This window comes from Enterobacter sp. RHBSTW-00175 (genome assembly GCF_013927005.1).
Lineage (GTDB): Bacteria > Pseudomonadota > Gammaproteobacteria > Enterobacterales > Enterobacteriaceae > Enterobacter.
On sequence record NZ_CP055930.1, the window covers coordinates 1,441,239 to 1,498,909 of the forward strand.

The following is a 57,671-nucleotide window of genomic DNA, read 5'->3' on the forward strand; positions in this document are numbered from 1 at the left end:
ATGCCGCGTGGCCGGCGATATGCCGCGCAATGCGATGGACAAAGGTGTTTATCGCCAGCTGTGCCCGCTGATGCCCGTTATGCCAGGCCTTTTCCAGGGTGCGCAAATCGGACGACAACCCGGAGATCCCCAGCAGGCCGGATTCCTTATTCACAACGCGCTCCAGATCCTCAAAAGATTGCCCCGTTTGCTGGCCAATCCACGCCATCGCGCCAAAATCGACATCCCCGCAGCGCGTGCCCATCACCAGTCCTTCCAGCGGCGTCATTCCCATGGAGGTATCCACGCTTTCGCCGTTACGCACCGCGCAGATAGAGGCGCCGTTACCGAGATGAGCGATGACCAGACCGCTGTCATCTCCTGATAACGCCAGCAACTGATGCGCCTGCCCAGAAACATAGCGGTGAGAAGTGCCATGGAAACCGTAGCGACGCACGCCCAGCTCTTCAAAATAGTGATAAGGCAGTCCGTACAGATACGCTTGCGGTGGCAGGGTCTGGTGGAAGCTGGTATCAAACACCGCCACCTGCTGCACGCCGGGGAATAACTGCTGTGCGGCTTCCACACCGCTTAAGTTGGCGTAGTTATGCAGGGGCGCTAGCGCGGAAACCTGGCGAATCTGTTCAATAACCTGTTCGGTGATAAGGGTCGACTCGCTGAAGAGTTCACCACCGTGAGCAATGCGGTGGCCAATTAAGGCCACACTGCTCATCAGGTTGCGTTTTTCCAGCTCCAGGGCGATGGCAGCCAGCGCCCCTTCGTAGTCATGGTGAGCCAGTCTGGCTGGCTCACCCCCATTCACGGAAATAAAGGCTTTTTCAGTATTGATACCGTCTGCAATGCCCGTCACCAGGGCATCGCAGCTGCTGGCGTCCAGTACCGAAAACTTAACAGAGGACGATCCGCAGTTAATAACCAGTACTACCGGAAATTCAATCATGGTGTGACTCCGCTCATCCTGAGCTTTGATTTAGAACAGTTTGTATACGATATTCAAAATGGTCAGCAGGCCGACAACGGTGACAAAAATGTTCTCCGTTCTGCCTTTGTATTTCGCCAGCGCTGGGGTCTTGCGGATGGCATACATTGGCAGCAGACACAGCAGAGAGGCGATGATTGGCGCGCCCATAGCTTCGATAAGGTCGAGAATGTTCGGGTTGGCGTAGGCCACAATCCAGGTAGAGCCCATGATGAAGACCATGCTGATGGTGTTCAGTTTGCCCACCGAAACTTTCTTCTTATCGCCCTTGTAACCAAACTTCAGGACAAGGCCGTTCATCCCTTCCAGCGTGCCGAGGTAGTGGCCGAAGAAAGATTTGAAGATAGCGACCAGCGCAATGATCGACGCACCGTATTCCAGAACCGTCGCAAACGTAGATTTAGTTCCTGACATCGACGCAAAGTGGTTCGCCAGGTATGAGAGCACCGGGATGTTCTGCGCTTTGGCTTCCGCCATGTTCTCCGGAGAGAGCGTAAACAGGCAGCTAAAGGCGAAGAACATCACTACGGCGACCATCAACAGGCTGGCGCGACCGATGATTTTGGAACATTTTTGCTCGGTGAACTCTTTGCCGAACTCCGGTTCGTACTCTTCACGTTTCGACACCACGAATGAAGAGACGATAGGTGAGAAGTTAAAGGAGAAGACCATGATGGAAATCCCCAGCCAGACGGTAACCAGAATGCCGTCATGCCCGGTAAAGGCAATGTCACTCAGGTTGACCTGGTCGATAACTGCGGAGTTCCAGTATGGGATCAGCGACAGGGAAATCAGCACCAGGCTTGCGATAAACGGGAACACCAGGAAGCTCATGACCTTCACCATCAGGTCTTTACCAAACCAGATAACAAAGGCCATTAGCAGCAACAGGAACAGTGCCACGAAGCCGCGGTTCAGCGCAGGCAGCTGGAGCTGGTTTTCCCAGAAGGTCATGAATGTGTTGGTAATGGTGACGCCGTAAATCCACAGCAGCGGGCAAATGGCAAAGAAGTAGAGGAAGGTGATCACCACCCCGCCGGTTTTACCAAAATGCTCTTCCACTGTCTCGGTGATGTTGCCGGAAACATTGCTACCGGACAGGCACAAACGCGCCAGCGCGCGGTGGCAATAAAACGCAATCGGGAAGGCGAGTACCAGCATCAGCAGGATGGGAATCAAACCGCCAAAGCCTGCACGAATGGGGAAGAACAGCACGCCTGCGCCAATGGCGGTACCAAACAGGCCGAGCGTCCAGGTGGTATCAGACTTACGCCAGGTGGACGTTTTTGTCTGGCCAACGATAATGCTTTCAGTGTTGCTCATAGGTCATCCTTTTATGCGTCAACAAAGCCGGTAATTTGGGAAACGCGGGACAGGTCGATATTGCCGCCAGAAATAATGCACACAGTTTTACGGCCCTGAATATAATGATCAAGCTTGCCGCTTAATAATGCCGCACACGCCAGTGCGCCAGCACCTTCAGTGACCACTTTATTTCGCTGAATGAGGGCAATCATACTGTTGCGAATATCGTCTTCACTGACCAGTACAATGTCGTCAACTAATTCACGAACAATTTCGAAGGTTAAATTCCCCGGACGAGAAACATCGCAACCATCGGCTAATGTACCGGTGGTACGGTGATTCATTATTTCTCCGGCATAATAGGATGCTGCCATACCGTGAACATTTTCAGACTGTACGCCAATAATATTAATGGTTGGGTTAATGGATTTAATGGCTGTTGCAATCCCGGCAATTAAACCACCGCCACCAATGGGCACAATCACGTTATCGACATCGTATAAATCTTCGAGGATTTCCAGACCAATGGTGCCCTGTCCGGCAATGACTTTAGGGTCGTCATAAGGCGGGATAAAAATACGCCCTTCCATCTCAACAATTTCACTCACTTTGGCAATGGTGTCGTTGAAGTTCTCACCGTGCAGCACCACTTCTGCCGAGTAGTCACGTGTTGCTGCGACTTTGGATTTCGGCGCACCCATCGGCATCACCACTTTGCCGTCGATACCGAGCATCGCGCAGGAAAGAGAGACGCCCTGCGCGTGGTTGCCCGCTGAACATGCCACCACACCTTTACGTTTTTCGGCATCGGTCAACGAACTTAATTTATTAAATGCACCGCGAATTTTAAAGGAACCGGTACGCTGCATATTTTCAAACTTCAGGAATATCTCACCTTTACAACGTTCGCTGAGATAGTTTGAGCGCGGCATTCCGGTTTTATATATTTTTCCTGCCAGTCGTTTTCTGGCGTCCTGAATATCTTCAATTGTCACCGGGAGATCGTAGGTAATGTGCATAATATCCTCGTTATAATAATTCATTTTCTTCAGGCAAGATCAGGGTGTCAGAGTTTTAACAAGTTAAACTCTGGGTGTTTTTAAAAAGGGTTAAACGTATTTTTGTTAACGTTAGTAATGAATCATCGTCGTCGTTCACTGTTCAGTGAAGAATATTGTTTTGCCAGTTCGACTAATACTGACGCCGATTTTTTAATACTGTAATTTTTAGACCACACAGCGGCATAACGCGCTACGGGTAATTCATCTTCAACCGGCAGTATAATAAACTGGTCTGAGCCAAAAGGCGCAATCATGTCGCGCGGGATCACCGTCAGGTAATCGGCATTCAGTACCAGGTTGTAGATGGTGACGACGGAATCGGTCTGGACGATGTTTTCAATGCTGATGTGGTTGTCTTGCAGGGTGGTCAGGAGTTCTTTGTAGTAGCCCATATCGGTTTGCGGCATCACCCACTGTTCATCCGTGAGCGATGCCAGTGTAGTCGATCCGGTGCATGTTCGGGATTTGCTGGCCACCAGCACAAATTCGGATTCAAACAACGGCTCAACATGCAGATCCTGAAGCAACATTTCGTCGCTCAGGGTGCCAATCGCAAAGTCGAGTCGCCCGTCGCGAATGGCTGGCAGGAAAGAGGAGAGCTGCGCTTCATACATAGAGACTCGCGCTTTTGGGAACACTTCCTTGAATTTTTTGATCATTTCCGACAGGAAGGTGAAACCAATCAGCGACGGATAGCCAAAGGAAACATCCATAACGGTGCTGAAACTGAGGCTGTTAATTTCACTCACCATGTTTTTCATTTCGCGGGTGATCGACTCAGAGTAGGACAGCAGCACCTGGCCTGCGGCAGTCAGTTTTACGCCGGTGTTTTTGCGAACCATCACTTCAACACCGAAGTAGGACTCGATATCGTTGATAATTTTGCTGACAGCGGGTTGCGTCAGGCCCAGTTGTCTTGCAGCAGAACCTATGGAGCCACTTTTAATGACTTCCTGAAATACCACGAGGTGCTGTGTTTTCGGTAGAATAATAGTGTTCATAATATTCTGCGCTTATTTCCCTATGACGGGGAAGGATTCTACTCAATATCGTTGAGAGGGGTATGTGCTGTTACTCACAATTTGCCTTTCCACACCATTACCGCAGGCTGTAAAAACTCATCAAAACCATTGCATATCAATGAGATAAGAAATATAAAACATACCATTCCGCTGATATTGATCAACAAAAAAGGCAGTAATAACTTTATTTTATGCCGATAACCGAGGTGGCTTTTGTCTATTTTTAAATATCAATAAAGACTATATTTCAGGCAATTAAAGGCGAATAAATAACCATTATTCATTTAAAACATTTTTGTGGCTTATCAAATATATCAATAATTATTTCTCCGACCTGCCGGAAAGAGTGGAACGCATCACACATTCACAGGATAAATGTATTTAGATTCAATATATGCATATCAAATAAGAAATGAATTGGCACCATCAAGACAACAACTATAACAATTAATCAACACTGGAAAATAACCATTTTCCAGTGTGAAATTTTGCTATCGACGTCATCTACGGATGAGGAATGTAAGCATTGATCAGATAAACAGTGAAATGTGCTTAGCGTCGCAAATTTGAGAATTGATGTCGTTTGAGGGCATTGCCGGATAGCGCTGCGCTTACCCGTCTAAAACCAACCAAAAGCAAAAACCCCGCCGAAGCGGGTTCGTTCAACCATACGTCAGGCATCTGCGGCGCTGGTTTTGTCTTGTGTCACGGATTGAATCTCTGTTTTTGTTGCCGAGTAAAGCCACCGAGTGAGGCACCTTTCACACCCAGCCATGCTTAATAGCCAGCATTAACAATCCGCCAATGATAAAGAAGATAAGGCTCACGACGGCCAGATATATCTCGACGTAGAAAGGACCAATCAGCCGTCGGGGAAGTCCTCGGATGAAGTCCTTATCATCATTTTTGGTCATGTTGGAACTTTTATTCCAGAGTAGAGGCTTAAAAATAAATTGCATTTTTACGCTGTAAGCGAAGTCAACATAAAGCGTGTTAACATCATCAAAAATCTGAACCATTGGAGGTAAATCACCAAATTTCTCTTTGTAGAGTTTGCAGATCTCTTTGTATCTTTTTTTGTTGAGGGCACCAGTAATTAGGCTCGCAGCAGCGAAGACAAAACCTAAACTGCCGACAATGAGAAATATTGCATTAATAGTGTGAATCATCGCTGGTCGCCTCATATAATTTTACCCCCAGGAAACTACCCAAAGAACTTAGCGCGCTATCACTGCCATACGAAATACCACCCGCGACACCAATAGTGCAGAGCAAAGCGCCTGCGCCACCCGCTTCAAAAGTAGCAGCCCCCAGAACAACGGCGCATACGGTATCTACAGTACTGCCAGCCAATAATTTTGTAGCCAATTTCCCGCCGACGAGACTCCCGGAAAACTCCCCAATGGAAGTAAACGACGTTTTTGCACAATCCCTGCCCACGGTGCAGGCTTCGGTGATTTTTGCTGCAGCATCAAAGGCAGACAGACCAATGCCAATCTTCCCGGCGGTTTCCATCCACTTGACGTACTTCGCCAGCTTCTCAATATGGGTGGCGTAACCCTCTATATCGCTTACGCCTGTTTCGTTCCAGCGTTGAGTGATTGAACGGCTGGAGAGGCCAAGGGCACTTTTCAGATCGGCGTACTCGTTGAACATGAATCGATGCTTCATAAACATCTTCAGAACGCTATCAAGCTGACCAAACAGCCGACGTCGTTCAACGAAAAATTGTTCACCGATCAGTGCTCCGCTTGTTATATATTGATTTTTATAGGTTTTATCAATCTCGGTAAGTATCCTCTCTACCTCCTCAAAATAGCCTCTTGCGGCTTCAGTGGCTTGTCCTGAATATCCGGCAGCATCACTGACTTTGCTGGCGGCAGCTGCAAAGAGTTCAATTGTGTCTTTATGTCTGAATAAGAAGTCCGCTTGCTGCTCCGAGAGAGGTGCCAGTGCTTCATCAATGCGTGATTTTGCTGCATGCATGTGAGAAATCTGTTCGCTGTCCTGTTTATCAGGATCAACTACCAGCAGAATTGAACCCGCTTTGTGCTCTTTTCCGGCACCATTCAGGGAACGATACAATTCGCGCGTACCCTCAGGCTGATGACCTGAGAAAAGCAGGCTTTCGAAAGAGCTTGTTGTTGAATACCGGGGAATGATGCAAAAACCCGCGTCTACACCAGCGCGGGGGGCTGTAGGGTAATTAGCGCGTGGATCGGGCGTTGGATGAATATCTTTATCACCCTCTGGAAACGGATGCCCCCTTTTAGCAGCCTGCGCATATTGCTCGGGCTGCTCAGCAGATGTCTCAGAATTCAGCGACGTTGCCTGATTGCCAGAATCATGAGGTGAAGGCTGAAAAGGCGTGTTCCCGATAATGACATCTCCGCTACCGGATATAATGACTCCACCACAGTTAATACCATGAGAAACTGTGGCGGCGGGTCTGCCGTTAATAAAAACAGTGGCCGATCCTTCAGAGACAATTCGGGAATGCGTTCCGCAATCCTTCCCGCAGGTACAGCCATGCGCTTCTACCGCATCTCCCAGCCGTGCTGCGGCTAAACCATTGATGAAAACATCAGGGCTACCTTCGATAACAGGGCTGTCGGGAAAACAGCCGTGACCTTTAGCCAGATCTCCCTTCCTTGCGCCTCCTGGCATGAAACCTCCTGCGATGATGTCTGTTTTATCAGCCGGCTCTCTTTATCCTTCATACGAGCGACGGCGCTGCGTCAATGCCTAATCACACATAAAACACATGGTTAAGAACGTGGTAACATGCTATATGCAATAATCACCAGCGCAACTAATTTGTTATTTAAGTGATACTGTTTTCTAAGCGAAATGAGAAGGGAAGTGTTGCGGGGACAGTTTGCCAGGTACTCAATCAGAACTGAATCTTGAGGCGTCTCAACCAAAAGCAAAAACCCCGCCGAAGCGGGGTTTTTTAAGAAGGTGAAGCTGACCGATAAGCCGGGTTCTGTCGTTGGACAGTCATTCATCTAGGCCAGCAATCGCTCACTGGCTCAAGCAGCCTACCCGGGTTCAGTACGGGCCGTACCTTGTGAACCCCTATTTGGCCTTGCTCCGGGTGGAGTTTACCGTGCCACGGACTGTTACCAGCCGCGCGGTGCGCTCTTACCGCACCCTTTCACCCTTACCTGATCCCACTTGCGTGGGCCATCGGCGGTTTGCTCTCTGTTGCACTGGTCGTGGGTTTCCCCCCCAGGCGTTACCTGGCACCCTGCCCTATGGAGCCCGGACTTTCCTCCCCTCCGCCCGTCTCCCCCCGAAGGAGGACGACGACGAAGCGGCGACTGTCTGGTCAGCTTCGGCGCGCAGTATAGAGGGTTTGCGCGCCGCTGTCACCCTTGCGTGCGCATCCCCATCTGCAAAGTCGCCGCGATATTGCGTGAGGCGCGGTAAATGTTGTCGAATGCTCCCCGGAAAGCCTCTTCCAGCGAACCAATGCTGGTCAGTACACTGAACACCGCATCGATACCATACAGGTGTACGACGCCCACGTCTTTGGTCAGGCTACCGGCGATACCAATCACCGGCTTGTGGTATTTTTTGGCGACATTCGCCACGCCGACGGGCACTTTGCCATGAATACTCTGGCTGTCGAGCCGCCCCTCTCCCGTCACAACCCAGGTGCAGTCGTGAATATGTTCTTCCAGGTTAAGCGCCTGAGTGACTATCTCAATACCGCTGCGCAGCTCTGCGCCAAGGAATGCCATCAGCGCCGCCCCCATCCCACCAGCAGCACCCGCGCCCGGAACATGCTTCACGTCGATTCGCAGGGACGTTCTAATCACGTCCGCATAGTGGCTAAGATTGGCATCCAGCTCCAGGATCATCCCCTCATCCGCCCCTTTCTGCGGGCCAAAGATACGGGATGCCCCTTTTTCCCCCACCAGCGGGTTCGTCACATCACACGCCACGCGAAGGGTGCAGCTCTTCAGACGCGGATCAAGGCCTGACAAATCAATACTGTTGAGCGCCATCAGGCTACCGCCACCGTAACCAATCTCTTTGCCGTTGGCATCGCAGAGTTTTGCGCCCAGCGCCTGCACCATGCCAGCCCCACCGTCGTTCGTTGAGCTACCGCCAATACCGATAATGATATTGCGTGCGCCTTTATCCAGCGCACTGAGGATAAGCTCTCCGGTACCGCGTGAGGTGGTGACAAGTGGGTTACGCAGCGCAGGAGGCACAAGTGCCAGGCCGCTTGCCGCCGCCATCTCGATAAATGCAGTCTTACCATCGCCGGACATGCCCCAGCAGGCATTCACCTTTTCGCCCAGGGGCCCGGTCACAACGGCATGATGCTCCGCGCCCTGGGTTGCGGCAATCATCGCTTCGACCGTGCCTTCCCCACCATCGGCAACAGGAACAGAAACATAAAGTGCATCGGGGAAGATCTCCCGAAATCCTTTTTCTATCGCCTGAGCTACCTCGGTGGCAGAAAGGCTTTCTTTATAAGAGTCTGGAGCGATTACGATTTTCATAGTTGTAGCCTGTTACTGCACTCGGCAAAAATATCGGGCGCGTTCCCGCGCCCGTTTTTATTAGCGAGAAACTTCTACCTTCGCCAGTTTTTCGTAGTAACACGCAATCGCACTGTGATCTGCAGTGCCCAGACCATCGGCACGCAGCGCCTGCATCATCTCCATTACCGCCGCGGTCAGTGGCAACTGTGCGCCCACGCCGTGAGAGGTATCCAGCGCATTCGCCAGGTCTTTAATGTGCAGGTCGATACGGAAGCCTGGCTTGAAGTTACGATCCATCACCATTGGCGCTTTCGCATCCAGAACGGTGCTGCCTGCCAGACCGCCACGGATAGCCTGATACACCAGATCCGGGTTCACGCCCGCTTTGGTCGCCAGTGTCAGCGCTTCGGACATGGCGGCAATGTTCAGCGCCACAATCACCTGGTTTGCCAGCTTGGTTACGTTACCTGCGCCGATTTCACCGGTGTGTACAACAGATCCCGCCATCGCTTTCAGCAGGTCGTAGTATTTGTCGAAAATCGCTTTATCACCGCCCACCATCACCGACAGCGTGCCGTCGATCGCTTTGGGTTCACCACCGCTTACCGGGGCATCCAGCATATCCACGCCTTTCACTTTCAGCGCTTCACTGATTTCACGGCTCGCCAGCGGGGCGATAGAACTCATATCAATCACTACCAGGCCCGGTTTGGCGCCTTCGATAATGCCGTTCTCACCCAGAGCAACCTCTTTCACATGCGGTGAGTTTGGCAGCATGGTGATGATCACATCGCACTGCTCGGCAATGGCTTTGGCGGTAGTTGCTGTTTCTGCCCCTGCGGCAATCACTTCAGCAACCGCTTCTGGATTACGGTCAGAAACCACCAGTGAGTAACCTGCTTTAATGAGGTTTTTACTCATTGGTTTACCCATGATACCCAGGCCAATAAAACCAACTTTCAGTGTCATAATTGCGTCTCTCTCTTTCTCTCAGGGGTGGTTATTTCTTAAAGGAATCAGCCAGTTTTTGCGTGGCAGAGCGGAATACGCCCAGATCACTGCCGACGGCAACAAACGTCGCACCCCATTCCAGGTAACGACGGGCATCGGCTTCAACCGGGGCCAGAATGCCGCACGGTTTGCCGTGCGCTTTGGCACGGGCAAAAATATGCTGGATGGCGCGTTGTACTTCCGGGTGAGACGCATTACCAAGGTGTCCAAAGGCGGCAGCCAGATCGCTTGGGCCAACGAAAATACCGTCAACGCCCTCGGTCGCCGCGATGGCATCGACGTTATCGACACCCTGCTGGCTCTCAATCTGCACCAGGATAGTGATGTTCTTGTTGGACTGCGCAAAGTAGTCCGGCACGGTGCCAAACATGTTGGCGCGGTGAGAAACAGACACGCCGCGAATGCCTTCTGGCGGGTAGCGTGTTGATGCCACGGCCTGCACCGCTTCCTCGACATTTTCCACAAACGGGATCAGGAAGTTGTAGAAACCGATATCCAGCAGGCGCTTGATGATCACCGGTTCGTTAGTCGGGACGCGAACGACTGGCGCGCTGTTGCTGCCTTTCAGCGCCATCAGCTGTGGGATAAAGGTGCTGATATCGTTCGGCGCATGTTCGCCGTCCAGTACCAGCCAGTCGAATCCCGCCAGGCCGAGCACTTCTGTGCTGATTGGGCTTGCCAGAGCTGACCAGCAGCCAATCTGGATCTGGTGTGCCGCGAGGGCCGCTTTAAACTTATTCGGGAAGATTTCGTTACTCATCGCTTATACCTTTGCTTATTTCTGCAATTCCATACGTTTGATGTCGCCGACTACGAACAGGTAGCAGACCATCGCCATCAACGCTGAACAGCCAACGAATACCAGTGGAGTCACAATGGACGCCACGTTACCAAAGACGTTAAACACACCACCGCACAGGCCCACTATCTCTTTTGGTGCCGTGTCGGAAATCACCGGCCAGCCCAGCCAAACGCGGAGAAGATATAGCCCATCGATACGGCACTCAGTTGCAGCTCCTTCGCCACTTCAGTACCAGCAATTGACAGCGTCGCACGGTCAGCGTAGTTAATCGCCGTAACGATAAATATAATCAGTAGAATTAAATATCGGGTAGGCACACCCTTTTTAGCTTCTACAGCAGTATCCAGTATCATGTTTATTTCCTCTGGCACATCGATAAATTTATATTTATAATTTTCAGAAATAATATTTCCTGATTATTTATCGATAGCAGGCAATATCAGGTAATTAACCAGATGCAATGGAATCGTGATTAAGTATAATCATCACCCGGCTGCCGCACATTGTTTTAATGCTCAATTATTACTCCAAATCTCAATATTATATTGAGCATATGCACAAAGCACTGGGCGCTGATGCACAGAATCACGTATTACTGACCAGGACGCGCGATCTCTGGCTTTGTTGAGTGACCTGGATCACATTCCTATCCTTTAAGTCCTGACATTCTTTATTTAAGAAAGCAGCGTCTTTATTTGCTAATAAGAAAATAAACACCCAATCAGCTGCATTTATTATCAGACACTTTGCTGGAGAATACTGAACAATGGCCGACATTGAAATCCGACAAGCGTCGCCGACGGCGTTCTATATAAAAGTACACGACACAGATAATGTGGCGATTATTGTCAACGACAATGGTTTAAAAGCCGGAACCCGATTCCCGGACGGGCTGGAACTGATTGAGCATATTCCACAAGGACATAAAGTTGCCCTGGTGGATATCCCTGCTCATGGCGAAATCGTTCGTTATGGCGAGGTCATCGGCTACGCGGTTCGTGCCATCCCGCAAGGAAGCTGGATTGAAGAGTCCCTGGTTGAGCTGCCAAAAGCACCGCCGCTGAATACGCTTCCACTGGCGACCCGCGTTCCTGAACCGTTGCCGCCGCTGAAAGGCTATACCTTCGAAGGTTATCGCAATGCAGACGGCAGCGTGGGTACCAAAAACCTGCTCGGCATTACCACCAGCGTACACTGCGTGGCGGGCGTGGTGGACTACGTGGTAAAAATCATCGAACGCGACCTGCTGCCGAAATACCCGAACGTAGACGGCGTGGTAGGCCTGAACCACCTTTACGGCTGCGGTGTGGCCATCAACGCGCCGGCGGCCGTTGTGCCTATTCGTACTATTCACAACATCGCCCTGAACCCGAACTTTGGCGGCGAAGTGATGGTGATTGGTCTGGGCTGTGAGAAGCTGCAACCAGAGCGCCTGCTGCAAGGCACCGAAGATGTAAAAGCCATTCCGGTGGACGATGCCAGTATTGTCCGTTTGCAGGATGAGCACCATGTCGGTTTTAAATCGATGGTCGACGATATTCTTCAGGTTGCAGAACGCCATCTGGATAAACTGAACAAGCGCCAGCGTGAAACCTGCCCGGCCTCTGAGCTGGTGGTCGGCACACAGTGCGGCGGCAGCGATGCGTTTTCCGGCGTAACGGCGAACCCGGCAGTCGGCTATGCCTCTGACCTGTTTGTACGCTGCGGCGCAACGGTGATGTTCTCTGAAGTCACCGAAGTGCGTGACGCCATCCACCTGTTGACGCCACGCGCCATCAATGAAGAGGTGGGTAAACGCCTGCTGGAAGAGATGGCCTGGTACGATAATTATCTCGATATAGGCCAAACCGACCGCAGCGCCAACCCGTCTCCGGGTAACAAAAAAGGCGGCCTGGCGAACGTGGTGGAAAAAGCCCTGGGGTCGATTGCCAAATCCGGCCAGAGCGCCATTGTGGAAGTGCTCTCTCCCGGCCAGCGCCCAACCAAACGCGGCCTGATCTACGCCGCAACGCCAGCCAGTGATTTTGTCTGCGGCACGCAACAGGTGGCGTCCGGCATTACAGTACAGGTCTTTACCACCGGGCGCGGCACGCCGTACGGCCTGATGGCGGTGCCTGTCATTAAAATGGCAACTCGTACCGAGCTTGCCAACCGCTGGTATGACTTAATGGACATTAACGCCGGGACCATTGCCACCGGGGAAGAGAGCATTGAAGAGGTGGGCTGGAAACTGTTCCACTTTATTCTGGATGTGGCAAGCGGTCGCAAGAAAACCTTCTCTGATCAATGGGGATTACATAACCAGCTGGCGGTGTTTAACCCGGCTCCTGTGACCTGATTTTGCAGTAAACCTCGATTAGCATGGCTCCGGCCATGCTTTTTTTTTGCTTTCGTTTCTTTCGCATACTTACTTTCACTTTCGCTTCCTTCATTTTTAAGATGTGAATCACAAAAAAACATTCCGAAACCCTATATCTTCTTTCGTATAAACAAAACGAAAGGTTTCGGAGGAAAGATGTACGTTATCTCAACGAAAGCGATGCTGCAAAAGGCACAGCGAGAAGGTTACGCCGTTCCGGCATTCAACATTCACAATCTCGAAACGTTGCAAGTGGTGGTCGAAACCTCCTCTGAAATGCGCTCCCCTCTGATCGTTGCGGGAACGCCCGGCACGTTCAGCTACGCCGGAATCGGCAATGTGGTGGCGATCGCAAGCGATCTGGCCAAAACCTACAACCAGCCGCTGGCCATTCACCTGGATCACCACGAAGTCTTCGACGACATAGCACAGAAAGTCCAGGCCGGGGTTCGCTCAGCTATGATCGATGGCTCCCACCTTCCGTTTGCCGACAACATCGCGCTGGTCAAAAAAGTGACTGACTACTGCCATCGTTACGACGTGAGTGTAGAAGCGGAACTCGGACGATTAGGCGGCCAGGAAGATGACCTGGTTGTCGACAGTAAAGATGCGCTCTACACCCATCCACAACAGGCACACGAATTTGTGGCGCTGACGGGCATTGATTCTCTGGCGGTCGCGATAGGCACCGCACACGGCCTGTATACCGCCACGCCGAAACTCGACTTCGAACGACTGGCCGAAATCCGCAGCAATGTGGATATCCCCCTGGTATTACACGGCGCATCCGGGCTTTCGACCGCGGATATCCGCCACGCCATTGCGCTGGGGATTTGCAAGGTTAACGTTGCCACCGAACTCAAAATCGCCTTCTCAGACGCCCTGAAGGACTACTTCTCTGCCCACCCGGATGCCAGTGACCCACGTCATTACATGGTGCCGGCGAAAGCCGCGATGAAAGAGGTGGTTCGTAAAGTCATTACCGATTGCGGTTGTGAAGGGAAGCTCAGATCCCTGCGCAACACCAAAGCATTCAGCCATTAACCGGAGGAAAACGTGAAAGATATTATTGCCCGCCATAAGGCGGGAGAGCAGCTCGGGATTTGTTCAGTCTGTTCAGCGCACCCGTTGGTCATCGAAGCCGCCCTGCGTTTTGACCTGAACACCACCAACAAAGTGTTGATTGAGGCGACCTCAAACCAGGTCAACCAGTTTGGCGGCTACACCGGGATGCAGCCAGCCGATTTTCGCGATTTCGTCCTGAATATCGCTAAAGAAGTAGGGTTCCCGCAGGAGCGCCTGATCCTCGGCGGCGATCATCTGGGGCCAAACTGCTGGCAGAACGAACCGGCCGATGCTGCCATGGAAAAATCCATCGAGCTTATCAAGGCTTACGTGCGTGCGGGCTTTAGCAAGATCCACCTTGACGCTTCGATGTCCTGCGCGGACGATCCGGTCCCGCTCGCACCTAAAGTCGTGGCGCAACGTGCCGCACGCCTTTGCCAGGCGGCAGAAGAGGTGGCCAGCGATGAACAAAAAGCCGCACTGACCTACGTCATTGGTACTGAGGTGCCGGTGCCAGGTGGCGAAGCCAGCAGCATTGATAGCGTGCATGTCACTCGCGTTGAAGATGCCGCACAAACGCTGGAAACGCACCGTGTGGCATTTGGTGCTCTGGGGCTGGACGAGGCCATGAAGCGCGTTATCGCTATCGTCGTCCAGCCGGGCGTGGAGTTCGATCACACCCAAATTATTCACTATCAACCGCAGGCCGCAAAGGCGCTGTCCGGTTGGATCTGCCAGACACCAATGGTCTACGAAGCACACTCCACCGATTACCAGACCCGCCAGGCCTATCGCGCGCTGGTGAACGATCACTTTGCCATTCTGAAAGTGGGCCCGGCGCTGACCTTTGCGCTGCGTGAAGCCATCTTTGCCCTTGCGCAGATGGAAAATGAGCTGGTCGCGCCGGAACAACGTAGCCACGTGCTCGACGTTATCGACGAAGTGATGCTGAACGAACCGGACTACTGGAAAAAGTACTATCGCCCTACCTGGAGTCAGGCCATGGTCGATATTCATTTCAGCTTATCTGACCGTATTCGTTATTACTGGCCGCATCCGCGAATTTGCCAGAGCGTCGAAAAACTGCTCGCCAATCTGGACGCGATTTCACTGCCGCTGGGTCTTATTAGCCAGTTTATGCCGGTTCAGTTCGAACGTTTATCCATGAATGAGATCGCTGCAACACCGCAAAATCTCATCATCGACAAAATACAAGATGTATTACGCGCCTACCGTTTTGGCTGCACCCCTGAAAAAGCCTGATGCCCGGAGTTTGTATGAGTCACGTTTTTGTCCGTACCGGAATTGAGTTCGAAACCTGCCAGCAGGCGCTGGCACACATTGGCGAAGAGATGCTGGCGAAAGGTGTCGTACATGCCTCTTATCCCGCAGCACTCCTGGAAAGAGAGCTGAATTATCCCACTGGCATTGCTCTTGAGCGCCATGCGGTCGCGATTCCGCACTGCGAAGCAGTACATGCCAAAAGCCCTGCTATATACCTGATTCGCCCGGACAAACCGGTGAATTTTCAACAGGCTGATGATGATGGAGAGGTCGCGGTTTCGCTCATTATCGCGTTGATTGTTGAAAACCCGTCGGCGCAAATGAAGTTGCTGCGCCGTCTTTTTAGTGAGCTGCAAAACCCGCAAACGCTGGACATGCTGCTGGCCACGCCAGCAGAACAACTGGCCGCCTGTTTCCGGGAAACGATCCTTGAGCCTTCCTCCTGTGCTCAGGCTTCATAACATACTGATAATAAAAAGGAGTACCCTATGAAACGCAAAATTATCGTTGCCTGTGGCGGTGCAGTCGCCACCTCAACCATGGCAGCAGAAGAGATCAAAGAGCTGTGTGAAGCCCACCACATTGAGCTGGATCTGGTGCAGTGCCGCGTAACCGAAATTGAAACCTATATGGACGGCGCAGACCTGATTTGTACCACGGCTAAAGTCGACAGATCCTTTGGCAACATCCCGGTAGTACACGGGATGCCGTTTGTTTCAGGTGTCGGCATCGAAGCGTTGCAGCAAAAAATCCTGACCATCCTCGAGGGGTAAAACCATGTTTACCGAAATCATGCGGTACATCCTCGATCTGGGGCCGACCGTAATGTTGCCAATCGTCATTATCATCTTCTCGAAATTACTGGGGATGAAACTGGGCGATTGCTTCAAATCAGGCTTGCATATCGGTATTGGCTTCGTGGGGATTGGGCTGGTTATCGGCCTGATGCTGGACTCCATCGGCCCAGCAGCGAAGGCAATGGCGGAGCATTTCCAGATTAATCTTCATGTTGTGGACGTGGGCTGGCCAGGCTCCTCCCCAATGACCTGGGCATCGCAAATTGCACTGGTTGCTATTCCTGTGGCGATTGGTGTGAACGTGGTCATGCTTGTTACACGAATGACGCGCGTGGTGAACGTGGATATCTGGAACATCTGGCATATGACCTTCACCGGCGCAATGCTTCATCTGGCTACCGGTTCGTACTGGCTGGGTATTCTGGGTGTAGTGGCGCACGCAGCGTTTGTTTACAAATTGGGTGACTGGTTTGCCAAAGATACGCGGGACTTCTTCGGGCTTGAGGGGATTGCCATTCCCCACGGTTCATCGGCCTACCTTGGCCCTATCGCCGTGCTTGTGGATACGCTTATTGAGAAGATCCCGGGGCTTAATCGCATTCATTTCAGCGCTGATGATGTTCAAAAACGCTTCGGCCCGTTTGGAGAGCCGGTCACCGTCGGCTTCGTCATGGGGCTGGTTATCGGGATGCTGGCAGGGTACGACGCCAAAAACATCTTACAGCTTGCGGTTAAAACCGCAGCCGTCATGCTGCTGATGCCGCGCGTTATCAAACCTATCATGGACGGCCTGACGCCGATTGCAAAACATGCCCGCAAGCGCTTGCAGGCTAAGTTTGGCGGCCAGGAGTTCTTAATCGGCCTTGATCCTGCGCTGTTGTTGGGCCATACGTCAGTGGTGTCTGCGAGCCTGATTTTTATCCCGCTCACCATTCTGATTGCAGTGCTTGTTCCGGGTAACCAGGTTCTGCCGTTTGGCGATCTTGCCACCATTGGTTTCTTCGTGGCGATGGCCGTGGCCGTGCATCAGGGCAACCTGTTCCGCACGCTTATCTCCGGCGTGATTATCATGGGTATTACGCTGTGGATCGCCACACAAACTATCGGCCTGCATACGCAGCTTGCCCAGAACGCCGGGGCACTGAAAGCCGGTGGGCTGGTGGCCTCGATGGACCAGGGCGGTTCCCCGATTACCTGGCTGTTGATTCAGCTCTTTACCTGGCAAAACGTGGTGGGCTTTATCGTGATTGGCGCGATTTACTTCACCGGCGTTCTGCTCACCTGGCGTCGTGCCCGCGCGTTTATGGCTGTGGAAAAGAAGGCCAGTAACCCGCAAAACCAGACGGCATCTTGATATCCGGGGAGCGATGCTCCCCCTTTTTTTCTGGAGTGAATCATGAAATCAGTGGTAATTCATGCTGAGGGCAGCGTGCGCGTTGAAGAACGCCCTGTCCCACAAATTAAGGCGGTGGATGATGTGCTGGTGCGCGTAGTCTGCTCGGGGTTATGCGGCTCAGACATCCCGCGTATTTTCGCCAAAGGGGCACACTTTTACCCCATCACCCTGGGCCATGAATTTAGCGGCTATGTTGAAGCCTGTGGTTCGGCTGTGACCGATCTCACGGCTGGTGATGCAGTTGCCTGCGTCCCGCTGCTGCCCTGTTTTTCCTGCCCGGAATGTGAGAAAGGCTACTACTCGTTATGTAAGCAGTACCAGTTTGTCGGTTCACGCAGCGAAGGGGGTAACGCAGAATACATCGTCGTTAACCGCGCTAATCTGTTCCGTTTACCCGCGGAGATGAGCATCGAAGACGGCGCGTTTATAGAACCCATTACCGTAGGGCTTCATGCGTTTCACCTTGCTTCAGGATGCGAAGGTAAAAACGTCATTGTGGTTGGCGCTGGCACTATCGGCCTGCTGGCGATGCAGTGCGCGCTGGCCCTGGGTGCCAAAAGCGTGACCGCCATTGATATCAACGACGATAAGCTCGCGCTGGCGAAAACGCTTGGAGCAACCTGCGTATTCAACAGTAAAGTCATGAGTGCTGAAGCGATCTCGGCCCAGCTGAACGATAACCGCTTTGAGCAACTGGTGCTGGAAACGGCCGGTGCGCCGCAGACCGTTTCTCTGGCTATTGATATCGCGGGGCCACGCGCAAAAGTGGCGCTGGTGGGAACGCTGCACCATGACCTGAATTTATCGGCTGCCACATTTGGCAAAATTCTGCGAAAAGAGCTGACCATTTTCGGTAGCTGGATGAACTATTCCGCCCCCTGGCCGGGCGAAGAGTGGGAAACGGCCGCGCGCCTGCTCACAGAGAAAAAACTGAAGCTGGAACCGCTCATTGCGCACGTTGGCAATAGCGAAAGCTTTGCCCAGGCCGTGCAGGCACTGAACGGCTCGCCCATGCAGGGCAAGATAATGCTACGCCTCGCTTGAGCCTTCGAGCCAGCAACCTGAGCTGGCTCACATTTACTTTCGAATATTATCGTACACCTTTCGCATACCTTCGATTAGAATAGGGATAGTTAATTGTCAGGCAAATCAATATGAACTCATTTGAACGAAGGAACAAAATAGTTGACCTCGTCAACGCTCAGGGCAGCGTCATGGTGCTGGATCTTTCGAGTCTGTTTGGGATTTCGGAAGTGACGATTCGTACCGACCTGCGCCTGCTGGAAGAAAAGGGGCTGGTCACACGTTTTCACGGTGGCGCAGCAAGGCCCGGTAGCAATCTGGCCGAAAGCGAAAACCAGGAAGTCATCCTGGAAGATCGTTATCAGCTGGCAAGCGACCCGAAAAAACGTATTGCACTGGCCGCCGCAGCCATGATTGAAGAAGGGATGACGGTTATCCTGGACAGCGGCAGTACAACGATGCTGATTGCCGAAGCGCTGACCAAAAAAGCCAACATCACGGTTATCACAAACAGCCTTCCCGCCGCGTTTGCCCTTTCTGAAAACAAAGACATTACGCTGGTGGTTTGCGGCGGTACGGTACGCCATAAGACCCACTCAATGCACGGCACCATTGCCGAGCGCTCACTTGCGGGTATCAGCGCAGATTTGATGTTCGTGGGTGCTGACGGAATAGACGCCACAAACGGCATTACCACCTTCAATGAAGGCTATGCGATCAGCAGCGTGATGGCCGCCGCCGCCCATAAGGTGATTGCGGTACTGGATGCCAGCAAGTTCAACCGCCGCGGATTCAATCAGGTACTGCCGATGGCGAAGATTGATTGCGTGATTACGGATGAAGGGATTGTCGAGAAAGACAGCAAAGCGTTAAAACAGACATCAGTTGAACTGATTGTTGTTTAAGTGTTTAGAAGTCTGACCTTCCAGGCCGGGTAAGGCGCAGCCGCCCCCCGGCAAATACATGGGCAAGAGGCTTACTCTCCCTGCTGCTCCAGCGCATACTTATACAACGCATTTTTCTTCACGCCGTGAATTTCCGCCGCCAGGGCAGCCGCTTTCTTGAGTGGCAGCTCGCTTTGCAGCAGCGTCAGGGTGCGGATGGCATCAGCAGGCAGTGCGTCTTCTTCTGCTTTGTGGCCTTCAACAATCAGTACCATCTCGCCTTTACGACGGTTTTCGTCTTCTTTTACCCACGCCAGCAGCTCGCCAACAGGGGCACCGTGGATGGTTTCCCAGGTTTTCGTCAGCTCACGCGCCAGCACCACGTAGCGGGCTTCACCCCAGACGGTGACCATATCGTCCAGGCTTTCCAGTAAACGGTGGGTAGATTCATAGAAAATCAGCGTGCGCGGTTCGGTTTCCAGATCTTTTAGCACGTCGCGGCGGCCTTTTGATTTCGCCGGCAGGAAGCCTTCATAGCAAAAACGATCGGACGGCAAACCCGCCGCACTCAATGCGGCAATCGCGGCGCACGGTCCCGGCAATGGTACAACGCGAATACCCGCTTCACGACAGGTACGCACCAGATGGTAGCCAGGATCGTTAATCAGCGGTGTTCCGGCATCGGACACCAGGGCGATGTTCTGCCCCTCTTTCAGTTTCGCCACCAGCGTGTCAGCTTTTTGTTGCTCATTGTGATCGTGAAGGGCAAACATTCGGGCGTTAATGGCGAAGTGTTGCAGCAGTAAACCGGTATGGCGGGTATCTTCAGCAGCAATTAAATCAACGGCTTGTAATACAGTGAGGGCACGTTGGGTAATATCAGACAAATTCCCGATAGGAGTAGGTACAATATAAAGCTGGCCTTGAGAATTATCTGCCGTTTCGTGTTGTTTCATTGTTTAGTCCGTATTGCCGATTTAATATTGAGCATTGCGTAAAAAAAATCACTGGATACAGTATGGTACCGTTAACGTTTCTTCGAACAAAAGCCGCGCGCAGCGTGCCTCTGCTGCTGGCAGCCCTGATCTTTGCAGGCTGTGGCACCCAGGCACCCGATCAAAGCGCTGCCCATATGCAGGGATCCGCGCAGGCTGATTCTGGCTTTTATCTGCAACAAATGTCGCAGAGCTCAAATGATACCAAGACCAACTGGCAATTACTCGCCATTCGTGCACTGCTGAAAGAAGGTAAAACCCAGCAGGCCGCCGATCTGTTCAACCAGCTGCCGCAAGATCTTAACGACACGCAGCGTCGTGAGCAGGTATTGCTTTCAGCAGAGCTGAAAGTGGCACAGAAAGATTATGCGGCCGCCAAAAAGATCCTCGGCGACATCGACGTCAGCGCGCTGGATAAAAACCAGCAGGCTCGTTTCTGGCAAGCAGGTATCACCGCAGAACAGGGCCGTGCTTCCCTGCCGCTGCTCCGCGCACTGATTGCCCAGGAGCCACTGCTTAGCGCTGCCGACAAACAAAAAAATATCGATGCCACCTGGCAGGCGCTCTCCTCAATGACGCAGGAACAAGCGCAGCAGTTGGTGATCAACGCCGACGAAAACGTATTGCAGGGCTGGCTGGATCTGCAACAGATGTGGTTTAACAACCGCAACGATCCGAACATGCTGAAAGCCGGTATTACCGACTGGCAGACTCGCTACCCGCAAAACCCTGGTGCGAAAATGCTGCCAACGCAGCTGGTTAACGTGCAGAACTTTAAACCTGCGTCCACCAGCAAAATCGCCCTGCTGCTGCCGTTAAACGGCCAGGCGGCGGTATTCAGTCGCGCGATCCAGCAGGGTTTTGAAGCGGCGAAAAACGGCACAACTGCCGTTGCAGGCAATGCCGTGCCAGAGCAAGCCGCGCAGGCTGCTAACGTCAACACCGTGGTCAGCCCTTCCGCTGCGGAAACCAGCGACCTGACGACAGCACAAACGCCAGCCCAGGGAACTCTGCAAAACCCGGTCACGGCGCCAACAACGCCAGCCGCGACTACACCAGCAGCGGCGCCGGTACAGACACCAGCGGCAACGCAGGCTGCACCTGCCACTCAGGCAGCAACTGCACAGCCGCAGGCGACTGAACAACCTCAGACGACACAGCCTGCCCAACAACCGGCAGCACAGCCTCAGGCTGTGGCGACAACCGGCGCAAATCCGGGTGCAGAGCTGAAAATCTACGACACCAGCTCACAGCCGCTCGATCAGGTTCTGGCGCAGGTTCAGCAGGACGGTGCCAGCATCGTGGTTGGCCCATTGCTGAAAAACAACGTCGATGAGCTGATGAAAAGCAATACCACCCTGAACGTCCTGGCGCTTAACCAGCCAGAGCAAGTTCAGAATCGTGCGAATATCTGTTACTTCGCTCTCTCTCCGGAAGATGAAGCCCGTGATGCGGCGCGCCATATTCACGAGCAGGGTAAACAAGCGCCACTGCTGCTCATTCCGCGCAGCACGCTGGGTGACCGCGTAGCGACTGCATTCGCACAAGAGTGGCAGAAACTGGGCGGTGGCATTGTTTTACAGCAGAAGTTTGGCTCAGTGTCTGAGCTGAGAGGCGGTGTCAACGGCGGTGCGGGCATTTCGCTCAGCGGCAGCCCGGTTTCGGCAAGCCTGCCACAACAGCAGGGTGTCACCATTGGTGGCTTGAACATTCCTGCCCCACCGACCGATGCACAAATCAGCGGTGGCGGTAAAGTTGATGCTGCTTACATCGTCGCGACCCCGGAAGAGATCGCGTTCATCAAACCGATGATCGCCATGCGTAACGGCAGCCAGAGCGGTGCAACACTGTACGCAAGCTCTCGCAGCGCACAAGGCACGGCTGGCCCAGATTTCCGTCTGGAAATGGAAGGCCTGCAATACAGCGAAATTCCAATGCTGGCGGGCAGTAACCCGGCACTGATGCAGCAGGCGCTGGGCGCCGTGCGTAACGACTACTCTCTGGCACGCCTGTATGCCATGGGTGTTGATGCATGGGCGCTGGCAAACCACTTTACTCAGATGCGCCAGGTGCCAGGGTTCGAACTCAACGGCAACACCGGCGATTTGACCGCCACTCAGGACTGCGTGATTAACAGGAAGTTATCATGGCTCAAATACCAGCAGGGGCAGGTCGTCCCGGCCAGTTAAGCCGTAAACAGACCGGTGACGCGTGGGAAATCAAAGCGCGTCGCTGGCTTGAAGGCAAGGGACTGCGCTTTATCGCCGCCAACGTTCGCGGACGGGGCGGCGAAATCGACCTTATTATGAAAGACGGTCAAACGACCGTGTTTGTCGAAGTACGCTTCAGGCAGTCATCGCAATTTGGCGGGGCTGCCGCCAGCGTGACGCCCGCCAAACAACAAAAATTATTACAGACAGCCCTCTTGTGGCTTGCCCGCCATAATGGGAGCTTTGATACTGTGGATTGCCGGTTCGATGTGGTAGCCTTCACCGGAAACGACATTGAGTGGCTGAAAAACGCGTTTGGCGAAGACACCTGAATACGATTTAAAGGGATAACGTGCTCGAAAGAATTAAAGTGTGCTTCACAGAAAGCATTCAGACTCAGATTGCAGCGGCGGAAGCCCTCCCGGACGCGATTTCTCGCGCAGCGATGACGCTGGTACAGTCCCTGCTTAATGGCAACAAAATCCTCTGTTGTGGCAATGGCACATCGGCCGCCAACGCACAGCATTTTGCTGCCAGCATGATAAATCGCTTTGAAACAGAACGACCTAGTTTACCTGCCATTGCACTAAACACCGATAATGTGGTCTTAACAGCGATTGCTAACGATCGTCTGCATGACGAAATTTACGCGAAGCAAGTGCGCGCCCTGGGTCACGCCGGAGATGTTCTGTTGGCTATCTCCACGCGTGGTAACAGCCGCGACATCGTCAAAGCCGTTGAAGCAGCTGTCACCCGCGATATGACTATCGTGGCGTTAACGGGTTATGACGGCGGTGAGCTGGCAGGCCTTCTGGGGCCGCAGGATGTGGAAATTCGCATTCCTTCTCATCGCAGCGCACGCATTCAGGAAATGCACATGCTAACGGTGAATTGCTTATGCGATCTGATCGATAACACGCTTTTCCCTCACCAGGATGATTAAGGAGTATTCATGAAGGCTTTATCGACCCTCGCAGTCCTGATGTCTGCACTGCTACTTCAGGGATGTATTGCTGCGGCTGTTGTGGGTACCGCAGCCGTTGGTACAAAGGCAGCAACCGATCCTCGCTCCGTGGGTACTCAGGTTGATGACGGTACACTGGAACTGCGCGTAAACAGCGCACTGTCGAAAGACGAACAGATTAAGAAAGAAGCGCGCATCAACGTAACGGCGTATCAGGGCAAAGTACTACTGGCAGGCCAGGCACCGAATATGGAACTCGCCTCCCGCGCCAAACAGATCGCGATGGGTGTAGAGGGTACGACGGAAGTCTTTAACGAAGTGCGTCAGGGTCAGCCGATTGGTCTTGGAGACGCATCGTCCGATACCTGGATCACCACCAAAGTCCGTTCTCAGTTACTGGGCACTGACCAGGTGAAATCTTCCAACGTGAAAGTCACCACCGAAAACGGCGAAGTGTTCCTGCTGGGCCTGGTCACCGACCGCGAAGGGAAAGCGGCTGCTGATATCGCCAGTCGGGTAAGCGGCGTGAAACACGTCACCACCGCGTTTACCTACATCAAATAACACACACCTGACTGTAGGCCCGGTAAGCGCCAGCGCTACCGGGCTTTTTTTATATCAGCGCAATACTGCCCACAATCACTCCACTCAATGCCACCAGACCCGCAGTCAGCCACAGGGCTTTGGCCGGGAATGACTTACGCAGCATGATAAGCGACGGCAGGCTGATCGCAGGCAAGGTGATAAGCAGCGCCAGCGCCGGAGCAGTCCCCATGCCAGCCAGCATCATCGTCTGAACAATCGGGATTTCAGCGGCCGTAGGGATAACAAACAGACAGCCTGCAATGGCCATCGCAATCACCCACAGCATCGAGTTATCGATAGCACCATCCGCATGAGGGAATAGCCAAACCCGCGCAGCCCCAAGCACCAGAACCGCCAGGATATACACCGGGATAGTGCTCCAGAACAGCTGCCAAAGTGCTTTGCCCCAACGCGCAAAGAAGCTGCCCTGTGGCTCGGCGATGGTCACGTCCACAGACACAGGCTCAACGGTCTTGTCTTTCACCAGGTTCTGCACAAGCGTTGCGACCACCAGCACCGTCAATAACCCTGCAACAAGGCGGATAAACGCAAAATGCCAGCCGAGGACAAACCCCATGAACACCAGTGTAGCCGGGTTCAGCAACGGGTTACCCATCCAGAATGCCAGTGCACCGCCCATTGAAACGCGCTGGCGGCGCATTCCGGCCGCGACAGGCGCTGCGCAGCAAGAACACATCATGCCAGGCAAAGAGAATATCGTCCCCAGAAGCGTGCCCTGAAAACGCGGCTGCCCTAAGGTTTTCACCAGCCAGTTACGCGGGATAAGCACCTGAATCAGTGAGCCTAAGAGCACACCCAACACTGCAGCTTTCCAGACGGCAAGGAAATAGACCATCGCGTAATCCCACGCCGCCTGAAGCGGGCTGGAATCAGCCTGAGCAAGAATGGATTTGCCGATACTGTGCGTTTCGGCGGCAGTGAATGCTTTTCCGTAATAGGGCTGCCACTTCACATACCAAAGACCAACGATAACAACGAGAAAGAAGAGAGCGGGTTTCCACCATTGAAATGGCGTAGCCGCCTGAGATGAAGACTGACCAGTCATAGCATTCCCCAGGGAGTGTTAATAAGCCCGAAGATACTACGCCTCACCTCGCGCAAGTTCACGTAATTTTGCCGATGGGATAATGTTAACGCCCTCCTGCGATGGCGACAGCGCCTCTTTCAGCATTGCACGTGCGACATCACGCGCATGAATTGATTTCCAGTTACCGGGAAGGATCCGAAACAAAGGCGCAAAAATCGACTCGTTAAAACGACGCTTGTCGCGGTGCCCCAGCAGCATGGAGGGGCGAACAATCGTCAGATGTTCCCATTTCTGCGCAATCAGCGCGGCTTCCATTTTTCCTTTCACTTTGTTGTAAAAGAATGGCGAGTTTGCGTTTGCCCCCATCGAACTGACGACCACCAGATGTTTGGCCCCGAGCCTTTTCGCCCTGAGTGCGGTATCCACAACCAGCGCGTAGTCAGCGTGAACAAACGCCGTTTTACTGCCCGCTTCACGGCGGGTCGTGCCCAGACAACAAAAGGCGATATCAATTGGGTCGCACACATGAGCCAGTGCATCGCTCAGTTTCGGCGCATGAGGATTAAAAACACCGGGCATGGCGGCAAGCGGACGACGCGTCGGGGCGGCGATGTAGTTCACTTTTCGCTCCTGAATCAGCATACGCAGCAGATACCCACCCACCAGCCCGGTCGCACCTGTAATTAGTACCTGACTCATACCTTACTCCTGACGCAGCCAGTGGATCTTTTTACCAAACCCCAGTGTGTTATCTGTAAATTTTAGTTCATCAAGGCGGATTTCCCACACCGGCGCTTTAAGCGCAATGGCGACAGGAAAACGACGATTGTAGCGCCCGCGTTGCGCGTCGCTCTCTTCACCATCAAGACGACGGATCTCACCTTTGAACTGGACGCCACGGATCAAAGCGACCGTTTTCGGCTGGCCGTTAACCGTACCAGCGACCTTCGCCAGCTGGCCTGTCATCTGCGCATGACGTGTTTTATCTTCACTTAAGACGTAGAAGGCCACGCGCTCAGGATCGTAGTAGTAGAACGCATTCGCACACCACATTTCACCGTCATCATAAACACACCAGGTGACGACATGTTGTTTCGCCAGCCAGCGGTTAATGGCCGTCAGTGTTTCCATTTTTCTTGTCTCTCATGCTAAGGTGCGTTCACCTTAACATACTGAATCTGTTTACCGTGTCCTGGTTTCTTTATCTTGTCCGCACCGCTGATAACGCACTCTATACCGGGATCACCACCGATGTGGAGCGGCGTTTCCTGGAACATCAAACGGGGAAAGGGGCAAAAGCGCTACGCGGGAAAGGGGAATTGCGGCTGGCCTTTTCGGCTCACGTGGGCGATCGTTCGCTGGCGCTCAGGCTGGAATACCGCATCAAGCAGCTGACGAAGCGCCAGAAAGAGCGCCTCGTCGCCGGAGACGGGTCGTTTGAGGCGCTACGTGAGAGCCTGATTAAAAGCGATTGAAGTGGTCGTGGTATTCCACCAGCCCGTTTACACCGTTCAGGGCATCATCTGCCAGGCGATGCAGCTGGAAGGCAGACTCGGTGCCCGGCCAGCGACAGCGCAGATCGTAATGCGCCGCCTGTTCAAAGCCTAAACGACCGTAGAACGCAGGATCACCCAGCGTAACAACGGCGGCATAACCGAACTCATTCAGCGAATCCAGTCCTTCATAGACCAGCTGGCGGGCAAGGCCCTGGCCACGGTAGCTTTCGTCTACCGCCAGCGGTGCCATTCCCACCCACTGAAGCTCTTCACCCTGAACCGTCACCGGGCTGAACGCCACATAACCGACAACCTGACCTTCGTCATCGGTGGCAACCAGACCCAGGGTGATCAGGCCATCTTCGCGGAGATCGTGGACCAGTCGGGCTTCGGCATCGCTCGCAAAAGAACGGCGTAATAACGCATCGATACCCGGTGCATCAATTCCAATTTCAACTCGAATCAGCATGGCTCACCTACTGAAGTGTGTTTGCTTTCAGGCGGGCTTTTCAGCCCAGCCTCTACAAAATCAGCCATTTGCAGCAGAACCACGCGCAGCGCTTTCGGCATCTGCTCCAGCTCAATGGCATCCATCAAATTTTTCACGTACAGGCCAAGCTCCGTATCCCCTTCGATAACCAGACGACGCTGGAAGAAGAGTGTGTCGGGATCTTGCTTACGCGCGGCGATCATCAGCAGATCGCTGGCATTAGCGCTAAAGCTTACGTCTGCCTCAGCCGATTCACGAACAATCAGCTGGTCATTCTCTACCGAAGTAAACCAGCGCAGCCCGATATCGCGGACTTCAATACTCAGCCAGCGGCCATCAAGGAATTCCAGCTCACCTTCCTGTAACGCCTGGCGGAATTGCCAGCTCAGCACTTGCTCCAGAACCTGGCGTTTCAGCGCGAAAGGCGTCAATTTTACCGGCACGCTCAGCATTGATGGACCAAATTGTACGAGTCGTGAACGCAGTTTATCCAGCACGAGCTTTACTCCCTGATATCTATAGTCCTGTTATTTTGCCATATCCTGAGACCAACATAGCGGCGTAAATCAACAAACCGTCGTCCGGTGTGACCCATTATTGGTGCCATCAATACGCCATTAGCTGCCTTAAATCAAAAATTGTCGCGTATGGGTTAATTAAAATCCCAGTTCGTTAACAATTTTGCGATCGCTGAGATCGAGATTATCAGGATAAATTATGGAGCTGCTCTGCCCTGCCGGAAACCTTCCGGCGCTTAAGGCGGCCATCGAAAATGGTGCCGATGCGGTTTATATCGGGCTGAAAGATGATACCAACGCCCGCCATTTTGCTGGCCTCAACTTTACGGAGAAAAAGCTTCAGGAAGCCGTTAACTTCGTCCACCAGCACCGCCGCAAGCTGCATATTGCAATCAATACCTTCGCCCATCCTGATGGCTACGCCCGCTGGCAACGCGCGGTGGACATGGCGGCACAGCTGGGGGCCGATGCACTGATCCTGGCCGACCTCGCTATGCTTGAGTATGCAGCAGAACGTTATCCGCATATCGAGCGTCATGTCTCTGTTCAGGCATCCGCCACCAACGAAGAAGCCGTTCGCTTCTACCATCGCCACTTTGACGTGGCCCGCGTGGTGCTGCCGCGCGTGCTCTCTATTCATCAGGTTAAGCAACTCGCCCGCGTCACGCCAGTTCCGCTGGAAGTTTTTGCGTTCGGCAGCCTGTGCATCATGGCGGAAGGACGTTGCTATCTCTCCTCTTATTTAACCGGTGAATCCCCGAACACCGTGGGTGCCTGTTCCCCTGCCCGCTTTGTGCGCTGGCAGCAAACGCCGCAAGGACTGGAATCTCGCCTGAATGAAGTGCTGATCGACCGTTACCAGGATGGCGAAAACGCCGGCTACCCGACGCTGTGCAAAGGCCGCTATCTGGTCGATGGCGAGCGCTATCATGCGCTGGAAGAGCCCACCAGCCTCAACACCCTGGAACTGCTGCCAGAATTACTGGCGGCGAACATTGCGTCCGTGAAAATCGAAGGTCGCCAGCGTAGCCCTGCCTATGTGAGCCAGGTGGCAAAAGTCTGGCGTCAGGCCATCGACCGCTGCATGGCAGACCCACAAAACTATGCGCCGCAACCCGCCTGGATGGACACGCTCGGTTCAATGTCCGAAGGCACGCAAACCACGCTTGGCGCGTATCACCGTAAATGGCAGTGAGAAGACCATGAAATATTCATTAGGGCCAGTGCTGTACTACTGGTCAAAAGAGACGCTGGAAGATTTCTACCAGCAGGCGGCGACAAGCAGCGCCGATGTGATTTATCTCGGCGAGGCGGTATGCAGCAAGCGCCGGGCAACAAAAGTGGGTGACTGGCTGGATATGGCCAAAAACCTGGCGGGAAGCGGCAAGCAGGTTGTGCTCTCCACCCTGGCGCTGGTTCAGGCCTCATCCGAACTGGGTGAGCTGAAACGCTATGTGGAAAACGGTGATTTTCTGATAGAGGCAAGCGATCTTGGCGTGGTGAACATGTGCGCCGAACGTAAACTGCCGTTTGTCGCCGGACATGCCCTGAACTGCTATAACGCCGTCACGCTGCGTCTGCTGTTGAAACAAGGTATGACGCGCTGGTGTATGCCGGTCGAACTCTCCCGCGACTGGCTGGTGAATCTGCTGAACCAGTGCGAAGAGCTTGGCATCCGTAACCAGTTCGACGTGGAAGTGTTGAGCTATGGCCACCTGCCGCTGGCCTACTCCGCGCGCTGTTTTACCGCACGCTCTGAAGATCGCCCGAAAGACGAATGCGAAACCTGCTGCATCAAGTATCCAAACGGACGCAGTATGCTGTCGCAGGAAAATCAGCAGGTCTTTGTCCTCAACGGTATTCAGACCATGAGTGGCTATGTCTACAACCTCGGCAACGAACTGGCATCGATGAACGGGCTGGTGGACATGGTGCGCTTATCTCCGCTGGATACCAACGTGTTTGCGATGCTGGATGCCTTCCGCGCTAACGAAAACGGTTCGTCTCCGCTGCCGCTGACCGCTAATAGTGACTGCAATGGTTACTGGAAGCGTCTCGCCGGCCTGGAACTTCAGGCCTAAAAAAGGCTCACTTTGTTAACAACGGTTACTAAACTTTGATGCAGTATTAAAGACTGACCGTCGATAAAGTGAGCTGCTATGACCGCTAAAACCATTCCATTTTCGGTGCTGGACCTAGCACCGATCCCTCAAAGTGCCTCCGCGAGAGAAGCCTTTTCGCACTCTCTCGATCTTGCTCAACTAGCCGAAAAGCGTGGTTATCACCGCTACTGGCTTGCGGAGCATCACAACATGGTGGGTATCGCCAGCGCTGCGACATCGGTACTGATTGGCTACCTGGCAGCAAACACCACCACCCTGCACCTGGGCTCTGGCGGCGTTATGTTGCCAAACCATGCCCCACTGGTGATAGCCGAGCAGTTTGGCACATTGAATACCCTCTATCCGGGTCGTATTGATTTGGGTCTTGGCCGGGCACCGGGTAGCGATCAGCCGACAATGCGTGCCCTGCGCCGCCATATGAGTGGCGACATCGACAATTTCCCGCGCGATGTGGCTGAGCTGGTGGACTGGTTCGATGCGCGCGATCCTAATCCGCACGTGCGCCCTGTGCCGGGCTACGGTGAGAAGATCCCCGTTTGGCTGCTGGGTTCGAGCCTGTATAGCGCTCAGCTGGCCGCGCAGCTCGGCCTGCCGTTTGCATTTGCCTCGCACTTTGCGCCCGATATGCTGCACCAGGCGCTGCATCTTTACCGCACGAATTTCAAACCGTCCGAACGGCTGGAAAAACCGTACGCGATGGTGTGTATCAACATCATTGCCGCCGACAGCAATCGCGATGCGGAATTCCTGTTTACCTCTATGCAGCAGGCATTTGTGAAACTGCGTCGCGGCGAAACGGGCCAGTTGCCGCCACCGGTAGAGAATATGCACCAGCTGTGGTCTGCTTCCGAGCAGTATGGCGTGCAGCAAGCGCTGAGCATGTCTCTGGTGGGTGATAAAGCGAAAGTGCGTCACGGCCTGGAAGCCGTGCTGCGAGAGACGCAGGCGGATGAGATTATGGTTAACGGGCAAATTTTCGATCACCAGGCGCGTTTGCACTCGTTTGAGCTGGCAATGCAGGTGAAAGAGGAGTTGGTGGGGTAGTTTTTTTGCCGGATGGCGGCTTCGCCTTATCCGGCCTACACGCTCCATGTAGGCCCGGTAAGCGTAGCGCCACCGGGCTTTCTGTTTACTGATACACCGGTAGCAGATTAAAGCTCGACAACACATGCACCAGCGCGTTGCCAACACCAAACACCAGAATCAGCGCAATCATTGGCTTGCCGCCCCAGACGCGGAATGTCGGGCTACCAAAACGCTTACGTGATTTACGCGCCAGCAGCGCCGGCACAATCGCCGCCCAGATGGTAGCCGCCAGTCCTGCGTAGCCAATGGCGTACAGGAAACCGTTCGGCCACAGCAGGCCGCCTACAATCGGTGGCAGGAAGGTCAGCAATGCGGTTTTGAAGCGCCCCATCGCAGAATCATCAAAGCCAAACAGATCCGCCAGATAATCGAACAAGCCTAACGTCACGCCGAGGAAAGAGCTCGCCACCGCAAAGTTGGAGAATACCACCAGCAGCAGATCCAGACTGCGGCTGTTCAGCACACCGCTCAGCGCCTGAACCAGCACATCAATGTTACCGCCCTTCTGCGCGATACCAATAAATTCCGGACGCGGGATGTTCCCCATCGTCCCCAGCAGCCAAATCACGTACAGCCCCAGCGCCAGCAGCGTGCCGTAGACCAGACACTTCACAATGGTACGCGGATCTTTGCCGTAATATTTCATCAGGCTCGGTACGTTCCCGTGGTAGCCAAACGATGCCAGACAGAACGGCAGGGTCATCAGCAGGTACGGCGTATAGGAGGTATTCGCTTCCGCCACGTTAAAGAGCGTGGTCGGGGTAACGTGCCCCAGCAGGCTGCCGAAGGTCAGGAAGAAGGTAATCACCTTGGCGCCCAGCACAATCGCCGTCATACGGCTGACCGCTTTGGTGCTTAACCAGACAATGAACGCCACGCCCAGTGCAAAGCACAGCCCTGCCAGACGTGCCGGGACGTTCAGGGACATCTCCGAGAAGGTGTGATGCAGAATCGAACCACTGGCAGAGATGTACGCGTAAGTCAGGATATAGAGCACGAACGCAATGGAAATACCATTCACCACGTTCCAGCCTTTCCCGAGCAGGTCTTTGGTGATGGTGTCGAAGCTGGAGCCAATACGGTAGTTCAGGTTGGCTTCGAGGATCATCAGCCCGGAGTGCAGCATACAGAACCAGGTGAAGACCAGCGCCGCCAGCGACCAGAAGAACCACGCACCGGACATAACCACCGGCAGGGAGAACATACCCGCACCAATGATGGTTCCGCCGATGATCACCACGCCGCCTAACAGCGAAGGTGATGTTTGTGTGGTGGTTAGTGTCGCCATACAGCCATGTCTCCAGTTAAAAATATTGGTCCTGCATTTTAATGTGCTGCACTGTACCAGTACAAGAGTACAAAGGGAATAAAAAAAGCCCCGATAGATGTTATCGGGGCTGTATATTTTACTTTACGTCAGAAGCGTAAGGTTTACGCGTCACGGCGACGGCTTGAGCCTTCATCGCGACGTGGACCACGGCTTTCACGACGTTCGCCGCTGAAGCGACCTGCGCCTGGCGCGCCGCCTTCACGACGAGGACCACGACCGCCTTCACGACGCTCACCGCCACCGAAGCTACGACGTTCGCCAGATGGACGATCACCACCACGACGTTCGCTACGCTCACGCGGCTGAGCATCACCCATCAACTGCATGTTCATCGGCTTGTTCAGGATGCGAGTACGAGTAAAGTGCTGCAATACTTCGCCCGGCATACCTTTTGGCAGCTCGATAGTAGAGTGAGAACCGAACAGCTTGATGTTACCGATGTAACGGCTGCTGATGTCGCCTTCGTTAGCGATCGCGCCAACGATATGACGTACTTCAACGCCATCATCACGACCCACTTCAATGCGATACAGTTCCATTTCGCCTGCGTCACGACGCTCACGACGTGGACGGTCTTCGCCACCACGCTCTGGGCGGTCAGCACGCGGACCACGGTCATTACGATCGTTACGGTCACCACGACGTTCGAAACGCTCGTCACGGTCGCGGAATTCACGCTTAGGACGCATCGGTGCATCTGGTGGAACAATCAGAGAACGCTCGCCCTGTGCCATTTTCAGCAGCGCAGCAGCCAGTGACTCGATATCCAGCTCTTCGCCTTCAGCGGTTGGCTGAATCTGCGCCAGCAGTGCACGGTACTGGTCCAGATCGCTGCTTTCCAGCTGCTGCTGTACTTTCGCGGCGAATTTTTCCAGACGGCGTTTGCCCAGCAGGTCTGCGTTTGGCAGCTCAGCTTCTGGAATAGTCAGCTTCATGGTGCGTTCAATGTTACGCAGCAGACGGCGTTCACGGTTCTCAACGAACAGCAGCGCACGACCCGCACGACCCGCACGACCGGTACGACCGATACGGTGAACGTAAGACTCTGAATCCATTGGGATATCATAGTTAACAACCAGGCTGATACGTTCAACGTCCAGACCACGTGCTGCCACGTCGGTTGCAATCAGGATATCCAGACGACCGTCTTTCAGACGCTCCAGAGTCTGCTCACGCAGGGCCTGGTTCATGTCGCCGTTCAGCGCTGCGCTGTTGTAGCCGCTACGTTCCAGAGCTTCAGCCACTTCCAGAGTCGCGTTTTTGGTACGAACGAAGATGATCGCCGCATCAAAATCTTCTGCTTCCAGGAAGCGTACCAGCGCTTCGTTTTTGCGCATACCGTACACAGACCAGTAGCTCTGGCTGATGTCCGGGCGAGTGGTTACGCTGGACTGAATACGCACTTCCTGCGGATCTTTCATAAAGCGACGGGTAATGCGACGGATTGCTTCTGGCATGGTTGCAGAGAACAGAGCGGTCTGATGACCTTCCGGGATCTGCGCCATAATGGTTTCTACGTCTTCGATGAAGCCCATACGCAGCATTTCATCTGCTTCATCCAGTACCAGACCACTCAGTTTAGAGAGGTCCAGAGTACCGCGCTTCAGGTGATCCAGCAGACGACCCGGCGTACCGACGACAATCTGAGGACCCTGGCGCAGGGCGCGTAACTGCACGTCATAACGCTGGCCGCCGTACAGGGCTACCACGTTTACGCCGCGCATATGTTTAGAGAATTCCGTCATTGCTTCAGCAACCTGAACAGCCAGTTCACGGGTCGGAGCCAGGACGAGGATCTGCGGTGCGCGCAGGTCCGGATCGATGTTGTTCAGCAGCGGCAGCGAGAATGCCGCAGTTTTACCGCTACCAGTCTGGGCCATGCCCAGCACGTCACGACCAGAGAGCAGATGTGGGATACATTCTGCCTGGATCGGAGATGGTTTTTCGTAACCCAGATCGTTAAGGGCTTCAAGGATAGGAGCCTTCAGGCCCAGATCTGCAAAAGTGGTTTCGAATTCAGCCATGTAGTACAAGTGCCTCGATATTAATGGCGGCCAGTCTACTTAGCTCATCGTGAAAATGATTAGCAATTTTCATTGAAAAGTGTGAACCGGCTCAAAGTAGGTGTATTGACGAACAACAACGCCCTCACCAGTTAAGGTGATGGCAATCAAAAGATTACGGGCTGATGTTTATGTCGTCAGCTATTGCTGGTCCGATTCTGCCAGGTCGTCTTGCTCCTGGCCCAAGAGCGATAATTCCAACAATGCATAACGGTGCTCAACGAAGTTGTGTACGTTGTTAGCAACCGCTAATTTGAACAGTGCCGTAGCGCTGTCCTTATCCCCCAGACTTAGGTAGTACTTACCTAAATAGAAGTTGGTTTCACTGAGATGCTCAGCGAGCGAGGTGTTATCCGTTGCGTCTGCCTTGAGTCTTTCCATCAGCGTTGCTTCGCTAATGTTACCCAGGTAGAACTCGACAATATTCCATCCCCATTGTTCCTTGTCCGACTTGTCGAAGCGTTGTTGTAACGCGTCTTTTGCCTGTTTTTCATTGAGCTTCTGCTCAACGATATAAAGCCACAGGCTACGGAAAGGATCATTAGGATCGTCATGATAAAACGCCAGCAGATCATCTTGCGCTAACTTATCACGACCGCCGTAGTACAATGCGATACCGCGATTCAAGTGCGCGTAGTTATAAGTTGGATCAAGCTCAAGTACAGAATCAAACGCTTCATAGGCAGCATCAAAATTGCCTGCCTGCGTTAAATATATGCCTAAATAATTGAAAACTTCAGGCATATCAGGTCGGATTGCCAGCGCTTGTGAAAAATCATTTCGCGCTAATGCCCTCAGACCGAGACTATCATACAACACTCCGCGCTCATATAAAAGCTGTGCGCGTTCATCATCGGTTAAAGCCCGACTGGCAAGAATTTGTTCCATGCGTGCCAGAATCACTTCCTGTTGCAAAGTCGGTTGCAATGGCACTGCGAGGACTTCGCTCTTACGCCAGGCAGAGTTGCTGCATCCTGCCAGCGTTAAAGCTGTCGCAACGAAACACCAGCGCAAAAAAGGCTTCATTTCCCACTCCCGAAGACAACTATTGGATGAACGTCCTGTCCCCCGGCGGCTCAACAAGGCGTCCTGCCTGATAATAGGCCCTCCGCTAAGCGGAGGGCAAATGGCAACCTTACTCGCCTTGCTGTTCTGCTGCCGGCGCTTCTGGCGCAGCTGCAGGCTGAGACTGCTCGGTGGCTTCTTTAATGCTCAGACGGATACGGCCCTGGCGGTCAACTTCCAGAACTTTAACCGGTACTTCCTGACCCATTTGCAGGTAATCCGTCACTTTCTCTACGCGCTTGTCAGCGATCTGAGAGATGTGAACCAGACCTTCTTTACCGCCACCGATGGCAACGAATGCGCCAAAGTCAACGATACGGGTCACTTTACCAGCGTAGATACGGCCCACTTCGATTTCTGCAGTAATTTCTTCGATACGACGAATAGCGAATTTCGCTTTCTCGCCATCGGTTGCAGCAATCTTCACGGTACCGTCATCTTCGATTTCGATGGTGGTGCCAGTTTCTTCGGTCAGAGCACGGATAACAGAACCGCCCTTACCGATAACATCTTTGATCTTGTCTGGATTGATCTTGATGGTGTGGATACGTGGAGCGAACTGAGAAATGTCGCCACGCGGCGCGTTAATCGCCTGTTCCATCACGCCCAGGATGTGCAGACGCGCACCTTTAGCCTGATTCAGAGCAACCTGCATGATCTCTTTGGTGATACCTTCAATTTTGATATCCATCTGCAGTGCAGAGATACCGTCGCGGGAACCCGCAACTTTGAAGTCCATATCGCCCAGGTGGTCTTCGTCGCCCAGAATGTCAGACAGTACAACAAAGTTGTCGCCTTCTTTCACCAGACCCATTGCGATACCCGCAACAGCAGCTTTGATTGGCACGCCTGCATCCATCAACGCCAGAGATGCACCACACACGGAAGCCATGGATGAAGAACCGTTGGATTCGGTGATTTCAGAAACCACACGCACGGTGTATGGGAATTTATCCGCTTCTGGCATCACAGCCAGCACGCCGCGCTTCGCCAGACGACCGTGACCAATTTCACGACGCTTCGGCGAACCAACCATACCGGTTTCACCTACGGAGTACGGAGGGAAGTTATAGTGGAACAGGAAGCTGTCAGTACGCTCGCCCATCAGTTCGTCGATGTTCTGTGCGTCACGCGCAGTACCCAGGGTCGCAGTAACCAGCGCCTGAGTTTCGCCACGGGTGAACAGTGCAGAACCGTGAGTACGTGGCAGTACGCCAGTACGAACGTCCAGACCGCGGATCATGTCTTTCTCACGACCATCGATACGCGGCTCGCCTGCCAGTACGCGGCTACGAACAGCATTTTTCTCGATTGCGTGCAGAATTTCGCTCAGCTCGTTAGCGTCCAGAGATTCATCTTCAGCAACCAGCGTAGCAATGGTTTCAGATTTGATGACATCAATCTGCGCGTAACGCTCTTGTTTGTCGGTGATGCGGTATGCATCGCTCAGACGTGCGCCCGCCAGTGCAGCAACGCGTGCATTCAGCGCGTCGTTTACGGCTTCTGGCTGCCAGTCCCAACGTGGTTTACCGGCTTCTTTCACCAGGTCGTTGATGTTCTGGATAACAATCTGCTGCTGCTCGTGGCCAAATACCACGGCACCCAGCATCTGGTCTTCGCTCAGCAATTCTGCTTCGGACTCAACCATCAGAACAGCGGCTTCAGTACCTGCAACAACCAGGTCCAGCTTACTCTCTTTCAGCTCTTCCTGGGTTGGGTTCAGTACGTACTGGTCGTTGATGTAGCCAACGCGCGCGGAACCGATTGGGCCATTGAATGGAATACCAGACAGAGACAGGGCAGCGGATGCACCGATCATTGCCACGATATCCGGGTTAACCTGCGGGTTAACGGAAACAACGGTCGCAATAACCTGAACTTCGTTTACGAAGCCTTCCGGGAACAGCGGACGAACCGGGCGGTCAATCAGACGCGCAATCAGGGTTTCGCCTTCGCTTGGACGGCCTTCGCGACGGAAGAAGCCGCCTGGAATTTTACCGGCAGCGTAAGTACGCTCCTGGTAGTTAACGGTCAGCGGGAAGAAGTCCTGACCTGGTTTTGCTTTTTTCTGGCCAACAACAGTCACGAAGACTGCGGTGTCATCCATGCTTACCATTACGGCAGCAGTAGCCTGACGCGCCATCATGCCGGTTTCCAGCGTGACGGTGTGTTGGCCATACTGGAATTTACGAACGATCGGATTCAGCAAAGTTCTGTCCTTTCTTAGATGTTTGACAGCACACCACCGGCGTGCTGACGATTTAACCCGATCTTCTTCGCATCCTCGCGACTAATGACAACCGACACCCCCATGGGTGAAGCCTCTCATTAGCCGCGCGAACCTCTGCAATGAAGATCATTTATAGCAACAATACAATAGTTTCCAGTGAATTGCTGCCGTCTGGTTGAAAAAAGGGGCCATCAGGCCCCCTTTTCTGAAACTCGCAAGACTTAGCGACGCAGACCCAGACGCTCGATCAGCGCGGTGTAGCGTGCAACATCTTTACGTTTCAGGTAGTCGAGCAGTTTACGACGCTGAGAAACCATGCGCAGCAGACCACGACGGCTGTGGTGATCTTTTTTGTGCTCTGCAAAGTGACCCTGCAGGTGGTTAATCTGTGCAGTCAGCAGTGCAACCTGAACTTCGGTAGAACCGCTGTCGTTAGTACCACGACCAAACTCAGAAACGATTTTAGCTTTAGCTTCAACGCTTAGAGACATTTTCAAACTCCAAAATATAAAGAATGTAAGGATGCCGATCTCTAATTCAGCAATCCCAGTGTACGACCAGCAGATTGTTAAACAATTTGCAGATCGTTAAGCGGCGATATTCTACTCGTCTCCCCTGTTTATCGCAAGGTGAGACGTTATCACCGTTAGCCTTCAACCGGGTATTCAACCACCAGACGGCGCGGCGCGACACGCCCTTCGCCATCCATTTCACCCATGCCGATAAACTTACCGTCATCGCCTTCAGTTACACGGACCAGGCCTTCCAGTGGCGCCTCGGTGGTGCGAACAGGGTTACCATTTTTAAAATAAACGGAAGAGGTTAACGGCAGATTTACAACCGGGAAATCTGCAGCCGGGCTGTCCATCGGCATTAACAGTGGATCAAGCAAATCCGCAGGAGAAACTCCCTGCGCTTCCGCCTGCTCAACCAATGCGCGAAGATGCTCAAGGGTCACCATACGTTCAACAGGGTATTTGCTGACAGCAAGGCGACGCAGGTAAATCACATGCGCACCACAGCCCAGCTTTTCGCCCAGATCGTCGATGATGGTACGAATATAAGTGCCTTTCGAGCAGTGAACTTCCAGCTCCAGTTCGTCGCCTTCGTGACGAATGAAAAGCAGTTCATACACGGTAATCGGACGAGCTTCACGCGGGACATCAATGCCCTGGCGTGCATATTCGTAGAGCTTCTTGCCCTGATACTTCAGCGCCGAATACATCGACGGCACCTGCATCGTGTCGCCACGGAAACTCTCCAGCGCGGCATCGAGTTGCTCTGTACTGAAAGTTACAGGGCGCTCTTCAACAACCTGACCATCCGCATCGGATGTGTCCGTACGTTGGCCAAGCTTTGCGATCACGCGATAGCGCTTATCGGAATCAAGCAGATACTGGGAAAACTTGGTTGCTTCCCCCAGGCAAACCGGCAACATTCCGGTCGCCAGAGGATCCAATGCACCAGTGTGCCCCGCGCGGTTAGCGTTAAAAATACGCTTAACCTTTTGCAATACGTCGTTGCTGGAGGCGCCTTGCGGTTTATCCAGCAGTAACACACCATGCACATCGCGACCGCGACAACGAGGACGACTCATCAGTCCTCCTTGCTGTCGTCCGCAGGGTTCACACGACGTTCATCGTCATGCTTCACCACGCTGGTCACCAGGTTGGACATACGCATACCTTCGACCAGTGAGTTGTCGTAGAAGAAGGTCAGTTCTGGCACGATGCGCAGGCGCATTGCCTTACCCAGCAGAGAGCGGATGAAGCCAGAGGCTTCCTGCAATGCTTTGATGCCGTTTTTAACTGCGGCTTCGTCCTGATCGTTCAGGAAAGTCACGAATACCTTGGCGTAGGCCAGGTCGCGGGACATTTCCACACCAGACACGGTGGTCATCATACCCACGCGTGGGTCTTTAATTTCACGTTGCAGAATGAGTGCGATCTCTTTCTGCATTTCCTGCGCGACGCGCTGTGGGCGACCAAATTCTTTCGCCATAATAAATTCTCCAGACAAAAAAGGGGCTAAAGCCCCTTTTTAAAATTATTGCCGGGTGGCGCGAGGCGATCCCGGCTTACTCTCGATCGTTACGCAATGGTACGCTGAATTTCGATGATCTCGAACACTTCGATCATATCGCCAACGCGAACGTCGTTGTAGTTCTTCACGCCGATACCACATTCCATGCCGTTACGGACTTCGTTAACGTCATCTTTGAAGCGGCGCAGGGATTCCAGCTCGCCTTCGTAGATAACCACGTTGTCACGCAGAACGCGGATTGGGTTGTGACGCTTGATGTTACCTTCGGTAACCATACAGCCCGCGATCGCACCGAATTTCGGCGATTTGAACACGTCACGAACTTCAGCCAGACCGATGATCTGCTGTTTCAGCTCAGGAGACAGCATCCCGCTCATTGCGGCTTTCACTTCGTCGATCAGGTTATAGATGACGGAGTAGTAGCGCAGATCCAGGCTTTCGGATTCAATAACTTTACGCGCAGACGCGTCAGCACGAACGTTGAAACCAACCAGAATTGCGTTAGATGCAGCAGCCAGGGTTGCGTCAGTTTCGGTGATACCACCTACACCAGAACCGATGATCTTCACTTTCACTTCGTCAGTAGACAGTTTCAGCAAGGAGTCGGAGATCGCTTCCACAGAACCCTGAACGTCTGCTTTCAGAACGATGTTCACTTCGTGAACTTCGCCTTCGGTCATGTTGGCAAACATGTTCTCGAGTTTAGATTTCTGCTGACGAGCCAGTTTAACTTCACGGAATTTGCCCTGACGATACAGTGCAACTTCACGCGCTTTCTTCTCGTCACGAACTACGGTGACTTCATCACCCGCAGCCGGTACACCGGACAGACCCAGGATTTCCACTGGAATGGATGGACCCGCTTCCAGCACTTCCTGACCCAGTTCGTTACGCATCGCACGCACGCGGCCGTATTCGAAACCACACAGAACGATGTCGCCTTTGTTCAGCGTACCTTCACGAACCAGAACCGTTGCAACCGGACCACGACCTTTATCCAGGAAGGATTCGATTACCGCGCCGCTCGCCATACCATTACGGATCGCTTTCAGTTCCAGAACTTCAGCCTGGAGCAGGATAGCGTTCAGCAGGTCGTCGATACCGGTACCCGCTTTTGCCGATACAGGAATGAACTGCGCTTCGCCGCCCCACTCTTCCGGCATAACGCCGTACTGAGACAGTTCGTTCTTAACGCGATCCAGGTCAGCTTCTGGCTTATCAATTTTGTTCACTGCAACAACCAGAGGCACCTGCGCCGCTTTCGCGTGCTGGATAGCTTCAATGGTCTGTGGCATCACGCCATCGTCTGCTGCAACAACCAGAACAACGATATCCGTTGCCTGAGCACCACGAGCACGCATTGAGGTAAACGCGGCGTGGCCTGGGGTATCCAGGAAGGTGATCATGCCGTTATCAGTTTCTACGTGGTATGCACCGATGTGCTGGGTAATACCACCCGCTTCACCGGATGCCACTTTCGTCGAACGAATGTAGTCAAGCAGAGAGGTTTTACCGTGGTCAACGTGACCCATGATGGTCACTACTGGTGCACGCGGTTCTGCCGCAGCGCCAGTGTCACGGTCGCTCATTACTGCTTCTTCCAGCTCGTTTTCACGACGCAGGATAACTTTATGGCCCATCTCTTCTGCAACCAGCTGTGCAGTTTCCTGGTCGATAACCTGGTTGATGGTAGCCATTGCGCCCAGTTTCATCATCGCTTTGATGACCTGAGAGCCTTTAACCGCCATTTTGTTAGCCAGATCGCCAACAGTGATGGTTTCGCCAATCACAACGTCACGGTTAACAGCCTGAGCTGGCTTCTGGAAGCCCTGTTGCAGTGAAGAACCTTTACGTTGTTTGCCGCCTTTACCACCGCGAATGGCCGCACGGGCTTCTTCACGGTCAGCTTTAGACTCGGCGTGTTTGTTGCCTTTTTTCGCTGGGCGCGCAGCTTTAGTATTACGGCCACGGCCACGACCGCCTTCAACTTCACGGTCGTTGTCGTCTTCAGCCTGACGCGCGTGCTGAGAAGTGGTCACGTGATAATCGCTGGTGTCTTCAGTCGGCTCAGCGGTATTCACACCATTCTTCTCATTTTCTTCTGCCATGCGGCGCGCTTCTTCAGCCACGCGGCGAGCTTCTTCTTCCAGCTTACGGCGTGCTTCTTCTTCCGCTTTACGCTTCAGATCGGCTGCTTCATTTTCACGGCGGGCTTTTTCAGCCTGGGCAGTTTTGGTCATTTCGTCGGTCTGTTGATTGCTCACTTTGTCTTTTTCCGCAGCGTCACGCTTCACTTTATCACTTGTGTCGCGTTTCGCTTTTTCTGCGGCCTCACGTTCAGCTTTTAATTCTGCCTCGCGTTTGGCAGTTGCTTCTGCCTCACGCTGAGCTTGTTCTTCCGCTTCACGCTGTGCCTGCTCTTCCGCGGCAAGGCGTTCTGCCTCTTGCGGATCACGTTTTACAAAGGTGCGCGTCTTGCGGACTTCAATTTGTACCGATTTGCTTTTACCACCGGTACCTGGGATATTCAACGTGCTGCGGGTTTTTCGCTGCAACGTCAGCTTGTCAGGCGTTGAACCGTGTTCACGGTTCAAATGCGCTAACAAGGTTTGTTTTTCAGTCGCAGTCACCGAGTCATCAGCGGACTTTGGGATCCCTGCATCAGCAAATTGCTGTACCAGGCGGTCCACAGAGGTCTGAATCTCGGCAGCCAGCGATTTTACAGTTACATCAGTCATGCTGTTCCTTCCTGCTACAGTTTATTACGCTTCGTCGCCGAACCAGCAAATATTACGTGCGGCCATGATGAGTTCGCCGGCTTTCTCGTCGGTTAAACCTTCGATATCAGCCAGGTCATCAACGCCTTGCTCAGCGAGATCTTCCAGCGTACAAACACCACGGGCAGCCAGCTTGAACGCAATCGCACGATCAAGACCTTCCAGATTCAGCAGGTCATCAGCCGGCTTATTATCGCCAAGGCTTTCTTCCTGAGCCAGTGCCAGGGTGGTCAGTGCGTTTTTAGCGCGTTCACGCAGGGCTTCAACGGTTGGCTCATCCAGACCGTCAATTTCCAGCAGCTCTTTCATTGGCACATAGGCCAGTTCTTCCAGCGAGGAGAAGCCTTCTTCAACCAGGACGGTGGCGAAATCTTCGTCAATATCCAGGTATTTAGTGAAGGTATCAATCGCTGCATGGGCTTCAGCCTGATGCTTAGCCTGCAGGTCATCAACGGTCATCACGTTGAGTTCCCAACCGCTCAGCTGTGAAGCCAGACGAACGTTCTGGCCATTACGGCCGATAGCCTGCGCCAGGTTACCCGCTTCAACGGCGATATCCATGGTGTGCTTGTCTTCGTCAACCACAATAGATGCGACATCAGCCGGCGCCATTGCGTTGATAACGAACTGCGCTGGGTTGTCGTCCCACAGGACGATATCGATACGCTCGCCGCCCAGTTCAGTAGAAACAGCCTGAACACGCGCACCGCGCATACCTACACATGCACCCACTGGATCGATACGCTTGTCGTTGGTTTTCACAGCGATTTTCGCGCGAGAACCAGGATCACGGGCAGCGGCTTTAATTTCGATAACTTCTTCGCCGATTTCCGGCACTTCGATACGGAACAGTTCAACCAGCATTTCTGGTTTAGAACGGGTCACGAACAGCTGCGCACCACGTGCTTCAGGGCGAACGGCATACAGAACACCACGGATACGGTCGCCAGGACGGAAGTTTTCACGCGGCAGCATGTCTTCACGCAGGATAACGGCTTCAGCGTTACCCGCCAGCCCTTCGGATTTGACTTCCAGAGAGATGTTGTCGCGGTTAACTTTCTTCACCACGCCAGTAACGATTTCGCCTTCCTGGTCGCGGAACTGATCGACAACCATTGCGCGCTCAGCTTCACGTACTTTCTGTACGATAACCTGTTTCGCCGTCTGAGTGGTGATACGGTCAAAGGTCACAGATTCGATCTGATCTTCAACGTACTCGCCAACGTTCAGACTTTCGTCTTCGAAACGCGCTGCTTCCAGCGTGATTTCTTTGGTTGGCTGAGTCACTTCTTCAACAATCACCCAACGACGGAATGTATCGAAGTCACCGCTTTTACGATCGATTTCTACGCGAACATCGATCTCTTGTTCGTATTTTTTCTTGGTTGCTGTAGCCAGTGCACTTTCCAGCGCTTCGAAAATTTTCTCACGCGGCAGTGATTTCTCGTTGGAAACGGCTTCAACAACAGCCAAAATTTCTTTGTTCATCGCGGGCTTTTCACCTCAATCCAGACTGTTAAAAGTGGGGAACCAGGTTCGCCTTCTGGATATTACTCAGCGCGAACACTTCATCTTTGCCTTCGACTGTCACCGTGATCATTTCACCATCAACGGCTTTGATAATACCCTGCCATTTGCGGCGGTTCTGTACGGCCATACGCAGAACGAGAGCCACTTCTTCACCGGTAAAGCGCACATAGTGCTCGGCCGTGAACATCGGGCGATCGAGGCCAGGTGAGGAAACTTCCAGGTTATAGGCAACGGTGATCGGATCTTCAACATCCATTACCGCGCTCACCTGGTGGCTAACATCAGCACAATCATCAACATTGATGCCATCTTCACTATCAATATAGATGCGCAGCGTCGATGTACGGCCGCGAACGAATTCGATGCCGACCAGTTCGTAGCCCAGTGCTTCGACCGGTGCAGTAATCATCTCTGTTAATTTTTGCTCTAATGTGGACAAGCCCACCCCCAAGACATAAAAAAAGGGCATAAAGCCCAGTTATTCTGTAGTCAGATAACAAAAAACCCCGATAAATCGGGGCTTTAGATAACTGAACCCTATAGCCGCAACTGCGGCCTGGAGCACTTTCTGAAAGAATTTTTTCAAATCCAGCTACGAAGGCTCTAAGTCTTCACAGTATATTTGAAAAAGAACTTTATGGGAAAGTGGTTGCGGGGGCCGGATTTGAACCGACGACCTTCGGGTTATGAGCCCGACGAGCTACCAGGCTGCTCCACCCCGCGCCTGAAACGTGGCAAATTCTACGCCTTTTGGGTAGAAAATGCAAATAATGCTGGGATTTGGTACCGAAGACGGGACGTAAAATCGGCGTTCAGTATATTGATAGTTAACCCTGCCTGTCAACCCTGCAGCCTATGCGTTTTGCTGAATACGCCATTGCGCACTATTCTGTTCTGGCATCCTTGCAACAACTGGCTTGCAGCGAGGGAAATTTTTACAAAAAGCACATGAATCTCTTCCGGTCACCGGCAAAAGATGATTAAATGAAAACTCACTTATTTTGCATAATCATGCAATGAGAGCGAAAGCGGTCTCTAATCAGTCAATCAAGCAGGGTTTTATTTTATGACGACGATTCTCAAGCATCTTCCGGTAGGACAACGTATAGGCATCGCCTTCTCCGGCGGTCTGGATACCAGCGCTGCACTGCTGTGGATGCGCCAAAAGGGAGCGGTTCCTTATGCATATACTGCGAACCTCGGTCAGCCAGATGAGGAAGATTATGATGCGATCCCTCGTCGTGCCATGGAGTATGGCGCAGAGAACGCACGTCTGATTGACTGCCGCAAGCAGCTGGTAGCTGAAGGTATTGCAGCTATTCAGTGCGGTGCATTCCATAACACCACTGGCGGCCTGACCTATTTCAACACCACCCCACTGGGTCGTGCTGTTACCGGCACCATGCTGGTTGCTGCGATGAAAGAAGATGGTGTGAATATCTGGGGCGATGGCAGCACCTATAAAGGTAACGATATTGAACGTTTCTATCGTTATGGCCTGCTGACGAACGCCGAACTGCAAATTTACAAGCCGTGGCTGGATACTGACTTTATCGATGAACTGGGCGGTCGTCATGAAATGTCCGAGTTTATGATCGCCTGCGGTTTTGACTACAAAATGTCTGTCGAGAAAGCCTACTCCACCGACTCCAACATGCTGGGCGCAACACACGAAGCAAAAGACCTGGAATTCCTGAACTCCAGCGTAAAAATTGTTAACCCAATCATGGGCGTGAAGTTCTGGGATGAGAATGTAAAAATCCAGGCTGAAGAAGTGACCGTTCGCTTTGAGCGCGGCCACCCGGTAGCCCTGAACGGCCAGACTTTTGCTGATGATGTGGAACTGATGCTGGAAGCTAACCGCATTGGCGGCCGTCATGGGCTGGGTATGAGCGATCAGATTGAAAACCGTATCATTGAAGCGAAAAGCCGTGGCATCTACGAAGCCCCGGGGATGGCGCTGCTGCATATCGCTTACGAACGTCTGCTGACCGGTATTCACAACGAAGACACCATCGAGCAGTATCACTCTCATGGCCGTCAGTTGGGTAAACTGCTGTATCAGGGTCGCTGGTTCGATCCACAGGCACTGATGCTGCGTGATTCTCTGCAACGCTGGGTGGCGAGCGCAATCACTGGTGAAGTTACGCTGGAACTGCGTCGCGGTAACGACTACTCAATTTTGAACACCGTGTCTGACAACCTGACTTACAAAGCTGAACGTCTGACCATGGAAAAAGGCGAGTCTGTGTTCTCTCCTGATGACCGTATCGGCCAGTTGACCATGCGTAATCTGGACATTACAGATACCCGCGAGAAGCTGTTCAATTACATTGAAAATGGCCTGCTTTCCGCAAACTCCGGTAATGGCCTGCCGCAGGTTGAGAATCTGGAACATAGCGATAAGAAGTAATCGCTTATCAGAATGGAAAAAGGCGCCTGATGGGCGCCTTTTTTATTTGGATTTTCGTAGGCCCGGTAAGCGCAGGGCAACATGGCGAGTGGCGCTGCGCTTACCCGCCCTACAAAAGACAAAACTACAGACGAAAAAAAAGACGTCTTTCGACGTCTTTTTTCTGGAATATTGGTACCGAGGATGGGACTCGAACCCACAAGCCCGTTAGGGCACTACCACCTCAAGGTAGCGTGTCTACCAATTCCACCACCTCGGTACAGATACTGCTTTTAGTGCGGGATATCGCTGGTCGGCTTAGCCGGTTCAGCTGGCTGAGTAGTCTGCTCAGTTTTTGCTGGCGCACTCAGGTTTTCCCACTCGCTTCCTTTACTGGTCTTGTTGCTGTTGATATTGCCCAGCGCCAGACTGATGATGAAGAACAGCGTGGCCAGAATCGCAGTTGTACGGGTCATGAAGTTCGCAGAACCACTTGAACCAAACAGCGTACCGGAAGCGCCTGCTCCGAAGGAGGCTCCCATATCAGCGCCTTTACCTTGTTGCAGCATGATCAGCGCTACGAGAGCGATGGCTACAATAAGGAAAATAACTAAAAGAGCTTCGTACATAATCAACCTGTTCCTTGCGGATTTGCCGCATACCAATGCTTCGACCAATTAGCAGGATTTTTGTTTCCCACTGAAGCGGGTGTGAATACTAACCAATGCGGATGACCTTCGCAAGGGCATTTTCAGTGCATTGTATCAACTGCGGAAAAAAACAGCAAAACGCCATTAATTGCACAAAACAAAGGCGGCAAGCGCCGCCTTTTTAAACACTTAACATGAAAAATTATGCAGCTTTCACGGCATCAGCAATACGGTGAGCAAACTCCGTTACCTGCGCTTCATCTTCACCTTCCACCATGACGCGGATTAAAGGTTCAGTACCTGATTTGCGAAGTAATACGCGACCACGGTTACCCAGTGCCGCTTCAACATCCGCCATCACCGCTTTCACATTTGCATTTTCCAGCGGATCGCCATGTCCGTCAGTGAAACGAACGTTAACCAGCAGTTGCGGGAACATTTTCATACCGCTGCACAAGTCATGCAGGCTCATATGGTTGCGCACCATTGCCGCAACGACCTGGAGTCCCGCAACAATACCGTCACCGGTAGTTGTTTTGTCGAGCAGGATAACGTGACCTGAATTTTCAGCGCCAATACGCCAGCCTTTCTCCTGGAGTTTTTCCAGCACATAGCGGTCGCCAACTTTGGCGCGGACAAACGGAATACCCAGCTGTTTCAGTGCCAGTTCAAGACCCATGTTGCTCATCACCGTGCCCACTGCGCCACCGCGCAGCTGGCCCTGACGCAGCGCTTCACGCGCAATGATATAAAGGATCTGATCGCCATCGACCTTATTCCCTTCGTGGTCGACCATAATGACACGGTCGCCATCGCCGTCCAGTGCAATACCAAGATCCGCTTTTTCTGCCAGAACACGGGCCTGCAAGGCACGAACATCCGTTGCCCCGACTTCTTCGTTGATATTCAGACCATCGGGTTCACAACCAATGGTGATCACTTTCGCACCCAGCTCGCGGAAAACATTCGGAGCAATGTGGTAAGTCGCGCCGTTTGCACAATCCACCACAATCTTAAGGTGCCCCAGGCTCAGTTCATTCGGGAATGTGCCTTTGCAGAACTCAATATAACGACCGGCAGCATCGACGATGCGGCTGGCTTTACCCAACTCAGCAGAATCGACACAGGTGATCTCTTTTTCCATTTCAGCTTCGATGGCTTCTTCGACTTCGTCCGGGAGCTTAGTGCCGTCGATCGAGAAGAATTTGATACCGTTGTCATAAAATGGATTGTGGGACGCAGAAATAACAATTCCGGCTTCAGCACGGAAGGCGCGCGTCAGGTAAGCAACCGCAGGCGTTGGCATTGGGCCCGTGAAAGAAGCGGATAAACCCGCAGCAGCCAGACCGGCTTCCAGGGCAGATTCCAGCATGTAGCCTGAAATACGGGTATCTTTACCGATAATGATTTTACGAGAACCATGACGTGCCAGCACTTTACCTGCCGCCCAGCCCAGTTTCAGGACAAAGTCAGGGGTGATTGGTGCATCGCCTACGCGCCCACGGATACCATCGGTACCAAAATATTTACGATTACTCATAGCGTTTATTTCCCTTCGCCGCCAGTGTGGCTTCAACCACACGCATGGCTTCTACTGTCTCTTTGACGTCATGGACACGAATAATGTGCGCGCCTTGCATCGCCGCAATGACCGCGCAAGCCAGGCTGCCGCTCAGACGTTCGCTCGGCCCCACATTCAGTAACTGCCCAATCATCGACTTTCTCGACATTCCCACCAGCAGCGGCAGGCCGTACTGATGAAATGCTGATAAGCGCGTGAGCAGCTCATAATTATGGGAGAGATTTTTACCGAAACCGAAGCCCGGGTCGAGTATCAATTTCTCTTTTGCGATACCCGCACGTTCGCACCGTTCGATATGTTCAATAAAAAAGCGATTCACATCAGCAAATACATCGTCGTACTTAGGTGCTTCCTGCATCGTTTTCGGTTGCCCTTGCATATGCATCAGGCAAACCGGTAAGCCGGTTTCCGCGGCGGCGTCCAGAGCACCCGGTTCAGTGAGCGAACGAATGTCATTGATAATGTGAGCACCCACTCTCGCCACTTCGCGGATAACTTCCGGTTTGGAGGTATCGACAGAGATCCAAACCTCAAAACGCTGCGCAATGGCTTCGACCACAGGGACTACGCGCGCCAGTTCTTCCTCCACTGAAACATCCGCCGCACCAGGACGTGTTGATTCCCCACCGACATCAATGATGGTAGCACCTGCATTAATCATCAAATTTGCGTGCTTAACAGCCTCTATAAGCGTGTTATGCGTGCCACCGTCAGAGAAGGAGTCAGGGGTGACATTCAAGATCCCCATCACATGCGGATGTGAAAGATCGAGATGCGAGTCCTGGGCGAAAAGTTTCATGGCGAAATCCCTGGTATTAAAGTGGGTTAACAAAAAAGAAAAACCCCGGAGCAAGCTCCAGGGTTTCAGGTACAGACAATATCATCAACAGCAGAGGCTTACTTGTCGCCCAACTGTTCTGACATGGTGTTGCCCGGGTTCTGCGTATGCGGTTCATCAACCGGACGCGGAGCACGTGGGGTGCCATTATTGTCAGAATTGTTGGAAGCGCCTGGATCTTCCCAGCCTGCTGGAGGACGCACTTCGCGGCGTGCCATCAGGTCGTCAATCTGTGGAGCATCGATAGTCTCATATTTCATGAGCGCATCTTTCATCGAATGCAGAATATCCAGATTGTCGTTCAGGATTTCACGAGCGCGACCGTAGTTACGTTCAATCAGTGCTTTCACTTCCTGATCGATGATACGTGCAGTCTCATCGGACATATGTTTCGCTTTCGCAACAGAACGGCCCAGGAACACTTCACCCTCTTCCTCTGCATACAGCAGTGGACCGAGTTTGTCGGAGAAGCCCCACTGAGTCACCATGTTACGCGCCAGGTTAGTCGCGACTTTAATGTCGTTGGACGCACCGGTAGAAACATGCTCCACACCGTAGATAATCTCTTCAGCCAGACGACCGCCGTACAGGGTAGAAATCTGACTTTCCAGTTTCCGACGGCTGGCGCTGATTGCATCACCTTCCGGCAGGAAGAATGTTACCCCCAGAGCACGACCACGAGGAATAATCGTCACTTTATGTACCGGGTCGTGTTCCGGCACCAGGCGACCGATAATCGCGTGACCTGCTTCGTGGTAAGCCGTGGACTCTTTTTGCGCTTCCGTCATCACCATGGAGCGGCGTTCCGCACCCATCATGATTTTGTCCTTCGCTTTTTCGAATTCCACCATGGACACCACGCGCTTGTTACCACGAGCAGCAAACAGTGCAGCTTCGTTGACCAGGTTCGCCAGATCCGCACCGGAGAAGCCCGGAGTACCACGCGCAATGATTGCCGCATCGATATCTGGTGCCAGCGGTACGCGACGCATGTGAACTTTCAGAATCTGTTCACGGCCACGAACATCCGGCAGACCAACCACAACCTGACGGTCGAAACGGCCTGGACGCAGCAGCGCTGGGTCAAGTACGTCTGGACGGTTAGTTGCCGCGATAACGATGATACCTTCGTTACCTTCAAAGCCGTCCATCTCAACCAGCATCTGGTTCAGCGTCTGTTCACGTTCATCGTGACCGCCACCCAGACCTGCGCCACGCTGGCGGCCTACGGCGTCGATTTCATCGATGAAGATAATGCACGGTGCTGCCTTCTTGGCCTGCTCGAACATGTCACGCACACGAGATGCACCGACACCCACAAACATTTCAACGAAGTCAGAACCTGAAATAGTAAAGAACGGCACCTTTGCTTCACCCGCAATGGCTTTTGCCAGCAGGGTTTTACCGGTACCCGGAGGCCCCACCATCAGAACGCCTTTCGGGATCTTACCGCCCAGTTTCTGGAAACGGCTCGGCTCACGCAGGTATTCTACCAGTTCACCCACCTCTTCTTTCGCTTCGTCACAACCTGCGACATCAGCAAAAGTGGTTTTGATCTGGTCTTCCGTCAGCATACGCGCCTTACTCTTACCGAACGACATGGCACCTTTGCCACCGCCGCCCTGCATCTGGCGCATAAAGAAGATCCAGACGCCAATAAGAAGCAGCATCGGGAACCAGGAGATGAAGATAGAAGCCAGCAGGCTTGGTTCTTCTGGCGGCTCGCCTACCACCTTGACGTTTTTGGTCAGGAGGTTATCAAGCAGCTTAGGATCGTTCACCGGGATGTAGGTCGTGTAACGGTTACTATCTTTCTTGGTAACGTTGATCTCACGTCCGTTGATACGCGCTTCGCGAACCTGGTCCTGATTGACCTCTTGCAGGAAGGTAGAATAATCCACCTTGCGGCCATTCGACTCGCTGGGCCCAAAGCTCTGGAATACTGACATCAGCACAACGGCAATGACCAGCCAGAGTATTAGGTTTTTCGCCATGTCACTCAAGGGATTAACCTCACATTACAACTGTGTTAAAAACAGCGTCAGGATACTCAATATTCAGTTTCATTCAAACTTTCGTTTGAAATCCACCGGTTATCATTTTCGCCCGGTCGCTACAATATACACTTCTCGGGAACGAGCCCGGGAAGAGTCCGGCTTACGAACTTTGACCTTCGCAAACAGGGAGCGAATTTCCTTAAGGTACTCCTCGAAACCTTCGCCCTGAAACACCTTCACAACAAAACTACCACCAGGCGCTAGAACATCACGACACATTTCTAACGCTAGCTCCACCAGATACATGGCACGGGGGATATCCACCGCCGGTGTTCCGCACATATTTGGCGCCATATCAGACATGACAACCTGGACCTTACTATCACCTACACGATCAAGTAACGCTTTCAGCACTAATTCATCACGAAAATCGCCCTGAAGGAAGTCCACACCGACGATGGGATCCATTGGTAAAAGATCACATGCGATGATTCGGCCCGCGCCGCCAATCTGCGTTACCGCATACTGCGACCATCCGCCAGGTGCCGCACCGAGGTCGACAACAGTCATTCCCGGCTTAAAAAGTTTGTCACTTTGCTGTATTTCATCAAGTTTAAACCAGGCGCGGGAACGCAACCCTTTTTTCTGCGCCTGAAGAACATATTTATCGCTAAAGTGTTCCTGAAGCCAGCGGCTGGAACTGGCAGAACGCTTTTTACCTGTCATTTAACATTTCCGTCCTGGTTCATCGTTGCTTGCCTGCGACGTAAATTTCTACGCAGCTATTTGGCGATATTAGGGAGATGGCGGTAGAATGAACCGTTTTCAATCCCAACGTAAGCAAAAATATACGATGAATCTGAGTACTAAACAAAAACAGCACCTTAAAGGTCTGGCACATCCGCTCAAGCCTGTAGTCATGCTTGGCAACAATGGTTTGACCGAAGGGGTGCTTGCCGAGATTGAACAAGCGCTGGAACACCACGAGCTGATCAAGGTGAAAATCGCCTCTGAAGACCGAGACACTAAAAACCTGATCGTGGAAGCCATCGTGCGCGAAACCGGCGCCTGTAATGTACAGGTCATCGGTAAAACGCTGGTGCTCTATCGCCCATCTAAAGAGCGTAAAATCTCGCTGCCACGCTAAGAATATCCTGAATCAAACACATTTTCTGTGTAAAACGAGGGATTTCTTTCAGCAGGTGAGCAAAATGCCACGCTCCTTGAGTTGATAAAAGGCCGCTATGCGGCCTTTTTCCTTTCTTTACAATGTATCAACATCTTAGCGGAGATGCGAATTACAGGTACTCGACCTTGATAATTTCGTATTCCACTTCGCCACCTGGCGTACGGATGTTAACAACATCATCCTGCTCTTTACCGATCAGGCCACGCGCAATCGGTGAATTCACAGAGATCAGGTTCTGTTTAAAATCAGCCTCATCGTCACCCACGATGCGATAAGTCTGTTCTTCTTCGGTGTCCAGGTTCAGTACATTGACGGTAGCACCAAAGATAACGCGGCCATTGTTCGGCATTTTAGTGATATCGATAACCTGCGCATTAGACAGCTTCGCTTCGATATCTTTAATACGTCCTTCACAGAAGCCCTGCTGCTCACGCGCGGCGTGGTATTCGGCATTCTCTTTCAGGTCGCCATGCTCACGCGCATCCGCAATAGCGGCGATGATTTCAGGACGACGGACGGATTTCAGGAAATCCAGTTCTTCGCGCAGTTTTTCGGCACCACGTAAGGTCATCGGAATAGCTTGCATTTGTTATACCTCTTAAACATTCCTGTTGGGAGCGACATGACCCGCCCCACCCCTGTGCCCACGTAAGTCATAACCATGTGCGGGCCAGAAGCAAAAAGAAAACCGACCCGGAAGCAAAGCCCAGGTCAGCAGCAATTTTTCAATTTGATACGCATTTTACCGCGAAGTTCACTATGGGTCATCGTTTACTTTGCAGGGGGTTGCGCCGTAGTATGGCGGTTTGTTTCCGGGTTGTTAGCGCGAGATTATGCGATTTTCCAGATTTATCATCGGATTGACTACCAGTTTAACGTTCACCGTCCAGGCCGCGAATGTTGATGAGTACATTAATCAGCTGCCCGCAGGTGCCAACCTTGCACTGATCGTGCAAAAGGTCGGGGCTCAGACGCCTGATATTGACTATCACAGTCAGCAAATGGCACTGCCAGCCAGTACCCAGAAGGTTATCACTGGACTTGCCGCCCTGCTTCAGCTTGGCCCAGACTTCCGCTTTACCACTACGCTTGAAAGCAAAGGTAATGTCGATAGCGGCGTGCTGAAAGGTGACTTGATCGCCCGATTTGGCGGCGATCCGACGTTAAAACGCCAGGATATTCGCAACATGGTTGCGGTACTGAAAAAATCGGGTGTCCAGAAGATTGAAGGCAATGTCCTCATAGACACCTCCATTTTTGCCAGCCATGATAAAGCACCTGGCTGGCCCTGGAACGACATGACGCAGTGTTTTAGCGCCCCACCAGCTGCAGCCATTGTTGATCGTAACTGCTTCTCAGTGTCGCTCTATAGCGCCCCAAAACCAGATGATTTAGCGTTTATCCGTGTGGCGTCATATTACCCGGTGACAATGTTTAGCCAGGTTCGCACACTGGCAAAAGGCTCGCCAGATGCACAGTATTGCGAGCTCGACGTTGTACCAGGCGATCTTAACCGCTTCACGCTTACCGGCTGCCTGACGCAACGCGCAGACCCTCTTCCGCTGGCTTTCGCTATTCAGGATGGCGCAAGTTATGCCGGAGCCATTATTAAAGACGAGCTTAAGCAGGCCGGAATTACCTACACCGGAACGCTGCTGCGCCAGACACAAGTCAATCAACCCGGCACGGTGATCGCCAGCAAGCAGTCTGCACCGCTTCACGACCTGCTGAAAATCATGCTGAAAAAATCAGACAACATGATTGCCGATACCGTCTTCAGAATGATTGGTCATGCTCGTTTCGGCGTTCCCGGCACCTGGCGCGCGGGTTCCGATGCGGTTCGTCAGATTTTACGTCAGCAAGCCGGAGTTGATCTTGGTAATACCATCGCCGTTGATGGTTCCGGGTTATCACGTCATAACTTGATCTCCCCTGCAACCATGATGCAAGTACTTCAGTACATTGCACAACATGACTCTGAGCTAAACTTTATTTCGATGCTGCCCCTCGCCGGGCATGATGGTTCACTTCAGTACCGCGCCGGGCTTCACGCTGCTGGCGTAGACGGCAAAGTCTCAGCCAAAACAGGTTCATTGCAAGGGGTATACAACCTTGCCGGTTTTATCACCACCGCCAGCGGGCAACGCATGGCATTCGTGCAGTACCTCTCAGGCTATGCTGTTGAACCGACCGATCAGCGCAATCGTCGTATTCCGCTGGTTCGGTTTGAGAGCCGGCTTTACAAAGACATCTATCAGAATAATTAGTGATGAAATTACTTATTGTTGAAGACGATCTGTTATTGCAGGAAGGACTGTCACTGGCGCTGGCTAACGAAGGCTATGCGCTGGACTGTGCAGCGACCGCTGCTGAAGCAGATTCCTTGATCCAAAGCGGTGAATATAGCCTGGTGATCCTCGATTTAGGTTTACCCGATAAAGACGGCGCAACGTTGCTAAGTCAGTGGCGCCGTCGCGGTATTTCAAACCCGGTTCTGATCCTCACCGCACGTGATTCACTCGAAGACCGGATCAACGGTCTCGACTCTGGCGCAGATGATTATCTGGTTAAACCTTTTGCTCTCGCTGAGCTTCAGGCGCGGGCGCGGGCGCTTATCCGCCGCTATCAGGGCCATAGCGATAACCTGCTGACGGATGGCGATATCACGCTGAATCTACAAACACAGCAGGTGCTGCGTAATTTACAGCCCGTTGAAGTCACCCCTAAAGAGTTTGCGCTGCTGACGCGCCTTATTATGCGAAGCGGTCAGACAGTACACCGGGAAACGCTCCAGCAAGACATCTACTCCTGGCAGGATGACCCAGGTTCAAACACACTTGAAGTGCATATCCATAATTTGCGCCGTAAGCTTGGCAAAGACAGGATTAAAACCGTTCGCGGCGTGGGTTATCGCCTGGAGAGCCAGAAATGAACAGTATGCGTCGGCGACTGATGGTTCTGCTGGCGGTTATTCTGTTGTTTTTCCAGCTGATAAGCGTTGTCTGGCTGTGGCATGAAAGCCGTGAACAGATCAGCTTTCTGGTCAGTGAGACGTTGTCTGCGAAAGCGCGAAACAACCATGTTGAAAAAGAGATCCGTGAAGCCATTGCCTCGCTGCTGGTGCCGTCTCTGGTCATGGTCAGCTTTACCCTGCTTTTCTCTTTCTGGGCAGTGACCTGGATAACACGGCCGCTTAATCAACTGCGCGATAGCCTTGCCAATCGCTCGGCGGATAATCTCACCCCCCTGCCGATGTATTCCGATATGGAAGAGATTGGCGCAGTCACCACATCACTCAATCAACTGCTCGCCCGTCTGGATCATACCATCCAGCAGGAGCGGCTGTTCACCGCAGACGCGGCCCATGAGTTGCGTACACCGCTTGCAGGGATAAGGCTGCACCTGGAGCTGATGGCACAGGCGGGCTCTGCACAGGCGAAGACTTTAATTAGCCGCATCGATCAGCTGATGCACACGGTAGAGCAATTGCTGATGCTGGCCCGAGCCGGGCAGGCGTTGGCCAGTGGACACTACAATACTCTGGTCTGGACGGAGAATATTATCGCGCCACTCGGGCTTGAGCATGAAGCCAAAGAACATAAGGTGATTTGGCCGGAGAAAAGTCCCCTGACCGTGCAGGGCGATGCCGTTCTGTTGCGTCTGATGCTCAGGAACCTGCTGGAGAATGCTGCACGCTACAGCCCAACAGGAACGACGATTACTGTCAGAATCACACAGCAAGGCGATGGTACTCAGGTAAGTGTTATCGATCAGGGGCCTGGTATTGATGAGGCACACCGGCAATCGATCACCGAACCTTTCCGGCGCCTTGATCAGCGTTACGGAGGAAGCGGTCTGGGGCTGAGTATCGTCCAGCGTATTGTCCAGCTCCACCACGGCAGGCTGACGCTTGAGAACGGCCCGGAAGGTGGCTTAATCGCCAGCTGCTGGTTACCTTCAATGCTGAGCTAAAAAAAAGCCCCCTGTGCAGGGGGCTTATACAGAGATTAGTGCTTGTAGATGAACTCGACACCTTCTTCGTCGTCTTCATCCCAGTCATCGTCCCAGTCTTCATCATCGTCTTCCGCTTCCAGCTCTTCGAGCTGTTGACGATGGTAGTCATCCCACATGAACTCAACTTTTTCAGGCTGCTTCGCTTCTTCCGCCTGAACAATTGGGTTCTCGATGATAAAGGTCATCACATCCCAGCAGAGATCTTTCACGCCAACCTGGCTCGCAGCAGAGATCAGGTAGTATTTCTCTTCCCAGCCCATCGCTTCGGCAATCGCTTTAGCTTTTGCTTCGGCTTCTGCTTTATCCATCAGGTCGATCTTGTTGAAGACCAGCCAGCGCGGTTTACCTGCGAGTTTTTCGCTGTATTTTTCCAGTTCGCCAATAATGATACGGGCGTTTTCAACCGGATCGGATTCATCGATAGGGTTAATATCAATAATGTGCAGCAGTACACGGCAGCGCTCAAGGTGTTTCAGGAAGCGAATACCCAGTCCTGCGCCTTCTGCTGCACCCTCGATCAAACCTGGAATATCAGCGACGACAAAGCTCTTCTCGTGGTCCATACGGACAACGCCCAGGCTTGGTACCAGCGTGGTAAACGGATAGTCCGCCACTTTTGGCTTGGCTGCAGATACCGCGCGGATAAAGGTCGATTTACCGGCGTTCGGCATCCCCAGCATCCCTACGTCTGCCAGCAGCATCAGTTCCAGCTGCAGCTCACGCGTATCACCCGGTGTACCCATGGTTTTCTGACGTGGAGCACGGTTAACGGATGATTTAAAACGGCTGTTACCCAGACCGTGCCAACCACCTTTAGCAACCAGCAGGCGCTGACCGTGTTTGGTCATATCGCCCATGGTTTCACCTGTGCCCTGATCGATAACACGCGTACCGACCGGAACCTTGATGTTGACGTCTTTACCACGTTTACCGGTACAGTCACGGCTCTGGCCATTCTGGCCACGCTCT

The 57,671-nt window shown here is 52.8% G+C and carries 55 protein-coding genes, 2 tRNA genes, 1 other RNA gene and 1 pseudogene (2 of these 59 cut by a window edge); 21 read left to right on the forward strand and 38 right to left on the reverse strand.

Going from position 1 to position 57,671, the window contains the following annotated elements; all coding sequences use genetic code 11:
* From tdcD to HV107_RS06790, 12 genes and pseudogenes are all read right to left on the reverse strand, one after another.
* Positions 1-940, reverse strand: the 5' portion of a protein-coding gene (gene tdcD / locus HV107_RS06735; protein WP_182062573.1) for a propionate kinase. It extends 269 nt beyond the left edge of the window; only the first 940 of its 1,209 coding nucleotides appear in the window; it begins with the start codon at positions 938-940; its stop codon lies off the left edge, out of view.
* Between the two features lie 30 nt (positions 941-970).
* Positions 971-2,302, reverse strand: a complete 1,332-nt coding sequence (gene tdcC, locus HV107_RS06740) for a threonine/serine transporter TdcC (protein ID WP_182062574.1) — start codon at positions 2,300-2,302, stop codon at positions 971-973.
* Positions 2,303-2,313: 11 nt separating this feature from the next.
* Positions 2,314-3,303, reverse strand: coding sequence for a bifunctional threonine ammonia-lyase/L-serine ammonia-lyase TdcB (gene tdcB / locus HV107_RS06745; protein ID WP_182063474.1), 990 nt, complete (start codon positions 3,301-3,303; stop codon positions 2,314-2,316).
* Between the two features lie 122 nt (positions 3,304-3,425).
* Positions 3,426-4,346 (reverse strand): transcriptional regulator TdcA, encoded by a 921-nt coding sequence (gene tdcA, locus HV107_RS06750; RefSeq protein ID WP_182062575.1) that lies wholly within the window; start codon positions 4,344-4,346, stop codon positions 3,426-3,428.
* Positions 4,347-5,128: 782 nt separating this feature from the next.
* Positions 5,129-5,536, reverse strand: coding sequence for a hypothetical protein (locus HV107_RS06755; RefSeq protein WP_182062577.1), 408 nt, complete (start codon positions 5,534-5,536; stop codon positions 5,129-5,131).
* Positions 5,520-7,034, reverse strand: a complete 1,515-nt coding sequence (locus HV107_RS06760; RefSeq protein WP_182062579.1) for a PAAR domain-containing protein — start codon at positions 7,032-7,034, stop codon at positions 5,520-5,522. The genes HV107_RS06755 and HV107_RS06760 overlap by 17 nt, the downstream gene beginning before the upstream one ends.
* Positions 7,035-7,326: 292 nt before the next feature.
* An RNA gene (rnpB, locus tag HV107_RS06765) (RNase P RNA component class A) lies at positions 7,327-7,706 on the reverse strand.
* A gap of 32 nt (positions 7,707-7,738) precedes the next feature.
* The gene (garK, locus tag HV107_RS06770) at positions 7,739-8,884 is read right to left on the reverse strand and encodes a glycerate 2-kinase (RefSeq protein ID WP_182062581.1); all 1,146 of its coding nucleotides are present in this window, start codon (positions 8,882-8,884) and stop codon (positions 7,739-7,741) included.
* Between the two features lie 60 nt (positions 8,885-8,944).
* On the reverse strand, positions 8,945-9,835 hold the full coding sequence (gene garR / locus HV107_RS06775; RefSeq protein WP_014071866.1) for a 2-hydroxy-3-oxopropionate reductase: 891 nt from the start codon (positions 9,833-9,835) through the stop codon (positions 8,945-8,947).
* Positions 9,836-9,866: 31 nt separating this feature from the next.
* Positions 9,867-10,637 (reverse strand): 2-dehydro-3-deoxyglucarate aldolase, encoded by a 771-nt coding sequence (gene garL, locus HV107_RS06780; protein WP_182062583.1) that lies wholly within the window; start codon positions 10,635-10,637, stop codon positions 9,867-9,869.
* A gap of 15 nt (positions 10,638-10,652) precedes the next feature.
* Complete coding sequence (locus HV107_RS06785) at positions 10,653-10,832, reverse strand: hypothetical protein (RefSeq protein ID WP_395677014.1); 180 nt, start codon at positions 10,830-10,832, stop codon at positions 10,653-10,655.
* Positions 10,833-10,837: 5 nt separating this feature from the next.
* Positions 10,838-11,032 (reverse strand): annotated as a pseudogene (locus HV107_RS06790) (MFS transporter); the annotation flags it as partial.
* A gap of 413 nt (positions 11,033-11,445) precedes the next feature.
* On the opposite strand from HV107_RS06790, the gene garD reads away from it, so the two are divergent.
* The 8 genes from garD to HV107_RS06830 all read left to right on the forward strand — a co-directional run bounded on the left by garD (position 11,446) and on the right by HV107_RS06830 (position 19,508).
* Positions 11,446-13,017: a galactarate dehydratase gene (gene garD / locus HV107_RS06795; protein WP_182062585.1), complete on the forward strand. Its 1,572-nt coding sequence runs from the start codon at positions 11,446-11,448 to the stop codon at positions 13,015-13,017.
* A 177-nt stretch (positions 13,018-13,194) separates the two neighbouring features.
* Entirely contained in the window at positions 13,195-14,082 is an 888-nt protein-coding gene (locus tag HV107_RS06800) for a tagatose bisphosphate family class II aldolase (protein WP_182062587.1), read from the forward strand.
* Positions 14,083-14,094: 12 nt separating this feature from the next.
* Positions 14,095-15,366 (forward strand): tagatose-bisphosphate aldolase subunit GatZ, encoded by a 1,272-nt coding sequence (gene gatZ / locus HV107_RS06805; RefSeq protein WP_182062589.1) that lies wholly within the window; start codon positions 14,095-14,097, stop codon positions 15,364-15,366.
* A 14-nt stretch (positions 15,367-15,380) separates the two neighbouring features.
* Positions 15,381-15,848, forward strand: a complete 468-nt coding sequence (gene gatA / locus HV107_RS06810) for a PTS galactitol transporter subunit IIA (RefSeq protein WP_182062591.1) — start codon at positions 15,381-15,383, stop codon at positions 15,846-15,848.
* Positions 15,849-15,875: 27 nt separating this feature from the next.
* Entirely contained in the window at positions 15,876-16,160 is a 285-nt protein-coding gene (gene gatB / locus HV107_RS06815) for a PTS galactitol transporter subunit IIB (RefSeq protein WP_182062593.1), read from the forward strand.
* Between the two features lie 4 nt (positions 16,161-16,164).
* The gene (locus HV107_RS06820; protein ID WP_182062595.1) at positions 16,165-17,538 is read left to right on the forward strand and encodes a galactitol-specific PTS transporter subunit IIC; all 1,374 of its coding nucleotides are present in this window, start codon (positions 16,165-16,167) and stop codon (positions 17,536-17,538) included.
* A gap of 42 nt (positions 17,539-17,580) precedes the next feature.
* Entirely contained in the window at positions 17,581-18,624 is a 1,044-nt protein-coding gene (gene gatD / locus HV107_RS06825) for a galactitol-1-phosphate 5-dehydrogenase (RefSeq protein WP_182062597.1), read from the forward strand.
* Positions 18,625-18,734: 110 nt separating this feature from the next.
* Positions 18,735-19,508 carry a DeoR/GlpR family DNA-binding transcription regulator gene (locus HV107_RS06830; protein ID WP_182062599.1) on the forward strand — a complete coding sequence of 258 codons (774 nt, stop codon included), beginning with the start codon at positions 18,735-18,737 and terminating at the stop codon, positions 19,506-19,508.
* 71 nt (positions 19,509-19,579) lie between these two features.
* Here the strand turns inward: HV107_RS06830 and rsmI are convergent, their stop codons facing one another.
* A complete protein-coding gene (gene rsmI, locus HV107_RS06835) occupies positions 19,580-20,443 on the reverse strand; it encodes a 16S rRNA (cytidine(1402)-2'-O)-methyltransferase (protein WP_182062601.1) in 864 nt (287 codons plus the stop codon).
* A 62-nt stretch (positions 20,444-20,505) separates the two neighbouring features.
* Between rsmI and HV107_RS06840 the strand changes: the two genes are divergently transcribed.
* Genes HV107_RS06840 through dolP form a run of 4 tightly spaced genes read left to right on the forward strand, consistent with a single transcriptional unit; the run spans position 20,506 to position 24,220 of the window.
* Positions 20,506-22,671 (forward strand): penicillin-binding protein activator, encoded by a 2,166-nt coding sequence (locus HV107_RS06840; RefSeq protein WP_182062602.1) that lies wholly within the window; start codon positions 20,506-20,508, stop codon positions 22,669-22,671.
* On the forward strand, positions 22,629-23,024 hold the full coding sequence (locus HV107_RS06845) for a YraN family protein (RefSeq protein ID WP_182062604.1): 396 nt from the start codon (positions 22,629-22,631) through the stop codon (positions 23,022-23,024). The genes HV107_RS06840 and HV107_RS06845 overlap by 43 nt, the downstream gene beginning before the upstream one ends.
* Positions 23,025-23,044: 20 nt before the next feature.
* Positions 23,045-23,635, forward strand: a complete 591-nt coding sequence (diaA, locus tag HV107_RS06850; RefSeq protein ID WP_003861754.1) for a DnaA initiator-associating protein DiaA — start codon at positions 23,045-23,047, stop codon at positions 23,633-23,635.
* A gap of 9 nt (positions 23,636-23,644) precedes the next feature.
* Positions 23,645-24,220, forward strand: a complete 576-nt coding sequence (gene dolP / locus HV107_RS06855) for a division/outer membrane stress-associated lipid-binding lipoprotein (RefSeq protein WP_182062606.1) — start codon at positions 23,645-23,647, stop codon at positions 24,218-24,220.
* A gap of 49 nt (positions 24,221-24,269) precedes the next feature.
* On the opposite strand, the gene HV107_RS06860 is transcribed toward dolP, so the two are convergent.
* The 3 genes from HV107_RS06860 to HV107_RS06870 are packed head-to-tail and all read right to left on the reverse strand — an operon-like array spanning position 24,270 to position 26,420.
* Entirely contained in the window at positions 24,270-25,307 is a 1,038-nt protein-coding gene (locus HV107_RS06860; protein ID WP_182062608.1) for a permease, read from the reverse strand.
* A 36-nt stretch (positions 25,308-25,343) separates the two neighbouring features.
* The gene (locus HV107_RS06865) at positions 25,344-25,988 is read right to left on the reverse strand and encodes an NAD(P)H-binding protein (RefSeq protein WP_182062610.1); all 645 of its coding nucleotides are present in this window, start codon (positions 25,986-25,988) and stop codon (positions 25,344-25,346) included.
* A 3-nt stretch (positions 25,989-25,991) separates the two neighbouring features.
* Positions 25,992-26,420 carry a YhbP family protein gene (locus tag HV107_RS06870; protein ID WP_182062612.1) on the reverse strand — a complete coding sequence of 143 codons (429 nt, stop codon included), beginning with the start codon at positions 26,418-26,420 and terminating at the stop codon, positions 25,992-25,994.
* 14 nt (positions 26,421-26,434) lie between these two features.
* Here HV107_RS06870 and HV107_RS06875 point away from each other — a divergent pair, with 14 nt between their 5' ends.
* A complete protein-coding gene (locus HV107_RS06875) occupies positions 26,435-26,764 on the forward strand; it encodes a GIY-YIG nuclease family protein (protein ID WP_182062614.1) in 330 nt (109 codons plus the stop codon).
* Here the strand turns inward: HV107_RS06875 and HV107_RS06880 are convergent.
* Together HV107_RS06880 and HV107_RS06885 are read right to left on the reverse strand one after the other, a co-directional pair.
* A complete protein-coding gene (locus HV107_RS06880) occupies positions 26,751-27,254 on the reverse strand; it encodes a GNAT family N-acetyltransferase (RefSeq protein WP_182062616.1) in 504 nt (167 codons plus the stop codon). The two genes, HV107_RS06875 and HV107_RS06880, sit on opposite strands and share 14 nt — an antisense overlap.
* The gene (locus tag HV107_RS06885) at positions 27,248-27,772 is read right to left on the reverse strand and encodes an SCP2 domain-containing protein (protein ID WP_182062618.1); all 525 of its coding nucleotides are present in this window, start codon (positions 27,770-27,772) and stop codon (positions 27,248-27,250) included. Before HV107_RS06885 ends, HV107_RS06880 begins: the two co-directional genes overlap by 7 nt.
* 220 nt (positions 27,773-27,992) lie before the next feature.
* Here HV107_RS06885 and HV107_RS06890 point away from each other — a divergent pair, with 220 nt between their 5' ends.
* The 3 genes from HV107_RS06890 (at position 27,993) to HV107_RS06900 (ending at position 30,960) form a co-directional block, all read left to right on the forward strand.
* Positions 27,993-28,988 (forward strand): peptidase U32 family protein, encoded by a 996-nt coding sequence (locus tag HV107_RS06890; protein WP_182062620.1) that lies wholly within the window; start codon positions 27,993-27,995, stop codon positions 28,986-28,988.
* A 7-nt stretch (positions 28,989-28,995) separates the two neighbouring features.
* On the forward strand, positions 28,996-29,874 hold the full coding sequence (locus tag HV107_RS06895) for a U32 family peptidase (protein ID WP_182062622.1): 879 nt from the start codon (positions 28,996-28,998) through the stop codon (positions 29,872-29,874).
* A 78-nt stretch (positions 29,875-29,952) separates the two neighbouring features.
* The gene (locus HV107_RS06900) at positions 29,953-30,960 is read left to right on the forward strand and encodes a luciferase-like monooxygenase (protein WP_182062624.1); all 1,008 of its coding nucleotides are present in this window, start codon (positions 29,953-29,955) and stop codon (positions 30,958-30,960) included.
* 85 nt (positions 30,961-31,045) lie between these two features.
* On the opposite strand, the gene mtr is transcribed toward HV107_RS06900, so the two are convergent.
* From mtr to HV107_RS06960, 12 genes are all read right to left on the reverse strand, one after another.
* Positions 31,046-32,290 carry a tryptophan permease gene (mtr, locus tag HV107_RS06905; RefSeq protein ID WP_182062625.1) on the reverse strand — a complete coding sequence of 415 codons (1,245 nt, stop codon included), beginning with the start codon at positions 32,288-32,290 and terminating at the stop codon, positions 31,046-31,048.
* Positions 32,291-32,433: 143 nt separating this feature from the next.
* Positions 32,434-34,356 (reverse strand): DEAD/DEAH family ATP-dependent RNA helicase, encoded by a 1,923-nt coding sequence (locus tag HV107_RS06910; RefSeq protein ID WP_182062626.1) that lies wholly within the window; start codon positions 34,354-34,356, stop codon positions 32,434-32,436.
* Positions 34,349-34,429, reverse strand: a complete 81-nt coding sequence (yrbN, locus tag HV107_RS06915) for a protein YrbN (protein ID WP_097397692.1) — start codon at positions 34,427-34,429, stop codon at positions 34,349-34,351. The genes HV107_RS06910 and yrbN overlap by 8 nt, the downstream gene beginning before the upstream one ends.
* A gap of 107 nt (positions 34,430-34,536) precedes the next feature.
* Positions 34,537-35,421: a lipoprotein NlpI gene (nlpI, locus tag HV107_RS06920; RefSeq protein WP_182062627.1), complete on the reverse strand. Its 885-nt coding sequence runs from the start codon at positions 35,419-35,421 to the stop codon at positions 34,537-34,539.
* Positions 35,422-35,530: 109 nt separating this feature from the next.
* A complete protein-coding gene (gene pnp / locus HV107_RS06925) occupies positions 35,531-37,669 on the reverse strand; it encodes a polyribonucleotide nucleotidyltransferase (RefSeq protein ID WP_182062628.1) in 2,139 nt (712 codons plus the stop codon).
* A 242-nt stretch (positions 37,670-37,911) separates the two neighbouring features.
* Complete coding sequence (gene rpsO, locus HV107_RS06930) at positions 37,912-38,181, reverse strand: 30S ribosomal protein S15 (protein ID WP_003861789.1); 270 nt, start codon at positions 38,179-38,181, stop codon at positions 37,912-37,914.
* A gap of 155 nt (positions 38,182-38,336) precedes the next feature.
* On the reverse strand, positions 38,337-39,287 hold the full coding sequence (truB, locus tag HV107_RS06935) for a tRNA pseudouridine(55) synthase TruB (protein ID WP_182062629.1): 951 nt from the start codon (positions 39,285-39,287) through the stop codon (positions 38,337-38,339).
* On the reverse strand, positions 39,287-39,691 hold the full coding sequence (gene rbfA / locus HV107_RS06940) for a 30S ribosome-binding factor RbfA (RefSeq protein ID WP_003024988.1): 405 nt from the start codon (positions 39,689-39,691) through the stop codon (positions 39,287-39,289). Before rbfA ends, truB begins: the two co-directional genes overlap by 1 nt.
* A gap of 89 nt (positions 39,692-39,780) precedes the next feature.
* On the reverse strand, positions 39,781-42,471 hold the full coding sequence (gene infB, locus HV107_RS06945; protein ID WP_182062630.1) for a translation initiation factor IF-2: 2,691 nt from the start codon (positions 42,469-42,471) through the stop codon (positions 39,781-39,783).
* Between the two features lie 24 nt (positions 42,472-42,495).
* Entirely contained in the window at positions 42,496-43,998 is a 1,503-nt protein-coding gene (gene nusA, locus HV107_RS06950) for a transcription termination factor NusA (RefSeq protein WP_182062631.1), read from the reverse strand.
* 28 nt (positions 43,999-44,026) lie between these two features.
* Positions 44,027-44,479: a ribosome maturation factor RimP gene (gene rimP / locus HV107_RS06955; RefSeq protein WP_014071903.1), complete on the reverse strand. Its 453-nt coding sequence runs from the start codon at positions 44,477-44,479 to the stop codon at positions 44,027-44,029.
* 207 nt (positions 44,480-44,686) lie between these two features.
* Positions 44,687-44,763: transfer RNA gene (locus HV107_RS06960), tRNA-Met, on the reverse strand.
* A gap of 343 nt (positions 44,764-45,106) precedes the next feature.
* Between HV107_RS06960 and argG the strand changes: the two genes are divergently transcribed.
* The gene (argG, locus tag HV107_RS06965) at positions 45,107-46,453 is read left to right on the forward strand and encodes an argininosuccinate synthase (RefSeq protein ID WP_014071904.1); all 1,347 of its coding nucleotides are present in this window, start codon (positions 45,107-45,109) and stop codon (positions 46,451-46,453) included.
* Between the two features lie 172 nt (positions 46,454-46,625).
* Here argG and HV107_RS06970 read toward each other — a convergent pair.
* From HV107_RS06970 to rlmE, 6 genes are all read right to left on the reverse strand, one after another.
* Positions 46,626-46,712: transfer RNA gene (locus HV107_RS06970), tRNA-Leu, on the reverse strand.
* Positions 46,713-46,725: 13 nt separating this feature from the next.
* A complete protein-coding gene (secG, locus tag HV107_RS06975; RefSeq protein ID WP_014071905.1) occupies positions 46,726-47,061 on the reverse strand; it encodes a preprotein translocase subunit SecG in 336 nt (111 codons plus the stop codon).
* A 223-nt stretch (positions 47,062-47,284) separates the two neighbouring features.
* Positions 47,285-48,622, reverse strand: a complete 1,338-nt coding sequence (gene glmM, locus HV107_RS06980; RefSeq protein ID WP_182062633.1) for a phosphoglucosamine mutase — start codon at positions 48,620-48,622, stop codon at positions 47,285-47,287.
* On the reverse strand, positions 48,615-49,463 hold the full coding sequence (gene folP / locus HV107_RS06985) for a dihydropteroate synthase (protein ID WP_182062635.1): 849 nt from the start codon (positions 49,461-49,463) through the stop codon (positions 48,615-48,617). Before folP ends, glmM begins: the two co-directional genes overlap by 8 nt.
* Positions 49,464-49,561: 98 nt before the next feature.
* On the reverse strand, positions 49,562-51,496 hold the full coding sequence (gene ftsH, locus HV107_RS06990; RefSeq protein ID WP_182062637.1) for an ATP-dependent zinc metalloprotease FtsH: 1,935 nt from the start codon (positions 51,494-51,496) through the stop codon (positions 49,562-49,564).
* 102 nt (positions 51,497-51,598) lie between these two features.
* Positions 51,599-52,225 carry a 23S rRNA (uridine(2552)-2'-O)-methyltransferase RlmE gene (rlmE, locus tag HV107_RS06995; protein WP_182062639.1) on the reverse strand — a complete coding sequence of 209 codons (627 nt, stop codon included), beginning with the start codon at positions 52,223-52,225 and terminating at the stop codon, positions 51,599-51,601.
* Between the two features lie 127 nt (positions 52,226-52,352).
* Between rlmE and yhbY the strand changes: the two genes are divergently transcribed.
* Positions 52,353-52,646 (forward strand): ribosome assembly RNA-binding protein YhbY, encoded by a 294-nt coding sequence (yhbY, locus tag HV107_RS07000; RefSeq protein ID WP_003861814.1) that lies wholly within the window; start codon positions 52,353-52,355, stop codon positions 52,644-52,646.
* A 151-nt stretch (positions 52,647-52,797) separates the two neighbouring features.
* Here the strand turns inward: yhbY and greA are convergent, their stop codons facing one another.
* Positions 52,798-53,274 carry a transcription elongation factor GreA gene (gene greA, locus HV107_RS07005; RefSeq protein WP_014071932.1) on the reverse strand — a complete coding sequence of 159 codons (477 nt, stop codon included), beginning with the start codon at positions 53,272-53,274 and terminating at the stop codon, positions 52,798-52,800.
* 247 nt (positions 53,275-53,521) lie between these two features.
* Between greA and dacB the strand changes: the two genes are divergently transcribed.
* Genes dacB through pmrB form a run of 3 tightly spaced genes read left to right on the forward strand, consistent with a single transcriptional unit; the run spans position 53,522 to position 56,660 of the window.
* On the forward strand, positions 53,522-54,955 hold the full coding sequence (gene dacB / locus HV107_RS07010; protein WP_182062641.1) for a serine-type D-Ala-D-Ala carboxypeptidase: 1,434 nt from the start codon (positions 53,522-53,524) through the stop codon (positions 54,953-54,955).
* Positions 54,956-54,957: 2 nt separating this feature from the next.
* Entirely contained in the window at positions 54,958-55,620 is a 663-nt protein-coding gene (gene pmrA / locus HV107_RS07015; protein ID WP_182062642.1) for a two-component system response regulator PmrA, read from the forward strand.
* The gene (gene pmrB, locus HV107_RS07020; protein ID WP_182062644.1) at positions 55,617-56,660 is read left to right on the forward strand and encodes a two-component system sensor histidine kinase PmrB; all 1,044 of its coding nucleotides are present in this window, start codon (positions 55,617-55,619) and stop codon (positions 56,658-56,660) included. Before pmrA ends, pmrB begins: the two co-directional genes overlap by 4 nt.
* A 35-nt stretch (positions 56,661-56,695) precedes the next feature.
* Here pmrB and cgtA read toward each other — a convergent pair whose 3' ends face one another.
* Positions 56,696-57,671 carry the 3' portion of an Obg family GTPase CgtA gene (cgtA, locus tag HV107_RS07025; RefSeq protein ID WP_182062651.1) on the reverse strand. The gene runs 200 nt beyond the window's last position, so only the last 976 of its 1,176 coding nucleotides appear in the window; its start codon lies off the right edge, out of view; it ends in the stop codon at positions 56,696-56,698.

Excerpts from the sequence above, each read along its gene's own strand:
- rlmE (WP_182062639.1), bottom strand. The coding sequence starts at position 52,225 with ATGACAGGTAAAAAGCGTTCTGCCAGTTCCAGCCGCTGGCTTCAGGAA.
- yhbY (WP_003861814.1), top strand. The coding sequence starts at position 52,353 with ATGAATCTGAGTACTAAACAAAAACAGCACCTTAAAGGTCTGGCACAT.
- HV107_RS06860 (WP_182062608.1), bottom strand. The coding sequence starts at position 25,307 with ATGACTGGTCAGTCTTCATCTCAGGCGGCTACGCCATTTCAATGGTGG.
- garD (WP_182062585.1), top strand. The coding sequence starts at position 11,446 with ATGGCCGACATTGAAATCCGACAAGCGTCGCCGACGGCGTTCTATATA.
- rpsO (WP_003861789.1), bottom strand. The coding sequence starts at position 38,181 with ATGTCTCTAAGCGTTGAAGCTAAAGCTAAAATCGTTTCTGAGTTTGGT.
- gatD (WP_182062597.1), top strand. The coding sequence starts at position 17,581 with ATGAAATCAGTGGTAATTCATGCTGAGGGCAGCGTGCGCGTTGAAGAA.
- greA (WP_014071932.1), bottom strand. The coding sequence starts at position 53,274 with ATGCAAGCTATTCCGATGACCTTACGTGGTGCCGAAAAACTGCGCGAA.
- tdcA (WP_182062575.1), bottom strand. The coding sequence starts at position 4,346 with ATGAACACTATTATTCTACCGAAAACACAGCACCTCGTGGTATTTCAG.
- HV107_RS06895 (WP_182062622.1), top strand. The coding sequence starts at position 28,996 with ATGAAATATTCATTAGGGCCAGTGCTGTACTACTGGTCAAAAGAGACG.
- secG (WP_014071905.1), bottom strand. The coding sequence starts at position 47,061 with ATGTACGAAGCTCTTTTAGTTATTTTCCTTATTGTAGCCATCGCTCTC.
- HV107_RS06840 (WP_182062602.1), top strand. The coding sequence starts at position 20,506 with ATGGTACCGTTAACGTTTCTTCGAACAAAAGCCGCGCGCAGCGTGCCT.
- garL (WP_182062583.1), bottom strand. The coding sequence starts at position 10,637 with ATGAGTAACGAAATCTTCCCGAATAAGTTTAAAGCGGCCCTCGCGGCA.
- mtr (WP_182062625.1), bottom strand. The coding sequence starts at position 32,290 with ATGGCGACACTAACCACCACACAAACATCACCTTCGCTGTTAGGCGGC.
- pmrB (WP_182062644.1), top strand. The coding sequence starts at position 55,617 with ATGAACAGTATGCGTCGGCGACTGATGGTTCTGCTGGCGGTTATTCTG.
- rbfA (WP_003024988.1), bottom strand. The coding sequence starts at position 39,691 with ATGGCGAAAGAATTTGGTCGCCCACAGCGCGTCGCGCAGGAAATGCAG.
- HV107_RS06820 (WP_182062595.1), top strand. The coding sequence starts at position 16,165 with ATGTTTACCGAAATCATGCGGTACATCCTCGATCTGGGGCCGACCGTA.
- HV107_RS06870 (WP_182062612.1), bottom strand. The coding sequence starts at position 26,420 with ATGGAAACACTGACGGCCATTAACCGCTGGCTGGCGAAACAACATGTC.
- HV107_RS06800 (WP_182062587.1), top strand. The coding sequence starts at position 13,195 with ATGTACGTTATCTCAACGAAAGCGATGCTGCAAAAGGCACAGCGAGAA.
- argG (WP_014071904.1), top strand. The coding sequence starts at position 45,107 with ATGACGACGATTCTCAAGCATCTTCCGGTAGGACAACGTATAGGCATC.
- HV107_RS06760 (WP_182062579.1), bottom strand. The coding sequence starts at position 7,034 with ATGCCAGGAGGCGCAAGGAAGGGAGATCTGGCTAAAGGTCACGGCTGT.
- tdcC (WP_182062574.1), bottom strand. The coding sequence starts at position 2,302 with ATGAGCAACACTGAAAGCATTATCGTTGGCCAGACAAAAACGTCCACC.
- HV107_RS06910 (WP_182062626.1), bottom strand. The coding sequence starts at position 34,356 with ATGGCTGAATTCGAAACCACTTTTGCAGATCTGGGCCTGAAGGCTCCT.
- nusA (WP_182062631.1), bottom strand. The coding sequence starts at position 43,998 with ATGAACAAAGAAATTTTGGCTGTTGTTGAAGCCGTTTCCAACGAGAAA.
- infB (WP_182062630.1), bottom strand. The coding sequence starts at position 42,471 with ATGACTGATGTAACTGTAAAATCGCTGGCTGCCGAGATTCAGACCTCT.
- garK (WP_182062581.1), bottom strand. The coding sequence starts at position 8,884 with ATGAAAATCGTAATCGCTCCAGACTCTTATAAAGAAAGCCTTTCTGCC.
- dolP (WP_182062606.1), top strand. The coding sequence starts at position 23,645 with ATGAAGGCTTTATCGACCCTCGCAGTCCTGATGTCTGCACTGCTACTT.
- yrbN (WP_097397692.1), bottom strand. The coding sequence starts at position 34,429 with ATGAAAATTGCTAATCATTTTCACGATGAGCTAAGTAGACTGGCCGCC.
- truB (WP_182062629.1), bottom strand. The coding sequence starts at position 39,287 with ATGAGTCGTCCTCGTTGTCGCGGTCGCGATGTGCATGGTGTGTTACTG.
- tdcB (WP_182063474.1), bottom strand. The coding sequence starts at position 3,303 with ATGCACATTACCTACGATCTCCCGGTGACAATTGAAGATATTCAGGAC.
- HV107_RS06890 (WP_182062620.1), top strand. The coding sequence starts at position 27,993 with ATGGAGCTGCTCTGCCCTGCCGGAAACCTTCCGGCGCTTAAGGCGGCC.
- HV107_RS06830 (WP_182062599.1), top strand. The coding sequence starts at position 18,735 with ATGAACTCATTTGAACGAAGGAACAAAATAGTTGACCTCGTCAACGCT.
- rsmI (WP_182062601.1), bottom strand. The coding sequence starts at position 20,443 with ATGAAACAACACGAAACGGCAGATAATTCTCAAGGCCAGCTTTATATT.
- dacB (WP_182062641.1), top strand. The coding sequence starts at position 53,522 with ATGCGATTTTCCAGATTTATCATCGGATTGACTACCAGTTTAACGTTC.
- gatA (WP_182062591.1), top strand. The coding sequence starts at position 15,381 with ATGAGTCACGTTTTTGTCCGTACCGGAATTGAGTTCGAAACCTGCCAG.
- HV107_RS06755 (WP_182062577.1), bottom strand. The coding sequence starts at position 5,536 with ATGATTCACACTATTAATGCAATATTTCTCATTGTCGGCAGTTTAGGT.
- garR (WP_014071866.1), bottom strand. The coding sequence starts at position 9,835 with ATGACACTGAAAGTTGGTTTTATTGGCCTGGGTATCATGGGTAAACCA.
- gatB (WP_182062593.1), top strand. The coding sequence starts at position 15,876 with ATGAAACGCAAAATTATCGTTGCCTGTGGCGGTGCAGTCGCCACCTCA.
- pmrA (WP_182062642.1), top strand. The coding sequence starts at position 54,958 with ATGAAATTACTTATTGTTGAAGACGATCTGTTATTGCAGGAAGGACTG.
- HV107_RS06875 (WP_182062614.1), top strand. The coding sequence starts at position 26,435 with ATGCTAAGGTGCGTTCACCTTAACATACTGAATCTGTTTACCGTGTCC.
- glmM (WP_182062633.1), bottom strand. The coding sequence starts at position 48,622 with ATGAGTAATCGTAAATATTTTGGTACCGATGGTATCCGTGGGCGCGTA.
- ftsH (WP_182062637.1), bottom strand. The coding sequence starts at position 51,496 with ATGGCGAAAAACCTAATACTCTGGCTGGTCATTGCCGTTGTGCTGATG.
- HV107_RS06880 (WP_182062616.1), bottom strand. The coding sequence starts at position 27,254 with ATGCTGATTCGAGTTGAAATTGGAATTGATGCACCGGGTATCGATGCG.
- HV107_RS06845 (WP_182062604.1), top strand. The coding sequence starts at position 22,629 with ATGGCTCAAATACCAGCAGGGGCAGGTCGTCCCGGCCAGTTAAGCCGT.
- folP (WP_182062635.1), bottom strand. The coding sequence starts at position 49,463 with ATGAAACTTTTCGCCCAGGACTCGCATCTCGATCTTTCACATCCGCAT.
- HV107_RS06865 (WP_182062610.1), bottom strand. The coding sequence starts at position 25,988 with ATGAGTCAGGTACTAATTACAGGTGCGACCGGGCTGGTGGGTGGGTAT.
- nlpI (WP_182062627.1), bottom strand. The coding sequence starts at position 35,421 with ATGAAGCCTTTTTTGCGCTGGTGTTTCGTTGCGACAGCTTTAACGCTG.
- HV107_RS06900 (WP_182062624.1), top strand. The coding sequence starts at position 29,953 with ATGACCGCTAAAACCATTCCATTTTCGGTGCTGGACCTAGCACCGATC.